Origin of the sequence: Ruminiclostridium sufflavum DSM 19573, assembly GCF_003208175.1 — a bacterium.
In the GTDB taxonomy this organism is placed as follows: domain Bacteria; phylum Bacillota; class Clostridia; order Acetivibrionales; family DSM-1351; genus Ruminiclostridium; species Ruminiclostridium sufflavum.
Genome location: NZ_QKMR01000009.1, coordinates 102,440 through 160,110, shown reverse-complemented (window position 1 = coordinate 160,110; position 57,671 = coordinate 102,440). Strand labels below are relative to the sequence as shown.

Sequence of the window (57,671 nt, the reverse complement as noted above, 5' to 3'; positions counted from 1 at the left end):
AGTAAAATTAATTTTTCTTATCCTATTACGGAGATAGTATCGAAAAAAAATGTAGGACGTTCAGCTTCAAGAAACCTCGGTGCCAAAAAGGCCAAGGGAGAAATAATAATATTTATTGATGATGACAGGGTTCCCTGCAGGAATTTTGTAAAAATGCATATTGAGGGGCACAAGGAACCCTGCATACTGCTGGGAAACAGAAAAGATATTCATATGATGGAATACAAGCTTGAGAAAATGATGCTTTCACAGGAGGAGCTTTACAGCTTTCTGGATGACATGGAATCAAATGCAACCATTGCATTTGATTCTCATGATAAGCTGCTGAGAAAATTACTTTTTTTCCGGTATAATCCTATTATTTGGATTGTTTTTTATACCGGAAATGTATCGCTGGAGCGTGAAAGCCTTCTTAAAGCCGGACTTTTTGATGAAAACTTCAAAGGATGGGGCTATGAGGATTTAGAACTGGGCTACCGCCTATATAAGCAAAAAATTAAGTTTGTAAAAAGCCATGCCGCGGTAAGCTATCATCTCACCCATGAAATATCTGTTTCAAATATGCTGGAGGAAGCATTAAAGAATCTCAAATATTTTTCGAAAAAGGTTAAAGGCGATATATTAGCTAAACTGGTAATATTTCTTTTGGCAGTTCCATTATATTTAAGAATTTTTCAGAGGTATTTTATACGTACATCGTTTTTAAAAGGAAAGCCTGAAAGCAAAGACACACATTGAAATCCTTAGCCTGAGGAGTTAATGATGAACACTAAAGCTTCAAAAGTATATATGCTCTTTAGGGAAAAAATCTTAGAAAATACTAAATTAAAGCATATCATAAGCAACTCTGATTACAGAGATTTTTTAACCAGTATTAATAGGGTCTTTTTCTTTAAGGTTATTGTTTATTTGATTACGACCATTATAATAGTACTGACTGCAAGAACCCTCACTCCGTCACAATTCGGGCGTACAGGAGTAATCAGCAATATTGCGTATTTACTATTTGTTCCCATGATTTTAGCGGTTCACAGTGCAATGTACAAGTTTCTGCCCGAAAGTGATGCTAAGGACAGGAAGGAACTAATGAGTATAGCTGCTTTAGGCAGCCTTATATCTATTCCTGTATTTTCAATATCATTGCTTTTTATAAATAAACTGATTTTAAAGCAATTCAATATTCCTTTTAATGAATGGCAATTGGCTATCCTGCTTACAATTTTTTTAAGCCTGAGTACAATCAGTGAGTCCTATCTGAGAGGGCATAGAAAGTTCAACTCAATATGCCTTTTTAAGCTTTTTTCGGCTGTTATTAATCTTGTGCTTATAATAATTTGCTTTTTTGTACTTAATATAAAAAGTTTTGAAATCTACGTCTACAGCTTGATAATTTCTCACTTGGTTTTTACAGCCCTTGCCCTGACAAGAGCAAAAATTTTCAAGATATGTAAAATAAGCCTGTCAGGCATTAAAAAGGTTTATATTTATAGCTTTAGCAATATATTGAGTATGTTTCTTGGCGGAGTTACCTTTTCAAGTGATTTATTTTTTGTAAATTATTTTTGCAGCTCTTCAACTGTGGGAGTTTACAATGCATATCAGGGCTTCGTCAAAAATATTTTTTCAGTTTTATTTTATGAAGTATTTCTGGTTGTTTTTTTGCCATTTTTAGCAAAGGCAAATCACAGAGGACTTGTAAAAAGTATCAGGAGATATATTCCGGTTATTATAGCTGCAGTCATGATTGGCTCAGGGCTTTTAACAATAATTTTTATTTTACTGTTCGGGCAGGATTATAAGTTAAACCTTATTTACATAGTCCTTTCCTCGTTAGGCATTGCCTTATATACCATATATCAGATTTATGTATATGTTTATAATATTGAAGGAAGTAAAAGGGCAATGCTTACAGGCCTTTCCACATTAGCAATACTTCCGTTTGCTCTCGGGCTGCAATATTACCTTGTCCGGTTTTATGATATGAAGGGAGCTCTTATAAGTGTGGTATTAACAAACCTTTTATTGATACTGTCCTTAAAAATTGCAAATAGAGGCAGGTAGCTAAACCTTATTTTAAATTTGAAAATGTCGGTAATATATATGCACAAAAAAATACAATTCCAAAAATCAGTTTCGTGAACTAAAGCTGTAAGCCTTTATATTCAACACTTTGCTGATAATAAGAATTGTATTTTTTCATATCATTTTATATTTTTATTCACCGAAATATCTCTTCAAAAGGCCTCTGAAGCCTGCGCCGTGTCTGGCTTCGTCCTTACACATCTCATGAACTGTGTCATGGATCGCATCGTAGTTGAGCTGTTTTGCTCTTGTAGCAAGATCCTTCTTGCCCTGACAGGCACCATGCTCTGCTTCCGCTCTCAACTGAAGATTCTTCTTTGTATCTGGATAAACAACCTCTCCCAGCAGCTCGGCAAACTTTGCAGCATGCTCGGCTTCTTCCCATGCAGCAAGCTTATAGAAAGCTCCTATTTCGGGATAGCCTTCACGTTCAGCCTGTCTTGCCATAGCAAGATACATTCCAACCTCTGTGCATTCTCCCATGAAATTTGCTTTCAAGCCTTCCAATACTTCAGCATCAACACCCTGAGCAACACCTATTCTATGTTCATCTGCAAAAGCAGCTGAAGTTTCCTTCTGTTCAACAAATTTCTCCTTTGGAGCCTTGCATTGAGGGCAATTGTCCGGAGCAGTATCTCCTGAATGTACATAGCCACAAACTGAACAAACAAATTTTTTCATTATCAAATCCTCCTGTAATATATAATAATTTATATTGGTTAGTGTTCTCAACCGCTTATTATTTGGCTTTGCGGCGATGATTATATATATACCCCGGGGAATTATTTTAAAACACATATTTTAAATCCAGACCAAACGGCCCGGAAGTAAAATCAGACTGAAAAGAAAGCTGTTTTTAACGTTAGCAGCCTTTAGCCCGGAACCCAAGCTAACAGATGAATAACCTTCGTTCTCCATCTGTTAATTATTTACCTTTCAGAAAAAAAACACCGTCAGCAAATGAATGGCAAGTCCTGCAAGACCGCCTATTACAGTACCGTTAATCCTTATATACTGCAAATCGGCTCCGACCTGAACCTCAATTTTTTCAACCATGCTATTTGTTTCCCAGCCTTCCATCGTGTCGTATATGAGCTCTCCCACCTTATTTCCGTATTGGGAAACAACACCTTCAATTACATCTGTTACGGCAATATCAATACTCCCTTGAAGAGTATTATTATCATTAATTTCTGCTACAAGCCTGTCTAAAATTGAGCTTAGCCTTTCAGTCAGCCTGCCTTCATCCGACATAACGGAGCTTTTCAAATCAATCACCGCATTAACCAGCCTATCCTGAAGCTCACAGTATAACTCTGAGTTTAAAAGCTGGCTTTTCAGAAGCTCACCCTTTTCGATAAGCTCCTGCGAATTCTGCATATCGTCAAGAAGCTTCGGAAGAGCCGATAGCAGCAGCTTATTGACCTCAACCTCCTCATTTGTGTCAAGCTCATCGGCCTGTGTATATAAAAATTCCAAAATCTTTCTGTAAATAATATCACCTATAAAAGGCATCGTTAAGGTTTTGTTTATTCCCCCTAAAACAAGCATTGTCTTATCCTTATTTTCTCCGATAAAATTATATGTAGAATTCAGCAGCCCTTTAACAATAGGCTTATGGTACCCCGCCTCCAACGCCGGCTTCAAAACCTCCGCCAGCACAGGATATAATTTCAGCTTTTCAATTTTTAAACTAAGCTGACGCTTTATATATTCCTCAAGCTTATTGTCATCGGCAACAGAATCAATAATAGCCGGAAGCCTGCTTGAAACAGCCTTTGCAATTGCAGCCTTGTTTTGCCGGATATAACCGGATATTCTTTCGGAGATATTTATCTTGTCCAGCTTGGCTTTGATAATCTCAGGCGTAAAGAAATTCGATACCACAAAATTTGATAATGCTTTTGCTATCCTCTGCTTATTATTCTGAATAATTGCAGTATGCGGAATTATCCTAAGCCCCAAGGGATGCCTGAATAGTGCTACTACTGCAAACCAGTCCGCAAGAGCTCCTACCATGGAGGCTTCGGCAAAGGCTGCCACAGATGAAAAAAACAAGCCTCTGTCCTCGTATCTTCTGAATATTATAAAAACAACCGCCATTAAAATAAGCAGCGAGGTTGCAATAATTCTCATACTCCTCAGTTTTTTTCTGAGCTTTTCTTCTTCACTTTTATAGCTATTATCCATGTCCATATTTGTCACTGCTCCATAATCATATACAAGCCTTTTCAGCCTGCAAAGCCCTTTATTTCATATTTCTTTGTGTCTTGCGTGCTTTTTAAACCTACCCCTGCCAATTCTGCCTTCTTCTATTCCGCCGGTTCAGCCAATTCTTCCGGCTCTTCTTCCTCTCCAAGCCTGTCCAGCTCAACAAGCTCATCAAGTTCTTTCTCATCTTGACAGCTGATTCTCCTTGAGCTTTCAGCTGCTTCAATTGAAGCTTCACCCATTGACAGGCTTATTTCCTCAAGGACTTCATCCTTTCCGGTTCTCTTTTCTGATGAAAAGGGTATGATTTTTGTGGCTTTATCCAGTTGAAGCACTTTTCTGATATCATTAAGCCTGACATTTATTTGTGATCTTGATATTTTATCAGCCTTTGTCGCAACAATTAAGGACTTCATTCCAAACCCCTTAATCCACTGATGCATAATTATATCATCCTTGCTGGGAGAATGTCTGATATCCACCAGCATTACCACCAATTTCAGGTGATTCTGCTTTCTTGAATACAGATATGTTTCTATAATATTTTCCCATGAAGCCTTCATTTCCTTTGAAACATTTGCAAATCCATATCCCGGCAGATCTACCAGATAGAAATTATTATTAACAATAAAGAAATTGATTTGTCTGGTCTTGCCGGGAGTCTGACCCACCCTTGCGAGATTTTTCCTATTCAGCAGGGTATTTATGATAGAGGATTTACCCACGTTTGACCTGCCTACAAAAGCCACCTCCGGAAATCCTGTCACAGGATACTGGTTTGGCTTTACAGCTGTAATTTCATGTTCTGCATTTTTTATTATCATATCGTTGTTCCTTTCATTTTTTCAAATTGCTGTTATATATGCTGCTGCCCCGATTTTCCAAGCAAAATTTTTTAAACAAAGCATTTGTAAACAAAGCATTTGTATAGTTATAATACTATAATTATATAAATTTTTCCAATAAAATTATTACAATGGTCAGAAGCCATCTATATTTGTACCGTTTATCTTCCTTATATTTATGTTTAATGCATCCAGCAGCCCAGTTATTTTCTTATATTCCATCGGCCTTTTTATTTTTAAAGTAGTTGTCTTTATCAGCTCCTCATAGCTGATAACAAAGTATCTTATTATTTTATACTGGGGCAATTCCTGATTGATATTTTTAATTTCCTTCTGCAAAATATCTGCCAGTACAGAATCCTCCGGCTCAGTACCATACTTTTCCTTTAGTTTATTTTTATCAAGCACAAGCTTTGCACAGACCTGAATATCTCCGTCCGGTGCTGTATTCCCCCAAACAAAGGCTTCCTTTACTTCATCAATATTATTCAGCAGTATTTCATACTCTTCCGGGAACGCCTTTTTGCCGTTATTGAGAACAATCATTGACTTAGCTCTTCCTGTTATGGTTATAAAGCCTTCATCATCTATAATGCCCAAATCCCCGGTATGAAACCAGCCATAGCTGTCTATTGCTTCTTTTGTAGCAGGCTCATCCTCATAATATCCCATCATGACATGGGGGCCCTTTGTAATAATCTCACCCATGCCGTTTTCATCCGGACTGTCTATAGCTACTTCTATACCCTTCATAGGTTGCCCGATAGTACCTGCTTTATTATAAAAATCATTATTTAATGCAACCACAGGTGAAGTCTCTGTGAGGCCATAGCCCTGTATAACATTCAGTCCCAGCATGTCAAACCCGTAAATTATCTCCTTGCCGATGGGAGCAGCACCCGAAACAGCAAGTCTCAGGTCAGGCCCTATCTGTGCCAGAATCTTCTTAAAGAATTTTTTTCTCAAATCTATTCCAATTGACCGCAAGGCACTTGAAAGCTTAGCTGCAGCCAGAACCTGCCTTTCCTTTCCTGACTTTCTTATACCTTCCTGTACCTTTTTATAGACTGCCTCCAAAATTGCCGGCACCACAACAAGTACGGTAACCCTGAACTCCTTTAAATTTTTTGCTATATGCTTTATCCCTTCACTGTATGCAATACACACTCCGTTATTAAGCATAAAAACCATTCCCGCCGAAAGCTCAAAGGTATGATGCAGCGGCAGAACAGACAAATGCACATCCGTTGGATAAACCCTGATAACTGATGTAATAGCGCTGACATTAGAGCATATATTTCTCTGGTTCAGCTTAACTCCTTTTGACATGCTTGTGGTGCCCGAAGTAAAAAGCAGTACAGACAGCTCCTCCTGATTGATTTCAGCATCGGTAAAGCTCTTATCTCCTGAAGCCAGCAGCTTTTTACCCTTCTCCATCAGCTCTTTAATGCTGATAAAATTTTCAGGAGGGTTTCCTTCAAGCCTGTCCATAGAAATAAACTGTGCAATACCTGTATTCCTGCCTGAAAGCTCAAGCATCTCCTTATTAAAGTGATTGCTGTAGAAAACAGCATCAACCTTTCCTCTTCTTATGAGATTTTCAATCTCAAGCTGAGGAAGATGCTTGTCCAATGGAACCGCAATTCCTGTTCCATTTACTATGGAAAAAAAGCTCAAGGCCCATTCATACCTGTTTTCACCTATAATTGCAATTCTTTTGTTTTTCAAGCCCAAGCTGTGCAGTGCTGTACCAAGTGCATCAATTTCTTTACCAAATTCAATATAAGTTTTCTCTGCAACAGCATTATCTCTTTTAAATCTGAATGCAGGCTTACTTTGGAACTTCGCAATGCTATTCCGAATCAATTCCTTAAAGTTTTCAACCTGCATACATTCGTAATAGCCTAAACCGGTTACCGTTTTTCTGCCATTTTTAACGGATAATGCGACTCCTTTTTTCTTCATGAATGTAATCTCCTAAATATTTCGAATCCGGCTAATAATTATAAGAGCATTAATATATAATATTCTATAACCAGTTGTTCAGCAGCGGCAGCACATTTAATTATTACCTGGTAATAATTATTATAATATTATATTTGTATAATATCAATATTAAGAACCAAATTGCAGCATAATTTGACAGATATATAAATATCACCGCTAAGGCCTCAACCGCAATTGACTTCAGTCGCTTCAATAATAAAAACCACACTGAGCAGACTCCTGCCCAATATGGCTTTTATACTTATGTCCTTTAGACTTGTTTAACGTCAGTAAACATGCATAATCCAGTCCTTATGGAACATTATCAGGATGTCTTCTGTTCAAACCAGCCCTGAGGGTGCTTGCATACCGGACAGATTCCGGGTGCATCCGTACCCTGATGTATGTGACCGCAGTTTGTACATAACCACTGCACAGGCTGTTTCTTCTGGTACAGGGTTTGCTGCTCCAAATCAGTCTTGAGCTGGTTAAACTTTTGTTCATGCTCTTTTTCTATATTTGCTATCATCCTGAAGGCTGTCTCTATTGCCGGAAAGTTTTCCTGCTTTGCAACATCCGCAAAAGCAGGATATATAACTGAATGTTCCTCTTTCTCCCCCTCAGCCGATGCTTTTAAATTTGACAGTGTATCACCCAGTTCAAATGGATATCCTGCATTTACATTTACATTGCTTGTTCCGCTGCCCATTCCGTCTGTTAAAAAATCATAAAATACCTTTGCATGAGCAAGCTCATTGCCTGCAATCAGCAAAAACTGCTGCTCAAGAGCTCTATGTCCCTCGTGCTTTGCATATTCCGCAAAAAATAAATACCTGTTTCTTGCCTGTGACTCACCTGCAAACGCTCTTGCAAGGTTCTCAGAAGTCTTTGTTCCCGCTAGCTTTCCCATGAATATCCTCCCTACACAATTTTTATTGGCAAAATATCAAAATATTCCGACTGGAATATTTTGTCCATAAGAAAGCTATTTATTCCATTTTTATTGAACTTTATCAGTGTAGGCGTTAATTTTTACCATACTTGTTACTTTTAAGCTTCATAAAGCCTGATCTATTTATCAAAACCCTTAATAAAGGCTCTTGTTTTCTCATTTGACGGATTATTAAAAACCTCCTCCGGAGTCCCCTCTTCCACTATAACCCCATTATCCATAAAAATGACTCTGTCGGCTACTTCCCTTGCAAAGCCCATTTCATGAGTTACCACCACCATAGTCATGTTCTCCTGTGCAAGCTTTCTTATAACCCTTAAAACCTCCATTGTCAGCTGGGGATCCAGGGCAGAGGTAGGCTCGTCAAAGAACAGGACATCCGGATTCAGTGCAAGAGCCCTTGCTATTGCAACCCTTTGACACTGTCCGCCTGAAAGGTTGCAGGGATATGCATCTGCCTTGTCCTCAAGTCCCATCTTAACCAAAAGCTCCCGGGCAATTTTTCTGGCTTCATCCTTGCTTATTCCTGCCACATTTACAGGCGCATCTGTTATATTTTGCATGACACTGAAATGCGGAAACAAATTAAAGCTTTGAAAAACCAGTCCAAGCTTCAAACGAATTTTTCTTAAATTTTTTTTATCTGCATAAACTGCTTTTCCAGAATCATTAGTAGAAACCATAACTTCATTTTCTACCGTTATCCTGCCCCTATCAATCTTTTCCAGCAGATTTATGCATCTCAGAAGTGTGCTTTTCCCCGAGCCTGACGGTCCGATTATGGCAACCACCTCTCCTTTGTTTACTTGAAAGGATATTCCTTTTAATATGGCATTACCATCAAAGCTCTTATATATATCTGATGCTTCTATCATTTTATACTCCCCCCACTATTTGTAATAATCCAGCTTTTTCTCCGCGAACCTGAAAAATCTTTCTATGACCAGATTCATCACATAATAGAAAGCACCTGCAACAAATAAAGGCCTTACAGATAATATTCTGCTGGATTCCGTCTGGGCTGCCTTAAACATTTCGGCAACACCTATTGCCGTTACCAAAGCGGTATCCTTTACCAAGGTTATCACCTCATTGCTTATTGCTGGCAGTATTCTCTTTACAACCTGCGGAAGCACTATTCTGAAAAACACCTGCATCCTTGTGAACCCCAGAACTTCTCCGGCCTCATATTGTCCTTTGGGTATAGAGTCTATTCCGCCCCTGTATATCTCTGCAAAGTACGCGGCATAATTAAGCGCCAGAGCGACCACCGCTGCGGTAAACCTGTCAATGGTCCTTTCAAAAATATAATAAGGTCCAAAGTATACCACAACCAATTGCAGCATCAACGGCGTGCCTCTCATAACAGAAATATATATGCCGGTAATACCGCTGATTAAAATATTTTTTGACCTTCTGCCGAAAGCAACAATAAGCCCTAAAGGCAGCGCGAAAAGCAAAGTCAGCACAAATAGCTCTATTGATACCAGCATCCCGTTACACAAAAGCGAAATCAGCTTCACAATAAATCCCCTCTCTATTTAAAAAGCTCGGTTTAAAAGGCTGCTGCATAATATTATCACCGCCGTATTCCTGAATTTCTGTTCTGAAACACGAGGTGCAGTGCTATTGTACAACAGCCTTTCAATATAAATTTACAATTTTAACTATTTGCCGATAATTGAAATATCCTTGCCAAACCATTTAGTGGATATTTCAGTGATTTTCCCATCCTTAGCCATTTCCTTCAAGGTGTCATTAATCCTCGTCATAAGCTGTACATCACTTTTTCTGAAGCCTATTCCATACTCTTCCGCTGCAAGGCCTTCATCCAGTACCCTGTATTTTTCGCCCTTCATCTGTATAAAATACCTTGCCACTATTTCATCCATAAGTACAGCATCTACATTTCCTGTCTGCAAATCCATCATACACAAGGTATTGTCCTTTAGCTCAATAACCTCTTTCAGTGAAGCCTTGAAATCTGTCTTGCCCTCCAAGGCAACCTTTGCACTGGAGCCTGACTGCAGCGCCACTGTTTTCCCTGCCAAGTCTTCCTTCTTGCTATAGCTGGAATCTGCCATTACAACAAGCACCTGCTGGTTATTCATATACGGATCTGAAAATAATACCGCTTTTTTTAATTCATCGGTAATAGTCATACCATTCCAGATACAATCAATATTGCCTGTATTAAGCTCCTGATCCTTCGTATCCCAGTTAATAGGCTGAAGCTTCAGCTTAATTCCCAAACGTGATGCAACTTCCTTTGCAAGGTCAATGTCGTATCCGACAATTTCATTATTGTCATCCCTGTAGCCCATAGGAGGGAAGCTGTCATCCAAGCCAAGAACAAGCTCGCCCTTTTCCTTTATCTTATCCCATGACTGATCCGCGGCAGCCGTACCGGACGAACCTGAATCACCTGTGTTTGCCCCTCCGTTATCTGTGCCTCCGCAGCCTGCAAATAAAAATGCCGCTGTTATTGCCACAGCCAATACCTTAACCAGTAATCTTTTTTTCATAATCCCCGCCCCTTTAAAAATAAATATTCTTGTCAGATTCTGTCTACATTTAAAAAACGTTATCGATTTTCTGTCTATATGTATTTTACTTCATAACTTTATTAAAGTAAATTGTTGATTTGCTAAAACAATAATTATATTTAATTAAATTGGCTGAATACCGGGCTTGATATGTATATCCAATTTTTTACTTCCTCAGTTATTTCATTTCAATTTAGCATTTGAAGGATATATTGAGTTTTTCCAGCATAGATTTTATAGTGTCTCTGTTTATTTTTATACAAATTGTGAGAGGTGACAGCTTTGATAAAAACCATAATTATTAATAAGCAGCTATCCAAAATATTAATTTCTTTTTTGCTCATATTATCCCTGCTTGCGGCTTCGACCTTAACTCTTTACCATTACCAGCATCCACAAGCTATCAAGGTATCAACCGATCCGAAAACAGACAAAAAATATATAAAATGGGTTGAATTTAACGCCTCCTACCCGGCAATGGAAAAAGCTCTCAGCTTGGATGTCAAATCTCACACCAAGCCTGTACAGCTTCACTGGGTTGAACTTTTATCCTATCTCGCCGCAAAATACGGCGGAAATTTCAAAAAATACAAATCAAAGGATATGGACGCCTTGGCTGAAAAGCTGAATAACGGAGAAACCATGGAACAGCTGACAGCGCAAATGAAGTATTACAATTACTACTACGAAGCCTACGATGCCATTCTTGGAAATTTTGTGGGCGAGTATGATATACAGACAAAGGACCCTGATAACGAAAACGGCAAGCAATGGGAAAAGAAATACGGCCTGAAAGTTTTCTCTCCCATTGCAAAAGGATACAGCTTCACCCATTATGATGACTTCGGCACAGGACGCACATTCGGGTACGCACGAAAACATCTCGGCAATGACCTAATGGGTTCAATCGGAACGCCTATAATTGCAGTGGAATCCGGAATCATCGAAGTTATGGGGTGGAATATGTACGGCGGCTGGAGAATAGGTATAAGGAGCTTTGATCAGAAAAGGTACTATTATTATGCACATTTAAGAAAAGACAGACCCTTCCATACAGATTTATATGAGGGCAGAATTGTCAAGGCAGGAGATGTAATAGGCTACCTTGGCATGACAGGATACAGCACCCGGGAAAATGTAAATAATATAAAAACTCCTCATCTGCATTTTGGTATGCAGATTATCTTTGACGAATCCCAGAAGGAAGGTGTAAACGAGCTTTGGATTGATGTCTACAGCATCGTAAATCTATTGCAGAAAAGCCGTTCTTCCGTCGTGAAGGATGAAGAAACCAGAGATTACTACAGGGCTTATGATATTATTGAACCAAACAGCGGCTATGATTTTTAGCACTATAAATTTTTGTGACTATATAATTTTTCTGTGAGGTGTCTCCGATGTTTATTATACTGAACAATAAAGCAAAAAGGTATATTGGGGTAGTCATGGCTACAGTGCTGATTTTCTGCTTCTCATTTCTAGTATTATTCTCTGTGTCAAAGTCGGTTTTTAATGATACGCAGACCGGAATACTGTCCGAAGACAAGGTATTAGTCCCCATTGTCATGTATCACAGTATTCTGAAAAAATCCGCCGAAATGGGCAAATACGTTATAACTCCCAGAGAATTTGAAAATGACTTAATCTATCTGAAAAATCATAATTATAAGACAATTAATATGACAGACCTGATAAATTATGTTTACCATAACAGTGAAATACCTCCTAAACCGGTGATAATAACCTTCGATGACGGAAATCTGAACAATTATATCTACGGTAAGCCTCTTCTGGAAAAATATGAAATGAAAGCGGTGATATCCGTTGTAGGCAAGTACAGCGAACAATTTTCAGATACTCTGGCATCAAATATTCCACCCACAAACAATCCCAATTATGCATATGCATCATGGGAGCAGATTAAAGAAATGAGCAGCTCCGGCTATTTTGAAATACAAAATCATACCTATAATCTCCACTCAACAGGAAAAAGGCTGGGAATCAAACGCAAAAAGGGCGAAAACACAGAAGCTTACAAAGACATGCTGAAAGCTGATATAATAAAGCTGCAGGACAAATTGACCGAGGTGACAGGAATAAGGCCGAATACCTTTACATATCCCTTTGGCTATATCAGCAAGGAATCCAAGGAGGTTCTGAAAAGCTTGGATTTCAAAGCAACACTTTCATGTGCGGAAGGCGTAAATATAATAAATAAGGACAAGGAGGATACCCTCTTCGGTCTTAAACGCAACAACCGCCCTCATGGAATTTCCTCGGAAAACTTCTTTGAAAAAATATGCCCTTAGCTGTCACTTTTCTGATTAAAGGTGTATAATAATTGGGTCTACAACAATTATTATACCGGGAGATGAAATTAGTGAGCATATTTGAAGCATTGATGCTTTTGAGCTTTGGCGCAGCCTGGCCCATTCAGCTGTATAAATCATACACTTCCAGAAAAACAGCCGGCAAAAGTATAGCCTTTTCTTATGTGGTTCTATTTGGTTACATATCAGGTATTACGCACAAGCTGCTATACAGCAGGGACATTGTTTTAGGATTATATTTCCTGAACCTTGTCATGGTTCTTTGTGATATGCTTTTATACTACAGGAACAAGCGTATTGAAGCAAGAGAAGCTAATCTTTAAAATAATTTTATATTGCGGAGATACACGCTTTTTTACAGCTGCATATTGACCGGCAGAATATCTTTCGGGTATTTGCCGTTAGAAGCTTGAACCGTGATTAACTCCGCCTTACCGTCTCAGAGTAAAACCTTGAGGCGGTTTTTTTCTGATTTCCGTTAACCAAATCCGCTTAAAATCTATATACTGTATTAAGGAATAAGCGGGAGGTGTATGTCTTTGAAAGATTCTGCCATATCATACATAGTCGAAATACAAAATTTAGGTATGAATTATCAATCACCCAATGGTGAAATTCCCGCTATAGACAATATTACACTGAATATTTCAAAAGGTGAGTTTATTTGCATTGTAGGCCCAAGCGGATGCGGCAAATCAACTCTGCTATCCATAATTGCAGGACTTCTGAAGCCGTCACGAGGCAGTATCCGGATAAACGGAAGCTGTGTCTCTGACACAAGCGCGGAAGTAGGCTATATGCTGCAAAAGGATTACCTTTTTGAATGGAGAACTATTCTTCAAAATGTCATGCTTGGCTTGGAAATCAAAAAGGGTATTTCTAAAAAAAGCAGGGAATACGTGCATAACTTGCTGGACACTTACGGATTAATTGAATTTAAAGATAAATACCCTTCCCAGCTATCGGGGGGAATGCGCCAGCGCGCCGCACTTATACGTACTCTTGCCTTAAATCCCCAGATACTTCTTCTGGATGAAGCCTTTTCCGCCTTGGATTATCAGACAAGGCTCGCAGTAACTGACGACATATACTCAATAATTAAAAAAGAAAACAAAACAGCAATTATGGTTACTCATGATATTGCAGAAAGCATAAGCATGGCAGACAGGGTAGTTGTTTTGACAAACAGGCCGACCACCGTTAAAAGCATTTATGACATATTACTGACCTGCGATGTCAGAACACCCTTCACCAGCCGGGAAGCTCCTGAATTCAGGCACTTTTTCAATACTATCTGGAAGGAGCTTGATGTACATGTCTAAATCAAAAGAATTAAATATTTCAAGTGAAAGACTTGAATATCTGAATTCCATGAGAATCCGAAGGATATCAACCACCGTGACTCAAATTTTCATTCTTCTTGTATTCTTTATACTTTGGGAATTTCTGGCCAGATTTGGATTCATAGATCCTTTTATAACCAGCCAGCCTACAAGAATAGTAAAAACAATCATCAACCTGTATAATGAAGGACAGCTGTTCCATCATATTGCCGTAACCTGTCTGGAAACCTTTACGGGCTTTTTGTCAGGAACAATACTCGGGACAGTAATAGCTGTAATCCTATGGTGGTCAGAATTTCTGTCTGAGGTTTCAGAGCCGTATTTAGTTGTGCTGAACAGTCTGCCAAAAATCGCATTAGGTCCAATCTTTATTGTTTGGTTCGGTGCGGGAACAACCTCTATAATTGTAATTGCACTGGCAGTCTCGCTTATAGTAACAATTCTCGAGGTATTAAACGGCTTTTCGTCAACCGACGAGGAGCAGATCAAGCTGCTTAAAACCTTTGGCGCCAATAGGCTGCAAACCTTCACAAAGGTTGTTTTTCCTTCAAATCTGCCGGTTATAATAAACTCATTAAAAATAAATGTAGGCCTGTCGTGGGTAGGTGTTATCGTGGGAGAATTTCTTGTTTCCAAAGCCGGTCTCGGCTATCTGATTGTTTACGGCGGTCAGGTTTTCAGGCTTGATTTGGTAATGGCAAGTGTGGTTATTCTGTGTATAGCAGCAGGATTAATGTATAAGGCAGTTGTAATTCTCCAAAAGCTGTTGGTCAAGAATCATACAAAAATATAGGTCTGCTTCAAGGCTGTACTAAAATAAAAAAATATCATGAGGAGGAGTTGTTGTGAAAAAAATATGCCTTGTTCTGGCACTGCTGTTTTGCATGAGCTTCATGCTTGGTGCATGCGGTACAGATGATAAAATGATAAAGGTGAGACTAAGCGAAGTAACTCATTCCGTTTTTTATGCACCTCAGTATATTGCAATAAACAAAGGCTTTTTCGAGGCTGCCGGACTGGATGTTGAGCTTCAGAACGGTCAGGGGGCCGACAAGGTTATGACTGCTGTATTGTCGGGCCAATGTGACATTGGCTTTGCAGGCCCCGAAGCAAGTATATATGTTTACAATGAAGGCAAGGAGGACTATTCAATTGTTTTTGCGCAGTTAACAAAAAGAGACGGTTCCTTTCTCGTAGGCAGAGCTCCTGATACCGGCTTTAAATGGAACAGCCTGAAAAATAAAAACATTATTGGAGGCAGAATAGGCGGAGTTCCTGAGATGACACTTGAATATGTATTGGATAAAAACGGCTTGACTCCCGGAAAGGATGTCTATATTGACACAGGAATACAATTTGCTCTGATGGCAGGTGCTTTTACCGGAGGAAAAGGCGATTATGTAACACTTTTTGAGCCAACCGCTTCAATGCTCGAAGCAGAAGGCAAGGGTTATATATTGGCATCCGTAGGTCAGGAAAGCGGTGAAATTCCCTACACTGCATATTTCGCAAAAAAAAGCTACATAGAAAACAATCCCCTGATTATTCAGAAGTTTACCGATGCCATATACAAAGGACAGATGTGGGTTAACACACATACTCCGGAAGAGCTTGCAGAGGCTTTGAAATCCTCCTTCCCCGACACCGATCAGGCATTGCTTGAAACCGTTGCAAAAAGGTACAAGGATATTGATGCATGGTGCAAAGACCCCATAATGAAAGAAACCTCCTTCGAATTGCTGCAGACAGTAATGGAGAAAGCAGGTCAGCTGAAGAAAAAGGCACCTTATGAGAAAATCGTTGATAACAGCTATGGGGTAAACTCCATGAAATAATTTACGGGTATATGGAAAGCCTGCAAAACCTGTTTAAAGGCCGGTCTTATACTGAGCCGGCCAGTCCTTCATTCATACTCCCCGTTCTGTATCCCTTGAGGTCCAAGGTTGTATACATAAAACCGATATTTTTAAATTCCTTATAAATTTTTTCCCGAACTTCACTATCCAGCATTTTCCCAAACTGTTCCTGACCGATTTCAATTCTTGCAACATCCTTATGGAATCTCACTCTCACCTGTGAGAACCCCAGATCAAGCAAAAGCTGCTCCGCCCTGTCAATCATCCTGAGTCTCTCCCTTGTTATTTTTTCCCCGTAAGGAAATCTTGACGACAAGCACGCAAACGCTTGCTTATTCCATGTTTTTAGCCCCATTCCCCTTGATAATATCCTTATCTCCGCCTTTGTCAGCATGGCATCTCTCAGCGGACTCAATACTCCATGCTCGCTGACTGCCTGCAAGCCCGGTCTGAAATCACCCAAGTCATCATAATTTGAGCCTTCGAGAATATACCTTGCTCCCTCTTCCCTTGCAACTGCCTCAATTTTATTAAAAAGCTCATTTTTGCACAGATAGCATCTGTTGACAGGATTATCAGAAAAACCGTCAACCTCCAGTTCTTCCGAAACAATGACTCTTTGTCTGATTGAGCGGCACTTTGCAAAGTCAATTGCTTCATTAAGCTCTCTTTCGGGGTAAGTAGAGGAATGTGCCGTCACAGCCACAACCTCCCTGCCAAGCACATCCGCCGCTACCTTCAAAAGAAAGGTTGAGTCAACTCCTCCCGAAAAAGCCACAGCTACACTCTGTAATTCCTTTATATTATTTTTTAAATTATCCAGCTTTTCGTAAATATCCATGTACATTCTCCTGTTTTTAAAGTTTACAGAGCTACCCGCATAAAAGCCCTGTCTAATGCCGGCTATTTAAAGTTGAGCATTCCCCTTTTCCCTTTCCGGTTTCTGAACTCAACAAACCTTGATTTACTTTCAAATCCCATATAAACATTTATCATTTTCAAATGTCCGAAGGTTTTGCCCGGCTCAACGCCATATGAGTGCCCCGGATATACAATAATGTCATCGCTTAGAATATATTTTAATTTCTGAATGCTTTCATACATCTGCTCCGCAGCCGAATCCTTGTTCCAGCAATAGCCGCATCCCTCGGAAAACAAGGTGTCACCGGTAAACACACAGTTTTTAAGAAGATAGCACATACCTCCCTCCGAATGCCCTTTAGTAAGTATGCACTTAACCTTAGTCCTGTTGATAAAAATATCCTCCAAGTCCTCTAAGCCTTGCAAATTACGGCATCTGAAACCATAGCAGTCAATTTCCTCCTGAGACATATAGACCTCTGTATTAAATCGGGCTGTTAATGGATTTACCAGATTAGTATGATCCGAATGGGAATGAGTAAGCAATATAGCTGTAAGCTTTGCATTTTCCTTCTCCAGCCTGCTGATAATTTTATCAATTTCCCATGAAGGATCCACAACCAATGCATTTTTACTTTCCTTATCCACAACTATATAGCTGTAATTTATCATATTTAAAAATTTCGTTTTTATTTTAAATGCGTCATAGCTTAACTCCATAGCAACCTCCATGCAAAAGCTCTGTATGTATTATATTTGATTGTACCATATAATTTTCAATAATTGATAAATTTAATTTTATTAAAATTTACAGTTCCATGTAACAGTAAGACCGTACATTTCTACAATCTTCGATAATTGTCCGACATTATATTTACAATTTCACCATTATTCGCTATAATATTAATATAGTTAGTTATTATTGGCTAAATAAACAATGTAATCGTCCGATAGTCCCATTTATATGGTTTCTTTTTTAAATGGAAAAATTGAATAAATAACAAGAACTTAACATTATATGACTTCTTATTTAAAACTACTTTGCTAGTATACATATAAGCCTATTTTTAAGGGAAAAGACAGTAAGCCTCAAAGAAACAAAATACGGCTTCTCCACTTATGCTTTACCAAATTTTTTGTGCCTGAGCCATGCACGGGAGGTTAATATGAGAAACAACTTAAATTATTCATTACCGGAACTTGATATTTTTGATATATTTGAAGACATCGATGACCTATTTGATGATATTGATGATATAGACGATTTTGATGATACCGGTAATTATGAAGAGTAATTTTATAATCCTTATAATTTCATAAAAAAAGCTGTAGACCTTAGCTTTGAAGCCTATAGCTTTAAACCAGCTGTAATTCGGTTTTTAATTCCCTGTTATAGCGAGGATAATCTTGTCTGTATACCAATTAAGCAGCTGCAGGCTTATTTATAAGACAAAGTAAATTTCTATAGTTAATAGCTTTTTCTATAATTTCTTTCTGTCAATGCCAAGCTGCTGTATAAGGTTTGCCGCCAAACCCGTCCAGCCTGTCTGATGGCTTGCTCCCAGACCTGCTCCGTTATCTCCGTGAAAATATTCAAAAAAGAGAATCAAGTTCTCCCAGCCGCTTCTTTCAAAAAGCTCCTGCATTCCGTATACAGGTCTTCTTCCCTCCTGATTCTTTTTAAAGACAGATATTAATCTTTCGGCTATATCATCCGCAATTTCATAAAGATTAAGAGAAATACCTTCTCCATTTTCAGAGTCCCTAATTTCAATACTGCCTCCGAGATAGTCGCCGTACTTTCGTAAGGCCTCAATCAGCATATAATTTATGGGAAACCATATAGGCCCTCTCCAGTTTGAATTGCCTCCCATAATTTTTTCTCTGTTTGATTCAGCCGGCTCATAAAAAATATTCTTACCATACCAATTAAAATTACAGTCCTTCGACAAGGAACGTATCCCAAAATCACTGAGAAACTTATTTTTGTCCAAAAGCTTTTTAAGAATTTTTGAAAGCTTCTCTTTATCCACAACAGCCATATAGCATTCAAAAGCAGTAATACCGTTTCTGTCTTCCCTGCTGATTCCGTTTATATTGATATTTTCGTTTTTATCTATCAAATCAGGCCTTTTCCTTTTATACCAGTTCAAGGTGTCCTCAATACTCATAAAAGAGCCGGCATACCTTTGCTTACTGTCCAGCCTCTGCCGTATACGCTCAATGGCAAATAAAGGAACCAGTCCGACAGCCGAGCATATTCCCAAGGAACCGAATTCATTCGCATAGTCGCAGAAAAATTCCTCCTTTTCATTCCAGAAGCCATGCTCCCCTATTTTGTTCATGGCATCACATATATAAATAAAATGCTGCAGATACTTTCTCTGAATGTCATGCTTTCCAAGCTCTCCGGCAATATTTATCATATCCAGGCAAAATCTGGCCATCCACGAGGTCCCGTCAGCCTCCACTATATCCCTGCCCTTTGGGTCCTTGCTCACAATCCTGATATTATCAAGTCCGAGAAAGCCTCCCCCGAACACATTATCATTGCCCTTGGAGGAATCAACATTATTTATCCACCATGTAAAATTCATATTCAGCTTATCCAATATTCTTTCGAGAAAATCCCTGTCTTCAGTTCCGTATATTAATCTTTCCTGCTGGTATACATTCCATGCGGCCCATGCATGGACAGGCGGGTTAACATTGCAGAAGTCCCATTCATAAGCCGGTATCTGCCCGTTAGGATGCATAAACCATTCCATGCAAAGCAGCAGCAGCTGATGCTTTGCAAATTCCGGGTCAATAATGCCAAGAGTTACTGTATGAAAAGCCATATCCCATGCGGCAAACCATGGGTATTCCCATTTATCCGGCATTGACAGGATATCATTTGAATACATATGCTTCCACTTCAGCATTTTTTCATCCTTCATATGCCTGTCAGAAGGCCGAGGCTGCATTTCATCTCCTTCCAGCCATTGCTCCACAATCAGATTATACAGCTGCTTGTTCCATAGCATTCCGGCAAAAGCCTGTCTTTGAATATTGTATAAATCCTGTTCCTCCGCACTTCCGTTTCTGTCATACGGGCTGATGGCATCGTAGAATTCATCAGCTTCATATTTCCGCCTTGTAAATGCAGAATCAAAGCCTTCAAAAGGTAAATCCGTCTCAACATCCGACAGCCTCAAAACAACTGTACCGCTCTGACCGGGATTAAGCGCCAGCCTGTAATGAACAGAGGCCTTTGTTCCTTTTTCCCTTGGATTAATAAATTGCCAAAGCTCCTCCTCACTTAAATGTTCTCTGTATTTACCTATTATATAATTGTTGATGCCATTTTTGAAATACTGCCTTCCGGCATTTGAGCTTTTAAAAGCAGCTTCATAATCAGTATTGTTTTCGGTAAACAATATATTTTCATAAGCGTCCTGACAGTATAGCCTCATTATGGAAGCATCTGCGGGAAGCTGCTTCCGCCTTTGAATAATTTCAACAGCATTTTTTATACCCTGTGCTTTAGTCATGGTTTTTTCGTATAAATCCTTATTGAATGACCATGTATTACGGAAGAGCACTGTCGGAAGAAGGTGAAGAGTTTTTCTCTCATTTCCGCAGTTCTTGACAGTAAGCTTAATCAATATATCCTCAGTATCGTTTTTGGCGTACTCAGCCGTAACATCAAAATACCTGTTACCGTCAAAGGCTCCGGTATGACTTAACTCGAACTCATAGGGCACCTTGCTGTTCCTGTTATTATATATTTCATCATAATTGTAGTAATAGGGATACTTATATATATATTTCATATAAGAATGCATGGGAGTGTTGTCTGCATAAAAATAATATTCCTTGACATCCTCGCCATGAATGCCTTCTCTGTTGGTAAGACCATAGAGACGTTCTTTTATACACGGGTCTGCCTCATTCCATAGGGACAGTGAAAAGCATATGAACTGATGGTCATCGGAAAGCCCTGCAATTCCATCCTCTCCCCATCTGTATGCACGGTTTAAGGCTTGCTCCCTTGAAAAGGAGGCATTATTTCCGTCCTCTCCCCAGGAGTTATCCACGCAATCATAGCTTTCCCTTACTGTTCCCCATTGGCGTTCACTGAGGTAGCATCCCCATTTCCTCCAGTTCTTGCCTTGGGGATTATCTATGTTTTTCAGGTAAGCATTATATTGGCTAATCCTGATGTGCTCCTTTGAATTTAAGATTTTATCCCTTCTTGAAGAATAAAAGACTTCGCTGCTCGTCTTATTCATAAGTGTCTCCCTTGAATTTATTTATTCAGCCTTTTAATATATTCCAAATATTATTCTATCTGCTATATAATTTATTTCAAGGTGACAGATTAAATTCCCATAAAATTCAAAATTTAAAATTATGAGCTTACTTCTTCCATTTTGCCAAGGCATCCGCAAGAGCCGAATTGATAGGTTCATCTGTCTCCTGATGCCTCATAAATTGAGCTACCTCCCTTTTGTCGACCTGCTCACCCTTGCGCTGTTTAAAGGCATCCAGCTTTTCCCTGTAGCCGCAGGAACAATAGAAGGACTTTTTATCACCCTCCCCTTTTATTTCCATCTTTTTATGGCACTCAGGACATCTGGCATTGGACACGATGGTGACAGTTTTCCTGTAGCCGCATTCTCTGTCGGGGCAGACGAGCATTTTACCTTTTTTTCCGTTAACATCAAGCATGTACTTTCCACACTCCGGGCATTTCTCTCTGGTTACATTATCATGCTTGAATTGCCCTGAGTCTGCAATAACCGCTCCTACCAGCTTGGTCGCATATTTCTTCATGTCTCCTACAAAGATATTCGGGTTAACTGTTCCTTTGCTTATCATGGCAAGCTGCTGCTCCCATTTTGCCGTAAGCTCAGGCGACTTCAAATCCTTCGGAACAAGGCCGATAAGCTGTATTCCCTTTGAAGTTGGATAGATTTCCTTGCCCCTTCTCTCAATATAAAAGGTATTAAACAGCTTTTCGATAATATCCGCCCTAGTTGCAGGAGTTCCCAGTCCGCTTGTACTCTCAAGCGTTTCCTTCAGAGCCTTGTTGTCAACAAACCTGCCCGGGTGCTCCATGGCTGATAAAAGTGTGGCTTCCGTATATCTTGCAGGCGGCTTGGTTTTCCCGTTAATTGCTTTCGGAGAATTAATCTTTGCCTTATGGCCCTTTTGTATATCAGGCAGTGACTGTTCATCCTCTTCTTCGTCATTATCCTCTTCCAGCTTGCCAAAGCCCTCATAAACCGTTTTCCAGCCCCATGACTTAACAATCCTTCCTCTGGCATGGAAGCTTTCTCCGTTTACATTCAGCCTTACGGTCGTCTGCTCATATTCAAAAGGCGCACTTAGAACCGCTATAAATCTTTTGACAATTAAATCGTATATATTCCTCTCTTCCGAGCTTAAGGCGGATAGGTTTACATACTGCTCGGTAGGAATAATAGCGTGGTGATCCGTTACCTTGCTGTTGTCTGCAAATCTGCCTGTAACATTTATCCTGCTTCTTAAAACACCCTGCACCGCTTTTGCATAAGGCCCCACCGCTATGCTTTTAAGTCTTTCTGTCAGTGTCGGAACAATGTCTGTAGTAATATACCGGGAGTCTGTTCTTGGATATGTTACCAGCTTATGTGCTTCATACAGCTTCTGCATAATATTCAGAGTTTGCTTTGCCGAATACGCATATCTGCGGTTTGCATCCCTTTGAAGCTCGGTAAGGTCATATGCCAGCGGAGGCAGCTCCTTTTTCATTTCCTTTTTAACCTCCACAACTTCTCCAAGCTGTCCGGTTATCCTCTGAACTATGCCGTCAGCCTGCTCCTTATTGAAGGTCCTTGTCTGGCTGCTTACCCTGTCCTGCCAATGAACTGTGAAACCGTTAAACTGTGCCTGTATGCTCCAGAAATCCTTGGGAACAAATTTTCTTATTTCCTCCTCCCTGTCCACAATCATTGCCAGAGTGGGAGTCTGAACCCTGCCTGCCGACAGCTGTGCATTGTGCTTGCAGGTAAGGGCTCTTGTTACATTCAGGCCTACCAGCCAGTCAGCCTCGGACCTGCTCTGTGCAGAATAAAACAGGTTATCATATTCCCTGCCCGGCTTCAGATGTGCAAAGCCTTCCTTAATAGCCTTGTCTGTCTGGGATGAAATCCAAAGACGTTTGATGGGCTTTTTGAAGCCCGCCTTCATGATAATCCATCTTGCAACCAGCTCTCCCTCACGTCCGGCATCTGTAGCTATCACAAGCTCATCCACATCAGCCCTGTTCATAAGAGCCTTTACCGCACCGAATTGCTTAGAGGTCTGCTTTATGACCACAAGCTCCATCTTATTTGGCAGCATGGGCAGGTCTTCCAGATTCCATGACTTATACTTATTGCCGTAAGCCTCGGGATCAGCAAGCGTTACCAAATGCCCCAAGGCCCACGTTACAATATATTTCGAACCCATTATACAGCCGTTTGCATTCTGACTGCAGTTAAGCACCTTTGCCAGATCTCTGGCCACAGACGGCTTTTCAGCTAAAACCAATATTTTTCCCATTAATCCTAAATCTCCTTTTGGCATTGCCCTTCTATCGTTGTATTTCTTTACAATTATCTCACATAATCATATTTGAATAAAGCCAATTATTAACAGCCGGGTGAGAGCAAGCCTATAAGCGGGCTAATTCAACTCCTCCTCCAATTGATTATATATTTCAAGTAAAAGGTTATACTCTGTATTTTTCAGGTTTTTTACCATACCGATTATATCCTTTATGATATTTTTATGTTTTAAAGAATCACTTCTGCCGTCAACGGCTTTATATGAATATTCCAGTCCTTTCATTCTTATACCGTTAGCCAGATTTACAACCTCAGTGTACTTCTCCTTCAGCAAAACAGCCTTTTCCGAAAGCAGGTTTCTGGATATCACATAGTCAAGCCGGTCATATATACCCTTTTTATGCTCGGCTAACATGTGAAAAGCTCTGTAGTCTGCTGTAATATTACCTTGCAGCATGTTTTCCAAATTGCTTATCAAAACATTATACACCATGATACCAAAGCTTACCTGCTTTTCAGGATATTCGAAGGAGTATAATCTGGCCCTGTCCCCCGTTGAGAATATATAGCTTTTTAATTCTTTCAGAAACTTTTCATTGCTGAACGGATACTCTCCTTCAAAGCCCTTTGGTTTAAACAGCTGAATTGCGGAGGATTCACACCAGGGGCCGGTTTTTTTATAATGAATTTTACCATTCTCATAAGCATCTGAAAACTCTGTATAATCGAATATCATTTTTGTAAAAAGCATATCCCTGTCAAAGCTTATTGCCTTAAGCTGTTCTTCTTCATTGTCATACCCGTAAATCAAGGATGAATGTACGAAATGATTTTGCCGGTATGCCCATTTATCAGACAGATAGTATTCATCAACATTGATTACAAGATAATGCCCTCTGTTAAGCTTTTTTATTATAAAATCAATTATATTTTCCGTATCCTCAAGTAAGTGATACCCCAAGCAAACCATATCCAATATTTCGCTGCTGCAATCACGCGGCTCCAGATAATTCAGCTCCATATACCCATTATCATCTGTAAACGAAAAAATCTGAATGAAATTGCCGTAATACCAGGGCAGATATTTATTGTAGGCAAGAACAATACAAAGGGGCAGGCTTCTGTGAAGATATGTCGTAATATCCATCTGCATCACGACCTTCAGCTCCATTTTCAGGGAACATTCTTCAGTTTCCTTGCTCACCACAGCCATATCTGATTTTTTAGCGCCTATATGCCCCAAGTATTCCATGTGAATGTCTTTTTGCCAGCTTTTGTCCGGCACCTGCCCGTGATGCTCTTTTTTTTCTTCTGCACACGGCAAAGCTTCGTCAGCCTCCCCCAAATATCCCGGTAAGCAATATTCCTTTCCTGCCAAATCAAGCTCCAATTGCCTGTATATTTTCAACAATATATCATACTCAGTACTTTTAAGCCTTTTAATTGACTGTATAATATTTTCTATCAGGCTTGCCTGCTCTACAGATAAGCCATTAATATCAATATTCTTGTTTTCCATTTCCAAGCATTTAATTCTTATATTATTAGACAAATCAACAACGCTTGTATATTCCTTGTGCATTGGAATAATTTCTCCCGTAAGCCTGTTTCTTGAAATCAAATATTCAATCCTGTCATATATGCCCTTCTTATGCTCCCACAGCATATGCATTGCCCTATAGTCTATGGTAGCCTTACCCATAAACAGGTTTTCAAGATTCCTGACAGCCTCATCATACACCTGCATTCCAAACACAGTATGATTTTCAGGATACATAAATGAATAAAGCCTTCTTTTATCACCTACTCCAAAAATGTAATCCTTCAGCTCCTTAAGAACTCTGTAATTACTATATGGATACTCTTCTTCAAATCCATTAGGTCTGATTAGCTGTATAGCGGTCAATTCACACCATGGCGCAGTCTCCTTGTAATACGTCTTGCCGTTTTGATAGGCCTCTCTAAATTCACTGTAATTGAATATCAATTCTGTAAAAAGCATATTTCTATCAAATCCAATGGCACGCAGCTGCTCCCTTTCATTGTCATAACCATAAATGAGAGACGGATGAATAAAGTGTTTTTTCTTATAGGCCCATTTATCGGGAAGATAGTATTCATCCACAAACATCATAAGACAATATCCCAGACTAATCTTTTCAATAATGAAGTCAATAATTTTTTCTTTACCGTTAAGCAAATGAAAAGCTATGTTAACCAAATGCAGTATTTCATTATAGCAGCTGCATGGTTCCATATAGTCAACGAACAGCTTTCCTTCCCTGTCAATAAATGAAAAAATCTGAATAAAGCTGCTGTAATACCATGGCAAATACTTATCATGAGGCAATATAGCACAAAGCGGCAGGCTCCTGTGAAGATATGCCGTAATATCCTTCTGTATTGCAACCTTTAATTCCATTGATTTCGGCCACTCAACTGCTTTGCTTAAAACAAGGCTTTCCTTCACGTCATAATAGTTTTGTTCTCCTTGTTCAACAGCCTCTGTTTGTGCCGAGGTATAAGCACCTTTTCTGTATTCTTCAATATACCCTGCTATTTCTCTTACCGTAGGATTGCTGTACATTCTGCCTGCAGGCAGCTCCGCATTGAACTCTTTGTTAACTGAGGATACAACCTGTATAGCCTTTATGGAATCTCCTCCCAGATCAAAGAAATAATCATTTACTCCAATTCTGTCTATACCCAGAATACTCTGCCATATACCTGCCAGCCTTTCCTCGGTAAGGTTACCCGGTGCCTCATATTCACCGCTTGCCACAATGCTTCTGTCAGGCTCAGGTAAAGCATTTCTGTCTACTTTACCGTTAGCTGTCACAGGAATACTGTCCAGCATGACAAAAAATGAAGGCACCATATAATCAGGAAGCTCTTTTCCCAAATAGCTTTTAAGCTCATTTGCAGAAATGCTGCCCTCAGATACAATATAGGCAATAAGGCTCTTTAAACCGTTATTCTCCTGCCTTACAGCTACAACTGCCTCCCTAACCGACTCATGCCTGAGAAGGCAGCTTTCTATTTCCCCAAGCTCAACCCTGTAGCCCCTTATCTTTATCTGATGATCCTTTCTTCCCAAAAATTCTATAGTACCGTCTGAAAGACGCCTTGCTAGATCTCCTGTTTTATACATCCTTTGATAAAGCTCTGAGCCTTGACCTGCACCTGCTTGAGCATCAAAAGACTGTCCGGTGCCGTCGTCCGGCTTTATTCCTGCTTCAGGAAAGCAGCCTGACAGGTAAAACGGATTTATAACAAATTTTTCTTCTGTAAGCTCAGGTCTGTTTAAATAGCCTCTTGCAAGACCGTCTCCCGAAATGCACAGCTCACCTGTAACTCCAACAGGCACCGGGTTATTGTCCCTATCCAGAATATAAATTTCAGTATTGGCAAGGGGCTTTCCTATCGGAACATTTTTACCCTCCGGCTCATGAGCTTTATACCTGTAGAAGGTTGCACAGACAGTGTCCTCAGTCGGGCCGTAGCCATTTATAATACTCATTTCCGGATTAAGCTTTAGAAACTCCTCCAATACATAGTCTTTTATTCCTTCTACACCCACAAGCATTTTATCAAGTTTTATCCTGTCCCTGCTTTTCATAAGCTGCTGCGAAACCTCCCACAGTATGGTGGGCGGAATATAAGCAAAGGTTATACCCTTTTCAGCGATTGTATCGCACAGGCTTCCTATGTCTGAAATCATCCTCTCCCCGAAAAATACCAATGATGCTCCGAAGGCAAGCGGAAGAAACATTTCGCATACGCTTACGTCAAAGGAAATACTGGTAAGGCTGAAGGCCTTATCCTTTTCACCTATGCTCCTGTCAAAGGTATTATTTATGCAGAACAGAAAATTCATGAGAGAGTGGTGCTCCACTACCACTCCCTTTGGTTTCCCGGTAGATCCCGAGGTGTAAATAACATATGCCGCATCAGAGGCTTCAACGCTTGCCTCCTGCTCAATGTATTCACCCGTGTAAAGCTCCTCTTCCTGCAAATTAATTATTTCTGCTCCCGTTTGAAGCTTTTCCAGCCTTTCGCAATAGTCTGACAGCGTTAAGACAATTTTTACCCCGCTGTCGGCAATCATATAGCTTATTCTGCCGTCAGGATTTACAGGGTCTATAGGAAGATAAGCCGCTCCTGCTTTCAGAACTGCCAGTATACCAATCATCAGCTCAGAGGACCTGTGCGCATTTATTGCAACAACAGAACCTCTCCCTGCTCCTTTTTCCCTGAGTATTGCGGCAAGACAGCCGGATTTTCTGCTCAGTCCGGCATAGGTTATTTTCCGGCCGCCCGTTTCCACTGCAATGTTGTCCGGGTATTTACGTGCATTTTCTTCGAATAAGCTGTGGACAGCCTTGTCCCGCGGGTATTCCGACCGGGTATTATTAAAGCCGTAAACAGCCGCCTGATACTCGTCTGCCGATAACATTCTTATATTCTTTATTTTAATTTCAGGGTTTTTCGTTACCTCATCAAAAATATTAATAAAGTGCTTGACAAGCCTCTCAATGGTTTCCCTCCCGAACAGACTTGTGCAGTATTCCATATCAAATTTAAGCTTTCTGCCTGACTGGCTGTCTCCGTTGTCCTGCAAAAAAATATTGAGATTTAAATCAAATTTGGAAATGCTGTTTTCGAATTCTATTTGTCCGAATTTCAGGCCGCCGGACTCAAGCTCCGGTTTTTCGGTATTCTGAAGTGTCAGCATAGTATCAAAAAGAGGAGTTCTGCTCATATCCCTCTTTAAGTTAATCCTGTTTATAATGTCCTCAAAGGGATAATCACTGTTTGCAAATGCCTCAAGTACAATCTGCTTTACCTCATGCAGATACTGTATGAAGGGTTTGTCCGAGCAGGGACAGCTCCTTATTACCACCGTATTTACAAACATGCCTATAACATTCTGCAGCTCCTCTGCTTTTCTGTCGGTAACCGGAGAAGCCACAATGATATCCTCCTGTCCCGTATATTTTGACAGAAGTATCTTATAAACACTCATAAGAACCATATACAAGGTCGTTCCCGTTTTTTCCGAAAGCCTCAATATTCTTTCAGTCAGCTCGCAGTCAGCCTCAAATATTACCCTGTCTCCTTCAAAGCTCTGTATGGAGGGTCTTTGAAAATCAATGGGCAATTCAAGCACAGGCTTCTCGCCTTCAAATTTCCCGAGCCAGTATTCCTCCTGCCTTTTCATTTTCTCAGATTTTAACTGTTCATTCTGCCATACGGCATAGTCGGCATATTGAATCTCAGGCTTCTTAAGCTCTTCACCCAGATACGCCTTAACCAGCTCCCTGTCAAATATGACAGAGGACATTCCATCTGTGATAATATGGTGCATATCAATAAACAGGACATGCTTGCTGTCGCTTATTTTTATGACTTTTGCCCTGAAAAGAGGTGCCTTCTCCATGTCAAAGGGTTCAACAAAGGACTTTATAAGTGCAGGCAGCTTTTCCGGAGCACTGCATTCTATTTCGTCAAGCTCAAGCTCCACCTCTTTATGTACCTTCATAACAGGCACATTTTCATTGATATGGAAGGACATCCTGAATGCATCATGATTTTTTACAATCTCTTTTACCGCATTTTTAAGTCTGCCGACATCCAGACAGCCTTCAATTGAAATAGCCACCGGCATGTTATAGCTTACCCCTATTCCATCAAACCGGTTTATTATGTACATTCTTTTTTGTGCCGATGACAAAGGGTAGTATTCTCTGTCACCTGCCGGCATAATATTCCGCACATCAGCCTTTTTAACTGCATCCATGTCCTCCAGATACGATGAAAGCAGCGAAAGACTGCTGTACTCCATGATATCACCCGCATCGATTTTTACGCCTGTTTGCTTTTTATATTCATTTGCAATTTGAATTGCAATTATTGAATCTCCGCCTAATTCGTAGAAATCGTCATTTATATTTATTTCATCATACCCCAGAGCGGTACACCATAGCTTGCCCAGCATACGCTCAGCATCCGTATATGCTCCGTCTTCACGTCCTCTTAGCCTGTATTCGACTGCTTTCTCACTCTTTACCGCTTGAATTGTTTTATCTCTAGCAATGCTGATTTCTTCAGGTATGTTAAGCCAGCATCTCTTCCTCTCAAAAGGATATTCGGGAAGTCTTACTCTTCTGTAAGCATTATTTTTATATATTGTGCCAAAATCAATATTCTGACCCTCCGCATACCTTATGCATAAATCAAGCAAAGCCTCCCTGCCTGAACAGGCTTTATTGTAATTCAAGGCTTCCCCTGCCGCAGCTGCTTCGGCAAATGCCGGTTCTTCCTGTTTTCTGACCTGCATATCCTCTGAAAAGAATATCCCCTTGTCCGGATATGACCTTATTCCCTCTAGCCTCAGCTGCTTTAAAGCTGCCGACAATTCATTCACAGCTTCAAACACTATTCCTATTCTTATGCCGTAATGCCATCTTCCGGTGTTTGCACTAAAGCATAAATCACTTGCCTTAACCTTAGTACCCTCATCAATCAGCTCATTATACTTAATAACTAACTGTTTCAAGGAATTTTCGGTTTTTGCCGATAAAGCCAGCAGGTTAGCTTTCATTTCTTCCGTTTCTTCGGGAAAAATCTGCTTAGGAGCTTCCTCAAGAATGACATGACAGTTTGTCCCGCTTAATCCGAAGGCACTGACACCGCACCTTCTTGGAAAGTCACTGTTCCAATCGGACAAAAAAGAATTAACATAAACGGGAGAAGCCCCAAAGCTTATCTTCTTGTTAGGCCTGTTAAAATGCAGACTTGCCGGTAATTTTTTGTTCCTTAGACATAATACGGCTTTAATAAATCCAATGATGCCCGACGCACAATCCAAATGCCCGATATTTGTTTTAACAGACCCAATGGCACAAAATTGCTTCTTGTCCGTAAATTTTTTATAGGCCCTCGTAATACCTTCTATTTCAATAGGATCACCCAGCTGAGTGCCTGTGCCGTGTGCTTCTATATAAGATATTGTTTCACAAGAAACCCCGGCATCCTGAAGTGCGGAAATAATAACATCCCTCTGTGCTTCTGCATTCGGTGCCGTTATACCTATGGAGTTGCCGTCCTGATTTGCGGCTGTTCCCTTTATGACGGCATAAATATTATCTCCGTCCCTGAGTGCCCTGCTGAGAGGCTTTAAAAGTACTGCTGCAACGCCTTCGCCCATACCTGTTCCATCAGAACTCTCATCAAAGGTTCTTGCTCTTCCGTCGGAGGATTCTATCCCCAATCTCTTGCTGCTCTTAACAGGAAGTATATTTATTTTTACGCTTCCGGCTATGGCAGCCTCACACTCCATATTTCTTAAGGCCTTACACGCAAGGTGGATTGCAACAAGTGATGAGGAGCATGCAGTATCAACACAAAGGGAGGGTCCTTTCAAGTCAAGCAGATAAGATATTCTGGCAGGTATCACCGAGGAAAGATTTCCGGGAAGCGCGTCTATCAGCAATTCAGGATCAACCCTCTCAATAAGCCTCTTATAATCAAACAGAGCATCGGCACTGTAACCGAAATATATTCCGGTATTACTGCCTCTGAGCCTGTCATTGCCATAGCCTGCATCTTCAACAGCCTGCCATACGGTCTCAAGGAATATTTTCTGGTCGGGGCTCATAAGGCTTGCCTCTTTAGGAGATATTTTGAAAAAACCGCAGTCAAATTTATCTATCTCTTTAAAATATGAGCCATTATTGTATCCCCGGCCTTGCTGCTTTATTCCCACCAATTGTGCGAATATATCGGCATCCTTCCGTCTTGAGCCGGGGAAATCAGTAATACAGTCTTTCCCCTTTACAAGGTTGTCCCAAAAGGCATCAATGTTCTCGGCCATCGGAACCTTCCCCGCTATTCCAATAACAGCAATATCCCTTGTGGTTTCTTCTGTTATCCCGTATTCACCTTCATTGTCGTTCTCAGCCGACTGTTCAAATATTAATGAGCTTAAATCCATGTAACTTCCTCCTGCTTCTGCCGTAATTTTTCTAACAGTATCGCCTATACAGCCTCAGACCGGCTCAAGGCCTGAGCTCCGTCTTTTTGAAAGATATCGGATTTTAAAAAATCTTTATAAATTTTATTTCCTGCTGCCGTTATACCAAATACCAGCAGAACTATTCCGGATACGGCTGTAATATAATACCACTCGAATTTATCCATCAAAAACCCGTACAGCCACATACCGGGCGGTGCCGTTATATACAGGGCCGACATAAACATACCGTAAATTCTGGCTCTCATTTCTCCGGGCACCTGCAGCTGAAAAAAAGTAATCATAGGAATATTCTGAATTGCATTAGCAGCTCCGAATACCAGCAGGATAATCCCAAAAACCACAGTGACAATCCATTTTGAACCGTTCCCGAAAACAGAGGCCTCCGGGAATATACATGCAGCCAGCAGAACAGCCTGAATAGAAAACAGTATAAAAAATCTTTTTAGAAATACGCTTGTATCTTTAAATGCCGAGACAACCATCGCGCCGATAATGGTTCCTATAGCGCAGGAAGCCTGAATAAATGAAAGCTGTATGCCCGAAACCTTTAATATGTTATAATTGATAAACGGCAGAATCATCTGAAGAAAGGGCAGCAGTACAAAATCCGCAGCAGCGGCAAATATTAAAAAGAAGGCTATTGTACGGTTTTCGAACAGGTATTTGTATGTCATTACTATATCGCTCATATAGCTTCTTTTTTCAACGGTCTTTTCCTTTTCCGCATTAAAGAATTTTATAAATATCTCTGAGATACCTGCGCAAGTAAACAGTATTCCGTTTATAATCATTATGCTGCTTATACCTATAGCTTTATATAAAACAGCTCCCAGAACAGGCCCCGCTATATCAATGACAGCTCCGACAGATTGCAGGGCAGAATTAAGCTTAGGTACTGTCTCTCTCTCAACAATGCTTGGTATGGATGCATTACAGGCTAAAGCAAATACTGACTGTATCGTACCCAGCATTAAAACATATGCGGCGAAAAGCATTATATTATTGGGATGCAGCCTGAAAGCCGCAAAAAAAGCAAATATTGACAAACCGCTTATGATATCGGTAAAAACCATGATCTTTTTCTTGTTATGCCTGTCTACAAAAGCCCCGGCAATTAAATTGACCACTATTCTTGGGATTACGGTCAATCCCACGATAAAAGAAAAAGTTGCCGCACTGCCCGTACTGTCCAAGACATACAGGCTCATTGCAAAACTAAATATACTTGACCCAAGGGAGGAAACCAGCCTCCCCCATGCCAGCAAAATAAAATTCAATTTTAAAGCTTTATTTTTCTCCACTTTTCCTCCCGAGGCACTTATATAACCTTCTCATCCTTATTTTTATATTTATACTTTTTAAGCCAGTTTACCTTTTCTGCATTATAGCCGCATTTATAAACCTGATGTAGTTCTCACCCAGCTCTTTTACTTTTGAAGCTTTCAATACTGAGCCGTTAAAATCAAAATGCGTTACAGGATTTCCGTTAATTGTGCCGAAATCTATTATTAAATCAAATATATTCTTATAGCTTCCGGAATTTAAATTATTATATATGTTGACAAGTATCAATATTTCATTCTTCTCCCTGTCAATATTTATTCCGGCTGCATCTATTATTTTAACCGCATCCGAGCGCATACTGTCTCTGGCTCTTTTCGCAAGCTCACACAGCTGGTTTGCCCCTGAGGTATCAATTCTTACCGGGTACACTTCATCCCCGTGTCCGATATTAATATTAATAACAGACTGCTTTGTAATCTGATGAAGAAGATGTGCCAGCAGTGCTGTTAGGATATGCCCGGGCTCAAAGCCCTCACATCCGTCCAGCCCCTTTATCCTTTCATACATGTCTTTTCGGAATTGATAGCCGAAGGATGAACCTGCCGCTTCAGCCAAAGCATCGGTTTTGAAGTAATCCTCAGGTAAAATGGTTTTCACCGGGGCAGCTTTTTCTTCCGGATTCTCAACACTGTCAATGAACCTTGCAAGCCTTGATATACAAGTATTTGTAAATAAATCGGTTATTTTAACGCTATCCTTGTACTTTTCCTCCAATTTCGAGTGCATTCTTACCAAAAGTAATGAATTACCTCCTAAATCAAAGAAATTATCATTAACACCAACCGTATTAATATTAAGTATTTCCTTCCACAGAGCTTCCAGCTTCTTTTCCGTCTCAGTCTGCGCAGCCTTGTACTCCGTACCCGTATTAATCTTTAAGCCTTCCGGCTTTGGCAAAGCCTTTCTGTCAGCCTTGCCATTGGAAGAGAGAGGTATTTTATCAAGCCTGATAAAATAAGAAGGAAGCATGTATTCTGTCAGATTTTCGGCCAGAAAGGCTCTCAGCCCATTTACTGCCAGCTCCTCCTCTGCTGTGTAATATGCGCAGAGGCACTTGCTTCCGTCCGCACAATCAACGGCTGCCACTGCCGCATCCTTTATCCCTTCATGCTTAAGGAGCTCTGCTTCTATTTCCCCCAGCTCGATTCTGTTTCCTCTTATTTTCACCTGGAAATCAATCCTTCCAAGATAATGTATATTTCCGTCTGGCATCCATCTTGCCAAATCGCCGGATTTGTACATCAGCCTGTAGCCTGTATCCGAATAGAATGGATTCTTTACAAATTTTTCAGCAGTAAGCTCCTCCCTGTTAAGATATCCTCTTGCCAGTCCATCACCTGCTATACAAAGCTCTCCCGGCACTCCCACAGGGCAGAGCCGTTTATTTTTATCCACAATATAAAGATTTATATTGTCTATTGGCTTTCCGATGGGAATTGCTTCATATTCCTTATCAATCGAGCAATCAAAATAAGATACGTCTATAGCCGCTTCTGTCGGCCCGTACAGGTTATGCAGCCTTGTTCCGTTTTCCCTTAAAAAAATCCTGTTAAATTTTTCAACCTGCTGTGCTGTCAGGGCTTCTCCGCTGGCAAATACCTGTTTCAGGCTTTTAAGCCTTTTAATAGCTGTTCCTCCGTCTGCATATTCCAGAAACATGTTCAGCATCGAAGGAACAAAATGCATTGTTGTAATCTTGTTCTCCTCAATTGCTCTTACTATTGCTTCCGGATCCTTTTCTCCGCCCGGCTCCAAAAAGTGAACAGCCGCTCCGTTAAGCGCCCACCAGAATTGCTCCCATACTGATACATCAAAGGTATAGGGAGTCTTTTGCAAAATTACATCCCCTTCATGGACAGGATACATTTTCTGCATCCAGTTAAGCCTGTTTATAAGTGAATAATGCTCTATTACAACGCCCTTCGGTTTTCCCGTCGAACCGGAGGTATATATTATGTAAGCAGGATTTCCTGCATTATTGACAGCCTCAAGCTCCTTGAGTCTGTCATCGTTATCACTGCCGGAGTATGCTGCGGCAGAATTTAAATTAACTAGCCTGTCCTCTGATATAATCTTTTGTTCTTTTATTTTGTCCAAAAACCTTTCCTGAGTAATCAACAGTACCGACCCGCTGTCCTCAAGCATAAACCTTATCCTGTCTGCCGGATAATCAGGGCTTATTGGCAAATAAGCCGCCCCCGCTTTCAGCACAGCCATTAATGCCACGCTCATTTCCAGGGAACGCTCTATCATAACAGCTGCGACCTTTTCCGCACCTGCTCCCCTTTTTCTGAGTGTCAGAGCCAGCATATCCGACCTTTCATCAAGCTCACGATAGGTAAGGCATAAGCCACCGAAGGTCACTGCTTTTTTATCCGGTGTTTTTGCCGCCTGCTGTCTGAACAGACTGTTAATTGTTTCTTTTTTCGGATATTCCGCCTTCGTGTCATTAAATACCTTTAATATCTGATTTTTTTCTTCCTCGGATATCATATTTATTTCTCCGATACATTTTTCACTGTCGGAATACATAGCCTCAAGGATATTTATATAATGCCCCGCCAGCCGGATTATGGTTTCCTCCTTAAACAGCGAGGTGCTGTATTCGAGGTTAAGCCTTATAGTATTGCCCGATTCAATTGCCTCAACCGTAAGGTCAAACTTTGAAACCTTGTTTTCAATATTGCAGGCACTAAACTTGAGCCCTTCTATATCCATGTCGGGAATCCCAATATTTTGCAGGACAAACATGGTGTCAAAAAGCGGATTTCTGCTTAAGTCTTTATTTAATTTTAATTTATTGACCAGCTCTTCAAAAGGATACTGCTGGTTTTCAAAAGCCTCAATTGATCTTTCCTTGACCTCTCCCAGGAAATCTCTGATGCGCTTTCCTGCCTCAGGCTTGTTTCTTATGGCAACGGTGTTCACAAACATTCCGATTATATTTTCCAAGTCCGCATGCTGTCTTCCCGCAACAGGGCAGCCGACAATAATATCCTCCTGTCCCGTATATCCGGCAAGCAAAATATTATAGGCTGCCAGCATAATCATATACAAGGTTATTCCTGTGCTTTTTTCCAGCTTCCGGACTTTTGAAGCAGTATCCTTTGGAATTTCCATGGATATTTTTCTTCCGCTGAACCTTTGTATTGCAGGCCTTATATAGTCTGCGGGCATATTAAGAACAGGTATATCCCCCTTGAAGGTATTCAGCCAATATTCCTCCTGCTTATAAAGCCCGCCCTTTTCAAAGAGGCTCTCCTGCCATTCACTGTAATCCTTATAGGTTATTTTAAGCTCTTCCGGTTTTTTACCCGTGTACAAAGCGGCAAAATCCCTGACAAGAATTACAGAGGAAAATCCATCGGACACAATGTGGTGCATATCATACATTAATATGTGCTTATCCCTTGATATTCTGACCAGCCTCGCTCTGATAAGCGGAGCCCTGCTCAAATCAAAGGGCTTTACAAATTCCCTCAGCAATTCCGGCATCTCGGCTTGTCCTGCCTCAAGCAAATCAATATCAAATTCAATATTATCATGAACAGCCTGCACAGGCTGACCGTCAATCATATGAAAGGAGGTCCTGAGTGTTTCATGCCTGTTTATAAGTTCTCCAAAGGAGGCCCTGAACCTGTCAGGCTGGAATTCGCCCTCAAGCATTAGTGCACCGGGCAAATTATATGCGGTGCCTCCGTCCTCAATTTTACTAAGCAGATATATTCTTTTTTGTGACGAGGACAGCTTGTAGTAGTCCCTTTTGGATACCGCTTTAATTTGTTGGAATTCCTTATGCCCTTTTCTTCCAATATTCTCAGCAATGCTTCTGATAGTTGCCAGACTGAAAATATCCCTGAGCTTTACGGTAACTCCAAATTCCTTATATATCCTTGACACCATTTCGGTTGCTTTTAAGGAATGTCCTCCCAGATCAAAGAAATTATCGTCAATACCTGCCTTTTCGATATTGAGTATTTCCCTCCATATTGCGGCAAGCCTTATTTCAGCATCTGTTTCCGGCGCACAGTATTCCGTGCCGGTATTTATTGTCCCCTCAGGCTTTGGCAAAGCTTTTCTGTCAGCCTTGCCGTTTGCTGAAAGAGGTATTTTATCAAGCCTGACAAAATATGAAGGAATCATGTATTCTGCCAGATTCCCGGCTAAATATGACCTCAGCCTTTTCACAGGCAGTTCCTTGTCTGATACATAATACGCACAAAGGTATTTGCTGCCGTCCGCATTATCGTTTGCCGCCACTACCGCAGCTTTTATACTCTTATGCTTGAGAAGCTCCGCTTCTATTTCCCCCGGCTCTATTCTGTTTCCTCTGATTTTCACCTGAAAATCCAACCTTCCCAGATACTGAATATTACCGTCAGCCCTCCATTTTGCGGCATCACCTGATCTATACATCCGCTGATAGCCTGTCTCGGCACAAAATGGGCTTTGAACAAATTTTTCCGCTTCAAGCCCGGCTCTGTTAAGATAGCCCCTTGCCAGACCGTCCCCGGCTATGCACAGCTCCCCAGGAACTCCGGCGGGACAAAGCCTGTTGCTTTCGTCCAATATATATAGATTGATATTATCTATCGGCTTTCCAATCGGAATTTCCTCATACTTCCTTTCAGACGAGCAGTCAAAATAGGAAACGTCTATCGCTGCTTCTGTCGGCCCGTACAGATTGTGAAGCCTTGTTCCGTTCTTCCTTAGCAAAAGCCTGTTGAACCTGTTTACCTGCCGGGCAGACAAGGCTTCACCGCTGGCAAAAACCTGCCTCAGGCTTTTGAGGCTTTCCGTATTCCCTTTTCCTTCTGCATATTCCAGAAATATATTCAGCATCGAGGGTACAAAGTGCAATACTGTTATTTTGTTTTCTTCTATCGCCCTCACTATTGCTTCCGGATCCTTTTCCTCTCCCGGCTCCAGAAAATGCACCGCTGCTCCGTTAAGAGCCCACCAGAACTGCTCCCATACAGAAACATCAAATGTATACGGTGTTTTTTGAAGAATTACATCACCTTTTCCTACAGGATACCTTTTCTGCATCCAGTTAAGCCTGTTCACAAGGGAATAATGCTCTATAACAACACCCTTCGGTATCCCGGTGGAGCCGGAGGTATATATTACATATGCGGGATTGCGGGAATTATTGACCTCCTCTAAAGCAAGCCTGAAATCGCAGGCTCCCGTTTCATTATTACCGCTGTCAAGCAGACCTGCCGCGTTGAGATTGACGATTTTATCCTCAGAAATGATATCCTGTCCTGCTATTTTATTCAGGAATCTGTCCTGAGTAATCAGAAGCACTGCCTCGCTGTCCTCAAGCATAAACCTTATTCTGTCTGACGGATAATCAGGACTTATCGGCAAATAAGCGGCTCCCGATTTCAAAACTGCCATCAGCGCAGTACTCATCTCTAAAGAGCGCTCAATCATCACACCAATTATTTTTTCGGCACAGGCACCTCTTTTTCTAAGGGCAGCCGCCAGAATATCAGAGCTTTCGTCCAGCTCACTATAGGACAAGCTGCCGCTCCCATAGGAAACCGCCGCAGCCTCCGGTGTCTTAGCCGCTTGCTGTCTGAAAAGAGAATTTATTGTTTTGTCCTTAGGGTACTCCGCTCTTGTATCATTAAACACCCTGAGTATCTGATGCTTCTCCTCCTGCGTAACCATATCAATTTCTTTTAAGGATATACCGGGATTTGCTATTACGGTATTGAGTATATTTGTAAAATGCTTTGACATTCTGTTTACGGTATCGTTTTTAAACAAATTGGTGTTATACTCAATAAAGCAGTCAAAGCCTCCCTCCCCGGTATTATAAATATCAAGCTTTAAATCCAGCTTTGAAGTGCTGGTTTTTAATTCATGCCTGTGGATTTTCAAGCCATTCAATTGAAGCCTCAGCACATCCTCAAACTGATTATGGTAAATAAGCATTGTGTCAAAGAAAGGGTTCCTGGATTTTTCCGTTCCCGCACCGAACCTTTCAACCATAAGGTTATATGGATAATCCTGATTCTCATAAGCTGTAAAAATTGTTCCGGTATTCTTCACCGCAAAGTCAACAAAGCTTATTTCGGGTGATACCAGAAGCTTTACAGGCAGGAAATTATTAAACATTCCCACCATGCTTTCAATATCCGGGTGATTTCTTCCGGACACCAGCGACCCTATCATAATTTCCCTCTGAGCAGTATATTTATTGAGCATTACCGCATAAACGGACATCAGCAGAGAATTCAGCGTAATGCTTTCCTGTGAGGCAATACGCTTTAAAGCAGATACTGCTCTTCTATCTACCGTAAATCTGAGGCTGTCTCCGTCAAAGGTTCTTGTATCAGCTCTTGTATAGTCGTATGGCATATTTAAGAGCGGAAGCTCCCCTCCGAGTACATTTTCCCAATATTTCTCCTGCTTCCTTGCCTTTTCGGATAAAAGGAATTTTTTCTGCCACTCGGCAAAATCTTTATAGTGAAGCTGTACAGGCTCCAAGACTTCTCCGTTATAAAGGCTGCCAAAGTCCTGTAAAACAGTCATAACAGATATGCCGTCAGATATTATATGATGCATGTCTATCATAAGCAGGTATTTAACGGGAGTAAAACGGACAAGCTGTACACGCATCATAGGAGGAATACCAAGGTCAAAGGGCCGTACGAAATCCCTTATTATAGCATCAGTGTCATCCTCTGCACCCTCAAGCATTATTACCTTCAGGTCCGGCTTCTCACTTATTTTCTGAACGGGTATACCGTCAACGGTTTCAAAGCAGGTTCTGAGTGCCTCATGTCTTTGCACCGTTTCAAGAAAGCACTTAACGGCACGGTCTGTGTCAAGCTCTCCCTCAGCTGAAAGTATTACAGGCATATTGTAGCTTATACCGATGCCTTCAAACTGCTCCTGTACAAAAAGTCCCTTCTGAGCAGCAGTCAGCGGATACCAGTCTTTTATCCCTGCCTTCGCTAAAGCATAAAATTTCTTTTCCTCTGCATTGTCTATAATGTCCGCTAAATTTCTTATAGTCTGGGCTTTAAAAAACACCTTTAACGGGACATCCCTATTAAATTCCTTATAAATTCTTGATATTATAACAGCAGCTTTTAAGGATTGTCCGCCTATATCGGAAAATCTTGAATCTATTCCGGTATTCCCCGTTCCCAATACTTCTGTCCAGATTGCCTGAAGCCTCTCCTGCGTATTATTCTCAGGCGGTATATATTCTGCGCTGCTTGCCGCGGCCTTTTCTATTCCGGGAAGCTTCCTCCTGTCAACCTTGCCGTTTGCATTAACGGGAAGGCTGTCCATAAGTATAAAGTAATCGGGAACCATGAAATCAGGAAGCTTTTCGGATAATTGTTCCTTTATGCCGTCACAGGAAAATTCACCTTCAAATACAATATATGCGCAAAGGCTCCTTGAGCCCGTTTCATTTTCCGTAATTGCCGCAAATACCTTCTTTACACCCTCAATATCCGAAATTGTGCGTTCAATCTCGCTGAGCTCTATTCTGAAGCCTCTCAGCTTCACCTGACTATCTATTCTGTCCAGAAACTCTATATTGCCGTCAGGCAGCCATTTTACCAGATCACCCGTTCTGTACATTCGGTTGTCCTCACACAAGGCTTGCTCTTCCGAACACTGACAGAAAGGATTGGAAACAAACTTTTCAGCGGTAAGCCCGGGTCTGTTAAGATATCCCTTTGCCAGTCCGTCTCCAGAAATGCACAATTCTCCCGGAACTCCGACCGGCTGAAGCCTGTTGTATTTATCAACAACAAACAGCCTTGTATTAGTTACAGGCCTTCCGACAGGCACAGAAACAGCCCTGTCATCAATCCTGTCTATATTGTAGCAGGTTGCAAATACCGTACTTTCCGTCGGGCCGTAAACATGCATAAGCTTTCCCGGGCCTAAAGCCCCTAAAGCCTTTTGGACATGACGAACGGAAACCCTCTCCCCTCCGAAGAGAATTTTTTTAACACCTTGCAGGCTATCAGGCTTGGTGTCGACCAAGGTGTTAAAAAGTGCCGTCGTAATAAAAAACATTGTTACCTTATTATTTTCTATCAGGTCTGCTAGCCCATTCATATCAAGCAGCGTGTCCTTATCAACCAGAACAAGCCTCGCTCCGTTCAAAAGTGCGCCGAAAATATCAAAGGTTGACCCGTCAAAGGCATAGTTTGACAGCTGAAGCAAGGTATCCCCGTTCGTGATATCTATATAATTTGTATTTTTAACAACTCTGGAAATATTATAATGAGTTGTAATATTCCCTTTGGGCTTTCCGGAGGAGCCTGAAGTGTACATAATATAAGCGGGGCTGTCAGAAGCTGCCTTCCAGTCAGTATTTTCGCCGTTCTCCTCTTCCGACTGTTCAAGGAGCTCTTCAAGTACATAGACCTCTGTTTTTGTGCCCTCAGCCGATTCCCCAAGCTCTCTGTGTACAATCAGCATATCTGCGCCGGAATCCTCCATCATTCCCAACACTCTGTCCTTAGGATTTGCGGTGTCAACAGGCAAATAGCAGCTGCCTGTCTTTAGTACTGCAAGTATGGTGACAATCATGTCTATTGACCTGTTAACCAGCAGTGCCGCTATACAGTTTGCCTTAAGCCCTTTTTTTCTCAAAGTGCGGGCAAGCTTGTTGGCTCTTACGTTTAATTCATCATATGTGATACTTTCACTTCCGAATACCAAGGCAGTTCGTCCGGCATTTTCACACACCTGCCTCTCAAATAGCTCTGACAGTGTTTTATCTTTTGGAAAGCAGGTTTTTGACTGATTGAAAGCATATAATAATTGGTTTTGCTCCTCGGATGAAATAAGCCTTATTTCTGACAGCCTTATATCAGGGTTTTCTGTTATTTCTGATATTATATTTATGAAATGGGACGCCATTCTTTCTATGGTTTTTTTATTGAACAGGGAAGTTTTATATTCCATTTCGAACTCCAAGCCCCCGTTCTTTTCTTCGGCCAGCAATGTCAGATCAAATTTGGATATGCCCGTTTCATATTCATGACGTGTAAAGCCGAGCCCCTCAATACTTATTTCTCCAAGCTCCATATTCTGCAGCGAGAACATAGTGTCAAACAAGGGATTTCTTGAGGAATCGGCTGTAATATCAAGCTCCTCAAGCAAATTGTCATATTGGTAGCTTTGATTCGCAAAAGCATCGAGAGAATTTTTCCTGACACCCTCAAGAAATTCTGTAAAGGTCAGTTCGCCATCCGGATGATTTCTCATTGCCAGACTGTTTACAAACATACCTGCCGTATTTGCCAGCTCGGCACGAGGCCTTCCAAGTACGGGAGAACCCACAATAATATCCTGCTGGCCGGAATACCGGGACAGTAATATATTATATGCTGCCAGGAGAACCATGTAGCTTGTGGCATTGTATTTTTCCGACAGCTTGTTTATTTTGCTGTTCATTCCGGCTGAAAGGGCAAACCTTATTCTTTCCCCTTTATACCACGGCTGCTTGGGCCGTGCATAATCAGTCGGCAAATTCAGTACAGGTATTTCATCCGAAAATCTGTTTATCCAGTATTTCCTTTGATCGAGGACATACGCACTCGTTAGGTAGTCCTTCTCCCATACTGCATAATCCTTATAATTTATATTTTCCCGGGGAGGTTTATTCCCCGCATACAGCTCAGAAAATTCTTTGATTATTATCCCCATGGTTGTGCCGTCAGAGATAATATGATGCATGTCAAACATCAGCAAGTGCCTGTCCCTGCTGAAGCTTACCAGCTCCACCCTCATTAAGGGGGCCTCGTTCAGATTGAAAGGTCTTATAAACTCTTCGGCAATTTTATCTATATTTTTGCTTTTATCTGTTTTGCAAGGCACTTCAAATTTTATATTTTCCTCAACCTTTTGGACAGGCTTGCCTTCCTCAATAAAAAACGACGTTCTCAATATTTCGTGCCTGTCAGCAATACCTCTGAATGCAGCTTCAACCCGGGCAACATCCAGCTGCCCGTCAATTATCATAAAGTAAGGCATATTGTAATTTGTTCCTGCCTCCTCCGTCTGGCTCAGAAGATACATTCTCTTCTGAGCTGATGAAAGCGGATAGAACTCTCTTTTGCCGGCAGGCTTAATACTGCTGTATTCCCTTTTTTCGCAAACAGAAATAAGAGCAGCCAGTTCTCTGATGGTACACGCCTCAAAAAAATCTGCCATGGCAATTTCCGAATTGAACTCTTCATAAACTCTATTCAGTAATAAGGCACCCTTCAGGGAATTTCCCCCAAGCTCAAAGAAATTCTCATTTACACCTGCTGCTTTTAAATCAAGCAATTCTGTCCATATCTCAGCTAATCTATTTTCAATTTCATTTACCGGCTTTTCCGGTATTTTCTGGCTATCGTACTGAAAAATATATTCTTCAAGCTCATTGACAGTCTTGGAAAATTCTCCGTCCATATAGCTTTCCCTAAGCTTAAATCTTTGAATTTTACCGCTTGTGGTTTTTGGAATTTTCTTGACAGGGATAACACATATTTCGTCAAGTCCAAGCTGCTTATTAAGTACAGCCTTTATTTTCATTGCTTCTGCCGCAAATTCCCTGACATTCTTTTTAAATATGATAAATATGCATACCTGCTCTTTATTCCGGGCACCGTCGTATACCCCGCATGCAGCTGCCGTTCCAAGCTCAATGCCCTCCAGGCTATAGATTATTCTTTCTATGTCATGTGCATAAAAATTCTGACCGTTTATAAATATTATATCCTTGGCTCTGCCGGCTATAACCAGCCGTCCGTTTTTAACAAAGCCAAGATCTCCTGTATTGAGCCAGCCATCATTGTTTATTAGTTCGCCTGTAGCAATTTCATTGTTGTAATAGCCTTTGGTAACATTTTTTCCCTTTATCAGAACGTAGCCTAAACAGCCCTCCTCCAAAATCTCATAATTGCTGTTAAATACAGCAACAGAGCAATCTCTTACAGGGTATCCCAAATCTACGAAGGAAATACTGTCCTCACTTTGGCTGTATTCAATATATTCACCTATATTTAATGATTTTCTGTTTATCCTGTGAGTGATTATGGGCTCGTTAACCGGCGGGAAAGCAACTCCGAGACTTGCCTCGGCAAGACCGTATACACAAAACATGGTATTATTCCTCAAGCCGTATATACTCATTTTATCTGAAAATTCTTTACAAAGGTGTGCATCAATCGGCTCCGCTCCGTTAAAAATAAGCTTTACACATGATAAATCCCATTTTCTCTGTTCTTTACCTTTTATGTGATCCAGCAGATACTTATAGCCGAAATTCGGGGACGACAGAACGGATGCACCGTATTCCGCCACCTTATCCATCCACAGGGAGGGCCTTCTTATAAAAAGTGCCGCAGGCATGATATACTGATCCATGCAGCCGTAAACCGGCGAAAGATGAAAGCCTATCAAGCCCATGTCATGTGTAAGAGGCATCCAGCTGAAGGTTGAGTCCTCCTCTGTGCATTTTGTACCCTCAACAATGGCCCTGATGTTTGTAAGCAGATTTTCATGTGATAGTAGGACACCCTTAGGAATGCCTGTGGAGCCTGAAGAAAATTGCAGAAAGGCAGTGCTTTCAAGCCCTGCGGCATATATTTCACCTGACTCCTCTCCAAGTACCTGTTCATCCAGCAGGACAACCCTATTATCCGGCTTTTCAAGCTCTCTTGAATACTCGTCCGAGTCCTGCATATGAGCCTTAAATCTTTTATAGGCATCAGAGGTTGATACCATATAAGGTGATAATAGCGACTGCCAAACCCTGATTACCTTCAAGCGGTGTTCGTCATTGCCGCCCTGAGTCAATGGAACGGGAATAATGCCCCCGAGAATACAGGCCCAGAATATACAAATAAAGCTCTCATTATCCTCCAGCTGGATTATCAGCTCATCTCCGGCTTTCAAGCCGTTATTCTGGAGTAAAAACAAATAATTGTGTGCTTTATTGTATAAACTTCTGTATGATAGATAGCTTTTATCCTCTTCTCCGTTTATAAAAGTTATTCCTTTTTCTGTAAGTGATGCTCTTTTAAGAATATCTGCAAGACTTTTCATATATCCCTCCGACAAAACAGCTATTAAGCACTTATTAAAGTCAATTACTATCGGCTAAATAAACGGTATATCGTCGCGAAGGCTTGAACCGTAACTGACTTTAGCCAATTACTAAAGAACCGATTCCAGCGGCCGATAGTTTGGGTTTTTAAGGCTCTTCTGAATCACTTGATTTTATTAAAAAAGTCTTCGTATATTTGAAATTATTGACTGATGCTTGTTTCAGAAGTATATACAGACTCTCTGTGCTTATTTTTCCATAAATAATAGCAGCCTCCGATTATCATAGCAATACTGAAAACAAATACCGGAATCATATAAATATCTCCAATATCACTGATAACCTTCTCTATGCCCATTCTTCTTGACACCAGAACTCCCAAGGTCTCAACAATATCAATAACGACAACTGCAGCCAGGGAGTTTGTCTGAAGATATACAAAGGTATACAATAATGCCGCTGCAAAGCAGAATGTCATTAAAGGTATATCCACGAATATTACGCCATACAGAGCCGCCGATATCAACACCGCAGGTATCAAGGGCAAGGCTTCTCTAAGCTCATTAAATATTAATCCTCTGAACAGGAATTCCTCAAGAAGAGGGCCGATAATTACTGCGCATAATATTCCAATCAGCACCGAGCTCTTTTCATAGTTAAAGGAAAGCAGTGCATCAAATTGGGGAAATGCTTTGTCAATAAAAGAAATGTTTATTATTGATGTGTTAAATATCAAGCCTCCCAAGCCAATAAAAATCACTGTCAGTGTATCCCTAAGACTGATTTTGTTAAATCTGCAGTACTCGAGAATGCTTTTCTTTTTGATTGGCTTGGTTATTATTATATAAATCAGGAGAGATATCGCATAGGTAGCTATCAACGGCAAATGAGGATTATTATCCACTGCTCCCTTGAAGGCTGCAATATCCCGCAGGGGAGATCTGTAAAAGGTAAACTCCATGCTTTTCATTACAACAAGATGTATCAGTATATATAGAATAACTAAACCAAATGACTTAAAACACTTCATATTTGACCCCCACACCTAGTTTTATACAAAAAGTAAAGCTTCCGTCCGTCTATTCAGCCAAGGATTCGGAATCCTTCCGAACATCTGAAATTTGTTTTTTACCGTACATTAAAAATAATGCTGTCCCAATAACAGCAGCACTCAGAATAAGTCCCGGTATTCTAAGCCCTTCAAAGAAATCTCCCGAAAAATTCCTCATGAAATAAATGCATATATTGTTTGTAGCCTGTGCTATGTATGGAGCCCAAATTGTTTCAGCCTTGTAATATACCAGAATAACTACTACATTTCCCAATATTCCGAATATTGTAAGCGGAGGGTTAAAATTGAAGAATAACGCTCCATATATTACTGCATCGAGGATAATCGCCAGAAATAACGGCATCGCTTTTGACAGCTCATTAAATATGAGTCCTCTGAAAAGTACCTCCTTAAAGAAGGTGCCTATTATAACAAAGCCTGCAAATACCAATAAATTACTGTCATATATGTATTCAATCAATTCGTCAAACTTTGATATTTGCTGAATCTGCGGCAATCCCAAAAAATTAATGAGAAACATTCCCATTCCAATACCTGTCATAACACTTAAAGCAGCATTGCGCACATTAATGCATTTTACCTGCGCTACCTCCAAAATACTCTGTTTTTTTACCAGATAGACCAAGACCGCAAAAATGGGAATTGCACATATATCATTCAAAACAACAAGCCCAAGTTGATTTTCGCCGACCCATCCTCCTATTGCAGAATTGTTTTTTAATATGTTGTACCATAAATAAACTGCCGTTTTGAAAATTGCAAAGTAAGCTGCTATATAAAGCATATTCAGACCCAACATCTTACAAACTCTTTTCATAGAGCCTCCGCACAAATTTTATTTTTAACATATGGTACATAATTTTACCATACAGTATAAACAAGTTAATTATACATACTGTATCTATAATTGTCAATCTATGTAATAAGATTTCTGATAATTTCTTATATATATTCAATATTTTTCCATATAATTAAATAGAGAAACCGCTTCTAATTCAGTATATATACTACTTTAAAAGATATTTAACCGGCAGGATATCAAAATGCTATTTTTTTCATATACTGGGATATTTAATCGAATTTTGTTGCTGCTTATGTGACCGGACCGGAAAGACTATTTACATTGTCCGAAGGCTTTCAGCCGTAATTGACTTACACCTCTTATGAAATTGAAAAGTTGATTTATCAAATATTAAAATCTCTTTTTGTATTGTTCTGTTTCTCTTAAGGGGTCCAATTCCTTATCCCCCTTCATGTATCTCTCAAGCTCCTCACTCAGATCAACAGCCTTGCTTAAATCCTGAACAGCCTGTTCAAATTCCTCCAGATGAACTAAGAAGCAGGCCCTGTTATAGTATAAAAAGGAAGCCTCCGGGCAATTCTTAATGCCCATGGTTATTATATCAACAGCCTTATCGTAATCCTTTTCTTCCTGATATATAATTGATAAATTTAAATATGCAAACGAGTATTTGCAGTACTGGGTAATAGATTTCTCATAATATTCTATTGCTTTATTTGAATATCCAAGCTTGTTCATAATAACTCCGGCATTGAATAACGCCCTGTAATTACAGGGTTCAAGCCCAAGACCTCTTCTGATTGAAGTCAATGCCTTATCATATCTTCCTAACTCCTCATATACGGCGGCAAGATTATTATATGCCCAGAAATGATTTGGCTCTATTTGAACCGCACTTTCGTAATATTCGGCAGCCTCCTCCTTTTTCCCGCTTTCATCCAATACATTTGCCAGAAAAAAATATGCTTCCGCATATTCAGGATCTATTTCAATAGCTCTTTTGTATAAAAAGATTGCTTTATCATAATTTTTTATATCATCATAAACAACTGCCATGCCATAATATGCTCTTGCCTCTAACGGGTTTATTTCTATGGCCTTTTTATAGATAAGTACTGCTTCATCTTTTCTGCCTAAAACATCAAGATTTATGGCTATGTCAAGTAAAATTCCTATAAAATCTATATTTAAGCCCTTTTTTAAATATATGCTTAAGGCTTTATTATAAATTTTTATTGAGAGCTTAGGAATAATATCTACAAGTGTTCCGGCAATTGAATATAAAAAGTTAAAATATTTTAAATATGAAATGGTCATTATTTTCTGCATATAGATTAATCCAGCTTCTCCAGTATGATTTTGTATTCCCTGACTATTACCTTGCTGCTGTTTTTAATTGTCCAAGTCTCACTATCAGTTTTTTCAAGCATTGCTATTCCCCTTAAAAAAATAATATCCTTTTATTATCCGCACCTCATAATACTTAATATAAGCAGCCTTATACCGACTTTCTCACTATGCCGTTCAATTTACTTCAAGCTATCCGTTGTAGTTCATCAATTCCTCCAACGCATCAATAAGCTGTTTTTTTGCCCACTTATCACTGTTCTCCCAGGGATATTGCCTGTACGAGCATTCTATAACCATAATAAGGAACAAATATATACTATACATTATTGCCCGGACTTTCTCATCCTCTTCCAGATATGTCCTGCCAAAAAAGCTGTTCATAAAGGCAGTATCATGCAGAAGGAAGCCGCATACCGGCTCCATCAGAATATCCCCGTATATAGCCCGCTCAAAATCAAGAATTCCCGTTATTTCAGGATTTTGCTGATTTACAAAAATATTTCCCTTCCACAAATCCTTATGCACCAATGAGGCTTCCTTTACCATATCCAAAGCATCACTGTGCTTTTCAATCAAACGGTAAATGGAATTATATTCATACGGCAGCTTCACCCTTATGTCTTTTGCATCATCCAGCAATTCCTTTATCATGAATAAAAAGGTTTCGCTCCATTTGCTGAATTGCTTATCCTTTTTTGATATATCACCGAAAAAATCAGATTTAATGCCGGTAATTTGTCGGACATATTTCCCGAGCTCGGAAGATATGAAGTTTCTTTGCTTCTCATTCAGCTCATCATAAATATTGTCCAAGGGAGTGCCTTGTATGTATTCCATAAAGAAATACTCATTTTCTATGATATCTCTGTCATGGTCATAGTATAAGACCTTGGCAATTGGTACATTTACCCGTGTACTTAATTTTCTCAGCACCTCTATTTCATTTTCCATAATATCCTTCTCATACCGCATAACCTTCACATGTCTTGAAGGTGACACTTTAAGCACAATTTTCTGGTCGCCCTGTATAGTCAGACAATACGCCGTATTAAAAAAGCCCTCTTTTATTTCTTTAATTTTATTTATTATTATATCTTCTCCGAAAGCTTTTTTGACTATATCAACTATTTTTTCACTTGGAATAATTGTTTTTGTTATACTGCTCATGCATATGCTCCTAATCAAGAAAGATAATTTATGTACAAGTATTCTACCGCCGCATTACCGACTAAAAATATTTAAACTGCTTGCGGAGAGCTTTAAGCTCCTTCCGGCACAAAAGCCGAATAACGTTATTTATTTTACCATTTGCGAAAATACAATTCAATCTGCTAAATTATTTATTTTTATCATACAAAATATTATAAGATTTTCAAACATAAATTTCTATAAAAATTATAAACAATATAGCTTTATATCATAAAGTGTCATATTCAGTACATAATAATAGACCCATAGAGGGCACAAACTTCTACCATCGTGAGTCTAATTAAGTTGAAAAAGCTAAAAGCAAATTTCAAAATATATAATGAAAACCTTACCATCCTTATATTTATTGCTATTGTACAATAAATACATATATGTGTCAAATGCAAAAACAGACTAATCCATTATCTCACTGCTTTCAAAAATTCCCCTGCTCAAGTAAGCCAGCAAAATACTGAATACTAAATTTGTCGAAATAACAGATACAAATATCGCCGGTAAATCCGGCATTTCATTTGAGACCACCGTAATAATTACTAACACTATAACAGCAGGAATACATGCTGCCATTGCAAAAAGCATTCTCATAAACGTAACTGCCATAACATTCGTACCGGAGCCAATTAATCTGTAGGTCAGAATTTCTGCAAATATAAACAGAACAACAAAGCTGGCAAATACAAATATATAGCTTAGCAGATTCACAGGATTCACCTTATATATCAACCCGGCTAAAGCAATTGATATTCCGCCGCTTAACAAGGTTTTCACCATCCCCGGCAAAACAGACATTATCAGCTTACTGAAGGAACTTGCAGGAATCAAAAACACGTATGGTTTCTTAAAATCCCTGTGCCATGAATCATTAAGGGACATAGTCAGTGAACTGAAGCCAACCATTACCAATACAAAATTGAACTCAAGACTGAACATCAGCCCAAATGCCACATAAATCAAGCCCATGAATACTTCCCTGTACCTTGTTCCAAAACCGACTTTGTTGCTTTCAAGCTGCTGCCTTGAGTAAATGGCCCCTGCACCGCTATTGAATTTGACGGCTGAGGCCTTGTCCTTCAGTTTTGCAATTGATCGGGCATCCACATTGCCGTTGGTCCTTTTATCATCTAACAGCTTCTGTAAGCTTATAGAGTCCTCTAAGGTTTTCTCGTAAAAATCAGTATTTATATTGTACAGTGCCAGACACAGAAAAACAATCACGGCAGACAGAAGTACAGCAGCAGGAATAAAGCCGTATATTATATTTCCTGCAATTAAAGAGCTTATCGCCCATTTTGTCCAGCCAAACAAAGGAACCAAATTATATAAATAATGGGTAAAATATTTTTGAGCGGTAATTTTTAAATCGAAACCCGTATTGAACAGTACAATAACAAACACAATCGCCATAGCTCCGATTATCGCTAAAAATACTTTCCTGACTTTCTTTTTCAAGCCCGGCTTTTCTATATCAAGAATATATATATAGTAATAAGATAAGTAAATACACGCAAATAAAAGGCTGTTTATAAGCAGAACGACTAAAAATTTGGGCGCTGTGAGTGCAGAGCCTATTATATACGGAAAATAAAAGCAAATCATCAGTCCTGTTAAAACAGAAGCTGGTGCCGTCGATATCAATAAATACGCCAGTACGGTTCTTCTCTCAAAGGGTCCCGTAAAAAGAAAATTTGCATCCGCCATTGTTAAAATGCCGCTGTCCCTCGAAAGAAAAGAGTTATATAAAATAACCCCTATCAGCAGTACTATGCCTGCAATCAAGGTTTCTGCAAATTTAACATCCGCGCCGCTTCTTTTTGCGGTAAAAGCAAAGACAATAGAGGAGCCTATACTCAGCACCGCTATTAACGTTATTATAATTGAAACCGGACTTGAAAAAGAGCGTTTAAGCTTGTTAATATATGTTCTTCTAAGTAAATACATAATTGCCTGCATTATTCTTCAGCCCCCTCGGTCAGTTCAAAGAACATCGTTTTCAAATCCCGTCCCTCAAGCCGGGCTTTTGTGACTTCACTGGTAATCCTGCCCTTATTCAGGATGTATGCTCTATCCCATACCTCATTTATAGTGTCAATAATATGTGTGCTTACCAGTACGCTTCTCCCGTCCCTTTTCAGCTCTTCAAAAATTTTAAGCACCTCATTAATAGCCTTCGGATCAAGTCCGACCAAAGGCTCGTCAAACAGTACCGCTTTCGGTTCGGTCAATAAAGCCAAGGAAATACTCAGCTTCTGTGTCATTCCCTTTGACAGCTCACGCACATATTTGTCCTTTTTATCATATATTTCAAGCCTCTCAAAAATAGCCTTGATTTTTTCTTTCCAATCCTCGTCCAGCTTATATGCCTTTGCAATAAACTCGGCATGCTCCCACGGAGTCAAAAGCTCATACAGGGCAGGTGTCTCCGGTATATAGCCGAATATTTTCTTGGCATCAACTGTTTTGTTCGGATACTCCCATATGGTTATTTCACCTTCAAATTTGAGCAGCCCCGCTATACTTTTTATAGTTGTTGATTTTCCGGCACCGTTAGGCCCCAGAAGTATAGTGATTTCACCCGGCTTCGCAGCCAGTGAAATATTATCCACTGCCTTGAACTTTTTATATTCCTTCGTCAGATTTTTTACTGATATCATTTTTGTTCCTCCGCATTACTTTAATCTGTTGTATCTTTATTTTAAATTGAAGTTTATTATTTGTACAGTATTAATAGTCAATTACTATCGGCTTCGCCTAAAAAGAAGGTATATCGTCGCGAAGGCTTGAGCCGCAATAGACTTTTCGGGAAATATCAGAACAACTGTATTTGATTAATTGTTTAAAATACGATAAATATCCGCATCTGCACAGCCGGCCTTACGCATAGGCTCTACAATGTCATTAATAAAATCCGGGACATAGGTTTTCAATGCCTTAAACTCTCCTGACATTCTGTATTCTCCAAGGGCAGCAGGCAAAAACATTGTTTCTCCCGCCTTGAACACAGCTGCCATAGCCCCCGCTTCAATATTACCCCGACCTTCTATACAAATATACACAAAAAACTTGCTGCCGTCACACCTTTCAGAAAAGCTGCCATTAACCTCATATCGCTCACAGGCAAAAAATTTGTTAGCCAAAAATATAGTTTTATTACAGCTCTCGTTTACCTTTATTTCCATACCCTCACACTTTATATTTTTAGTGCCTGCTTCAAACTTTATTACCTCAAGTGCCTTTTCCAATTGCAGCGGGCGGCTGACACCCTTTTTATCAACCCTGTTATAATCAAAAACCCTGTACGTGGTGTCCGAGCATTGCTGTATTTCGGCAATAACAATTCCCGCACCTATTGCATGGACCAATCCGGCAGGAATATTAATTACGTCTCCCGGCTTAACCTCTATATCTTGAAGGCAATCTTCAATGCGGTTCTCCCTGATAGCTCTGTCAAACTCTTCTCTTGTCACTCCCGGCTTGAGTCCTGCTACCAGCTTGGCTTCCGGCCTTACGTCCATAATATACCACATTTCATTTTTTCCTAAGCCGCCCTCATATACTGCCGCGTAATTGTCTTCACAATGGACCTGAACCGAAAGCTTGTCATTTGCATCTATGAGCTTTATCAGCAAAGGTATCTCCGAACAATCCACAGGAAAGCTTCTGCCCAGAACGTTTATTGAATCTGTCTTTATGATATCGGGAAGTGTCTTGCCTGCATGCTCTCCGTTTGCTATAACACTGATGCCGTTTTTATGGCAGGAGAGCTCCCAGCTTTCTGCCACAGTACCATCCGGAAGCTCTCTGTCCAGTTTTTCAAAATAGCGTCCTCCCCAGATATAATCTTTGTATACCGGTTTTAATTTGATTGGATAATACATGTCATACTCCCATACGGCAAAAGCCCGTCATATTGCTCATTTGACTATTGCCAACAGAACATCATTCCCTAGTATTATTATATTCAAATTTATACCTAAATTCAACGCATGTAACTTGTACTATTTTTCAAGCCGCCAATATAAAAATCTGCATTTAAGCACTAAAACCCGGATATTTTGCCATCTGAACCCGCTTAAAGCTGTACACATATTTAATTTTCGGTGTCAGCTGCTTCATAATAATATCAATTACCGCTTCTGCTGCTTTTGAATAACGCGCCCAGCTTGAGCCTGTCACCGTAATGTAAAACAGCAAAGGAATAAAGCTTTATTGACAACATACCTGTAAAAACAATTGTAATTGCAAGTATCCCCAAGGATGCCGCTATCTCCCACGCCGGAACTGCCGTCGATATTAACCGTGACGGAACCGAAAAGGGAGAGGTAAAGGGTATAAGCGATGCGGCCCTTGCCGCCGTACTGTCAGGTACCGCAAAGGTGCCGTATGCAAAGTAAAAGGATATTATTGAAACAAACGACATAGGCATCATGGCAGAGCTGACATCCTCCGCCTTGCTCACAGTTGCTCCCACCACCGCAAACAGCAGGGCATAGAGGCTATAACCAAGTATGAAATATATCAATATCATTGCTAAAGCAAACGGTGTAAATGCCGACAAGTCAAGCGACATTCCTCCCAAAGTAAAATCAGCAGGAAAAGCAAGCATATAGGTGACTATCCCCACAAGCATGACCAGAAGAAGCTGAACCAGCTCCAAGGCACCCATTCCTGCGGTTTTGCCAAGTATTATTCTGGAAGGCTTAACCGAGGTTACAAGAAGCTCCATTACTCTGGAGGTTTTTTCCGATGCCACTGACATCGCGACACCATATCCGCAAAAGTAAACCGCAAAGAATAAAAGCATGACTATGAAAATACTTGCAAAATATCCTCCCCACTTATTTTTTCCCAATTCATTGACATTGACCTGCAAATCTCCCATTACCTTTGATATTGTAGCTTGAGGCACATCGGACTGCTTCAAAAGCTCAGCTGAATATACCTGTTTAAAGACCTTGGCAATTTCGCTCTGACCGGGACCGTCATCATACTGCTTGGTATAATACTCAAATTCCGGGATATCCTTTTCCAGCTTTGCAACTATCAGAAAGCTTTTGCCGTTTTCTTTAATATCAGCCTTCAGGCTTTCAATTTTATCCTTTGCTTCAAGCTTTATCTGATAGCCCGGAAACTGCTTCTGAATATCCTGCAAGCCCTTCTCAAAATATCCGCTGTTGTCTACCAAATACACAATCCTCTTTTCGCCGGTATCTGCGGGGCCGTTATCATTGCCTGCCTGCGACTGAACCTTTGTAACGATGGCGGGCACAAGCATTACACCTGTTATGAGTACTAAAATAGCTATCGTTGATATTATAAAGGTTTTTTTCTTTAAATTTTCCTTGAACGTATATTTAAATACCTCTAAAAATTCTCTCATTTACCCTCACCTGCCTTCTCAATAAATATCTCATGCAACGACGGCTCACGGATTTCAAACTTATCCAGCAGTAATCTTTTACCGAGTATCTTTTCAAGCAGCCTATAAGCCTGTTCCTCATTTTTAATTTTAAACTCATAGCCCGCCGCATTTTTGCTGAAGCTTGTAATACCTTCCTGTTCTGCCAGTTCAGTAATATTCCCTTCACAATTCACCACAAGATTGTTTCTTCCGTAGCTGTGCTTAATAGCCTTAAGGCTGCCGCTGAGAACTGTATTCCCATTCTTTATTATCAATATATCCCTGCAGAATTCTTCAACCGTAGACATCTGATGACTTGACATGATTATATACTTTTGCTTTTCAATCAGCTCATATATAACTCCCTTGAAAAGCTCTGTGTTAACAGGATCCAGTCCGCTGAAAGGCTCATCCATAAATATAAGCTCAGGATCATGGATAATTGATGCTATAAATTGAATCTTTTGCTGATTGCCCTTTGAAAGCTTTTCAGCGGTCATGTTTGTATACTGCTCCGCTTCAAGTCTTTTCAGCCAATAAGCTATGTCTTTTTTTGCCTTCTCATGGCTTATCCCTCTCAGTCTTGCAAAATACATCAGCTGCTCCATTACCCTTACCTTGGGGTAAAGCCCTCTTTCCTCGGGAAGATATCCAAAGTTTGTAACCTGCTCCGCCGTAGGAACATCGTGCCATTTTATATAGCCGTTGTCTTTTTTAACAATATTCAGAATCATTCTGATTGTTGTGGTTTTTCCTGCTCCGTTTGTTCCCAGCAGCCCAAAAACTCCCGGTTCCTTCATCCGAAAGCTTATATTATTAACGACAAGCTTTTCACCAAAGGCTTTTGATACATTTTCAACTATTAAACCCACTGTGTGTTCACCTCTCTGCTTTTTGTATTTAACCTTTTACTGCTTCATCCTTAATTCAGCACTTCTTTTTGAATTTGCTTATCTGCATCACCAGATTGGTAATTGCAAAGGTGAAAAAAGCAAGGACAATGACACCAAAAATACACGTTTCTGCTATTGCAGCATCACTTGGAAATTTCACCGCATTCCGCACTAAGTTTCCGATACAGATAAATTCTACAGCAAGACCTGCCAATATTAAAATTAACAATCTCATATTTCTGGCTATCAGAGCTTCAAAATCAGTGTATAAATCAGGCCTGTCCTCCTCATATTCCTTTCTGAGCATATACCAGCCCATTCCCATCTGATAAAGCCTCCAGCCGTCATCATTTATTATTGCCATGTATTCGGGTGTCAGCTTTCTCTGATAGTCAACACAGTATCTTGCCCTGACGGGTTTGCATTTCTCGAAGCCAAAGACAACTCCCTTGCATCTTGTTTCAGCCAGTCTCAAACCACCGGCTTCCATTTTTTCAAGCCAGTTTTCTATTTCTTCGAAATTCCATGTCCACCACCATTTAAATACTCTAATCATTACTCATCCCTCCAAAATACTATGACCGTTATTATAAAGCTCATCTATTCTCTTCATCTCCTGCTCAAGAAGCCAGGCTCCCTCTCCTGTGAGCTTGTACAGCTTCCTTCTGTCCTCCTCACCTGCCGTTACAATCAAAGCATCCTTTTCAAACTTCGTTAGCGTTCCGTATATTGTTCCTGCCCCAAGGGTAATTCTGTTATGTGTTATTTCCTTAACATACAGAATTATTCCATACCCATGTCTGGGCTCCTTCTTCAATGAAAGCAAAATATAAAAAGCAGATTCGCTCATTGGCAAATATGATCTTTTAAGCTCTTCCTTCATGCTAACCTCCACACCTCATTTCCGGCACAAGAAATAGTGTAGCTGCCGCAGCTCACTCATCTTTATTCTGCTGCCTCCAATTTATTTTATAAGCACTATATCGCAATCAGATATATCACTCTTAGATATACTATATCACACTACGATATACCGCTTCAAGATATATTTTGTATTTTCACACCAATTTAATCCCTATTCTCACAGGTGTCCAAGCCGGTTCTTTTCCCTGCCTTCCTGCGGACAGCCAGCAAATATATAACAAAGGCCGCAAATAACAAGACCGCCGCACACCCAATATATACCTTGACAGCAAAGCTGTTTGGCTTTGCAAGAATTGCAGATGTTTTTTTATTGTCATCAACAATCTTCCTGTCATGAGTCTTATTATAATATTCAGGAATTCCGGGCGTACCATCAACCTTATAAAAGGATTTCAGATATTGTGCCAAAGACAGCCATTCTTTAACCTCATTGCCGTACCCGTCCGCAATATTATGTATTATCTGGCCTTCAAAATCGGTAATCGGAGTACCCTCCTTTGTTTTAGGCACTATTGAAAGCAGTCCGAAGGATTTTTCCGCGACAACCGAAAGCATCTGTGCATTATACAATCCAGTTACCACCCTGTATAGCTTGGAATTCTCTGCTTTTTCCAAGGCACCGTCAGGTCCTTGCAGGTACATCCCGGTTACTCTGTTTAGTATCAGCCTGTTTGGATTAAAAGTAAAGCTAAGTCCAGACATATATAATTGAGCACTGCTCATAATTGTTGATATTGATGCGTCAACCTCGCATAAATCCCGCAGCTCCCTTCCTGTAAGGTACAGCGATATAAGCGGGTACCCCGGCGCTCCGTCCGCGCCTATTCCCAATGAACTGGCAGCAAATGCATCCGCTACCGTTATGTCACCCTTTACAAATGAGCCTCGCATTACACCTGCCGTCACAATAGCAACAGTTACAGGCTCGTAATTATCTCCCTCGGCTTGCCTGACCGAATGAATGTACCC

Annotated in this window: 35 protein-coding genes and 1 pseudogene (2 of these 36 running past the window's edge); 9 read left to right on the top strand and 27 right to left on the bottom strand. The window is 40.3% G+C overall.

Features of this window, described 5'->3' with window-relative positions; genetic code table 11:
- On the top strand, window positions 1-738 hold the 3' portion of the coding sequence (locus tag LY28_RS09295) for a glycosyltransferase (RefSeq protein WP_110461903.1). 153 nt of this gene lie to the left of the window's left edge; 738 of the gene's 891 nt are visible here — the last part of the coding sequence; the start codon falls outside the window, past its left edge; its stop codon occupies window positions 736-738.
- 21 nt (window positions 739-759) lie between these two features.
- Window positions 760-2,061 (top strand): lipopolysaccharide biosynthesis protein, encoded by a 1,302-nt coding sequence (locus tag LY28_RS09290; protein WP_110461902.1) that lies wholly within the window; start codon window positions 760-762, stop codon window positions 2,059-2,061.
- Window positions 2,062-2,214: 153 nt separating this feature from the next.
- Here LY28_RS09290 and LY28_RS09285 read toward each other — a convergent pair whose 3' ends face one another.
- From LY28_RS09285 to LY28_RS09250, 8 genes and pseudogenes are all read right to left on the bottom strand, one after another.
- A complete protein-coding gene (locus tag LY28_RS09285; RefSeq protein WP_110461901.1) occupies window positions 2,215-2,763 on the bottom strand; it encodes an NADH peroxidase in 549 nt (182 codons plus the stop codon).
- A gap of 255 nt (window positions 2,764-3,018) precedes the next feature.
- Complete coding sequence (locus tag LY28_RS09280; protein WP_242981200.1) at window positions 3,019-4,278, bottom strand: DUF445 domain-containing protein; 1,260 nt, start codon at window positions 4,276-4,278, stop codon at window positions 3,019-3,021.
- 269 nt (window positions 4,279-4,547) lie between these two features.
- A pseudogene (gene yihA, locus LY28_RS09275) lies at window positions 4,548-5,117 on the bottom strand (ribosome biogenesis GTP-binding protein YihA/YsxC); the annotation flags it as partial.
- Window positions 5,118-5,273: 156 nt separating this feature from the next.
- Window positions 5,274-7,103 carry an AMP-dependent synthetase/ligase gene (locus LY28_RS09270; RefSeq protein WP_110461899.1) on the bottom strand — a complete coding sequence of 610 codons (1,830 nt, stop codon included), beginning with the start codon at window positions 7,101-7,103 and terminating at the stop codon, window positions 5,274-5,276.
- Between the two features lie 346 nt (window positions 7,104-7,449).
- On the bottom strand, window positions 7,450-8,034 hold the full coding sequence (rbr, locus tag LY28_RS09265) for a rubrerythrin (RefSeq protein WP_110461898.1): 585 nt from the start codon (window positions 8,032-8,034) through the stop codon (window positions 7,450-7,452).
- 161 nt (window positions 8,035-8,195) lie between these two features.
- On the bottom strand, window positions 8,196-8,951 hold the full coding sequence (locus tag LY28_RS09260) for an amino acid ABC transporter ATP-binding protein (RefSeq protein WP_110461897.1): 756 nt from the start codon (window positions 8,949-8,951) through the stop codon (window positions 8,196-8,198).
- A gap of 15 nt (window positions 8,952-8,966) precedes the next feature.
- Complete coding sequence (locus tag LY28_RS09255) at window positions 8,967-9,599, bottom strand: amino acid ABC transporter permease (RefSeq protein ID WP_110461896.1); 633 nt, start codon at window positions 9,597-9,599, stop codon at window positions 8,967-8,969.
- A 144-nt stretch (window positions 9,600-9,743) separates the two neighbouring features.
- A complete protein-coding gene (locus LY28_RS09250; RefSeq protein ID WP_110461895.1) occupies window positions 9,744-10,601 on the bottom strand; it encodes an amino acid ABC transporter substrate-binding protein in 858 nt (285 codons plus the stop codon).
- Window positions 10,602-10,904: 303 nt separating this feature from the next.
- Between LY28_RS09250 and LY28_RS09245 the strand changes: the two genes are divergently transcribed.
- The 6 genes from LY28_RS09245 (at window position 10,905) to LY28_RS09220 (ending at window position 16,130) form a co-directional block, all read left to right on the top strand.
- Window positions 10,905-11,972 (top strand): M23 family metallopeptidase, encoded by a 1,068-nt coding sequence (locus tag LY28_RS09245; protein WP_242981199.1) that lies wholly within the window; start codon window positions 10,905-10,907, stop codon window positions 11,970-11,972.
- Window positions 11,973-12,019: 47 nt separating this feature from the next.
- The gene (locus LY28_RS09240; protein ID WP_110461894.1) at window positions 12,020-12,931 is read left to right on the top strand and encodes a polysaccharide deacetylase family protein; all 912 of its coding nucleotides are present in this window, start codon (window positions 12,020-12,022) and stop codon (window positions 12,929-12,931) included.
- Window positions 12,932-13,002: 71 nt separating this feature from the next.
- On the top strand, window positions 13,003-13,275 hold the full coding sequence (locus LY28_RS09235) for a hypothetical protein (RefSeq protein WP_110461893.1): 273 nt from the start codon (window positions 13,003-13,005) through the stop codon (window positions 13,273-13,275).
- A gap of 231 nt (window positions 13,276-13,506) precedes the next feature.
- Entirely contained in the window at window positions 13,507-14,274 is a 768-nt protein-coding gene (locus LY28_RS09230; RefSeq protein WP_110461924.1) for an ABC transporter ATP-binding protein, read from the top strand.
- Window positions 14,267-15,088, top strand: coding sequence for an ABC transporter permease (locus tag LY28_RS09225; RefSeq protein ID WP_110461892.1), 822 nt, complete (start codon window positions 14,267-14,269; stop codon window positions 15,086-15,088). The genes LY28_RS09230 and LY28_RS09225 overlap by 8 nt, the downstream gene beginning before the upstream one ends.
- 91 nt (window positions 15,089-15,179) lie before the next feature.
- Complete coding sequence (locus LY28_RS09220) at window positions 15,180-16,130, top strand: ABC transporter substrate-binding protein (protein ID WP_165835542.1); 951 nt, start codon at window positions 15,180-15,182, stop codon at window positions 16,128-16,130.
- A gap of 46 nt (window positions 16,131-16,176) precedes the next feature.
- Here the strand turns inward: LY28_RS09220 and larE are convergent, their stop codons facing one another.
- Together larE and LY28_RS09210 are read right to left on the bottom strand one after the other, a co-directional pair.
- Window positions 16,177-16,992: an ATP-dependent sacrificial sulfur transferase LarE gene (larE, locus tag LY28_RS09215; RefSeq protein ID WP_110461890.1), complete on the bottom strand. Its 816-nt coding sequence runs from the start codon at window positions 16,990-16,992 to the stop codon at window positions 16,177-16,179.
- Window positions 16,993-17,054: 62 nt separating this feature from the next.
- Window positions 17,055-17,732, bottom strand: a complete 678-nt coding sequence (locus tag LY28_RS09210; protein ID WP_110461889.1) for an MBL fold metallo-hydrolase — start codon at window positions 17,730-17,732, stop codon at window positions 17,055-17,057.
- 446 nt (window positions 17,733-18,178) lie between these two features.
- Between LY28_RS09210 and LY28_RS19685 the strand changes: the two genes are divergently transcribed.
- Window positions 18,179-18,307, top strand: coding sequence for a hypothetical protein (locus tag LY28_RS19685; RefSeq protein WP_278303196.1), 129 nt, complete (start codon window positions 18,179-18,181; stop codon window positions 18,305-18,307).
- Between the two features lie 186 nt (window positions 18,308-18,493).
- Here the strand turns inward: LY28_RS19685 and LY28_RS09205 are convergent, their stop codons facing one another.
- The 17 genes from LY28_RS09205 to LY28_RS09125 form a co-directional block, all read right to left on the bottom strand.
- Complete coding sequence (locus LY28_RS09205) at window positions 18,494-21,286, bottom strand: MGH1-like glycoside hydrolase domain-containing protein (protein WP_110461888.1); 2,793 nt, start codon at window positions 21,284-21,286, stop codon at window positions 18,494-18,496.
- 127 nt (window positions 21,287-21,413) lie between these two features.
- Window positions 21,414-23,582, bottom strand: a complete 2,169-nt coding sequence (locus LY28_RS09200) for a DNA topoisomerase III (protein ID WP_110461887.1) — start codon at window positions 23,580-23,582, stop codon at window positions 21,414-21,416.
- A gap of 123 nt (window positions 23,583-23,705) precedes the next feature.
- Entirely contained in the window at window positions 23,706-31,583 is a 7,878-nt protein-coding gene (locus LY28_RS09195) for a non-ribosomal peptide synthetase (protein WP_110461886.1), read from the bottom strand.
- 44 nt (window positions 31,584-31,627) lie between these two features.
- A complete protein-coding gene (locus tag LY28_RS09190) occupies window positions 31,628-32,926 on the bottom strand; it encodes an MFS transporter (protein WP_165835540.1) in 1,299 nt (432 codons plus the stop codon).
- Between the two features lie 67 nt (window positions 32,927-32,993).
- A complete protein-coding gene (locus LY28_RS09185) occupies window positions 32,994-45,053 on the bottom strand; it encodes a non-ribosomal peptide synthetase (RefSeq protein WP_110461884.1) in 12,060 nt (4,019 codons plus the stop codon).
- A gap of 203 nt (window positions 45,054-45,256) precedes the next feature.
- Window positions 45,257-46,084: a CPBP family intramembrane glutamic endopeptidase gene (locus LY28_RS09180; RefSeq protein WP_110461883.1), complete on the bottom strand. Its 828-nt coding sequence runs from the start codon at window positions 46,082-46,084 to the stop codon at window positions 45,257-45,259.
- Window positions 46,085-46,133: 49 nt separating this feature from the next.
- Window positions 46,134-46,943, bottom strand: a complete 810-nt coding sequence (locus LY28_RS09175; protein ID WP_110461882.1) for a CPBP family intramembrane glutamic endopeptidase — start codon at window positions 46,941-46,943, stop codon at window positions 46,134-46,136.
- 375 nt (window positions 46,944-47,318) lie between these two features.
- Window positions 47,319-48,257, bottom strand: coding sequence for a tetratricopeptide repeat protein (locus LY28_RS09170; RefSeq protein WP_242981198.1), 939 nt, complete (start codon window positions 48,255-48,257; stop codon window positions 47,319-47,321).
- A gap of 210 nt (window positions 48,258-48,467) precedes the next feature.
- Window positions 48,468-49,445, bottom strand: coding sequence for a phosphotransferase family protein (locus LY28_RS09165; protein WP_110461881.1), 978 nt, complete (start codon window positions 49,443-49,445; stop codon window positions 48,468-48,470).
- Window positions 49,446-49,880: 435 nt separating this feature from the next.
- A complete protein-coding gene (locus LY28_RS09160) occupies window positions 49,881-51,437 on the bottom strand; it encodes a putative ABC exporter domain-containing protein (RefSeq protein ID WP_110461880.1) in 1,557 nt (518 codons plus the stop codon).
- Window positions 51,437-52,138 (bottom strand): ABC transporter ATP-binding protein, encoded by a 702-nt coding sequence (locus LY28_RS09155; protein ID WP_110461879.1) that lies wholly within the window; start codon window positions 52,136-52,138, stop codon window positions 51,437-51,439. Before LY28_RS09155 ends, LY28_RS09160 begins: the two co-directional genes overlap by 1 nt.
- Before the next feature lie 174 nt (window positions 52,139-52,312).
- Complete coding sequence (locus tag LY28_RS09150; RefSeq protein WP_110461878.1) at window positions 52,313-53,362, bottom strand: type I phosphomannose isomerase catalytic subunit; 1,050 nt, start codon at window positions 53,360-53,362, stop codon at window positions 52,313-52,315.
- A 245-nt stretch (window positions 53,363-53,607) separates the two neighbouring features.
- Window positions 53,608-54,864 (bottom strand): ABC transporter permease, encoded by a 1,257-nt coding sequence (locus LY28_RS09145; protein ID WP_110461877.1) that lies wholly within the window; start codon window positions 54,862-54,864, stop codon window positions 53,608-53,610.
- Window positions 54,861-55,757 (bottom strand): ABC transporter ATP-binding protein, encoded by an 897-nt coding sequence (locus LY28_RS09140; protein WP_110461876.1) that lies wholly within the window; start codon window positions 55,755-55,757, stop codon window positions 54,861-54,863. The genes LY28_RS09145 and LY28_RS09140 overlap by 4 nt, the downstream gene beginning before the upstream one ends.
- A gap of 55 nt (window positions 55,758-55,812) precedes the next feature.
- The gene (locus LY28_RS09135; RefSeq protein WP_110461875.1) at window positions 55,813-56,334 is read right to left on the bottom strand and encodes a DUF2812 domain-containing protein; all 522 of its coding nucleotides are present in this window, start codon (window positions 56,332-56,334) and stop codon (window positions 55,813-55,815) included.
- Window positions 56,335-56,337: 3 nt separating this feature from the next.
- A complete protein-coding gene (locus LY28_RS09130) occupies window positions 56,338-56,661 on the bottom strand; it encodes a PadR family transcriptional regulator (protein ID WP_110461874.1) in 324 nt (107 codons plus the stop codon).
- A 185-nt stretch (window positions 56,662-56,846) separates the two neighbouring features.
- Window positions 56,847-57,671: the 3' end of a bifunctional metallophosphatase/5'-nucleotidase gene (locus LY28_RS09125; RefSeq protein ID WP_110461873.1), read on the bottom strand. Its footprint extends 1,140 nt past the window's final position; only the last 825 of its 1,965 coding nucleotides appear in the window; the start codon falls outside the window, past its right edge — the gene reads right to left on this strand; its stop codon occupies window positions 56,847-56,849.

Excerpts from the sequence above, each read along its gene's own strand:
- LY28_RS09165 (WP_110461881.1), bottom strand. The coding sequence starts at position 49,445 with ATGAGCAGTATAACAAAAACAATTATTCCAAGTGAAAAAATAGTTGAT.
- LY28_RS09220 (WP_165835542.1), top strand. The coding sequence starts at position 15,180 with ATGAGCTTCATGCTTGGTGCATGCGGTACAGATGATAAAATGATAAAG.
- LY28_RS09150 (WP_110461878.1), bottom strand. The coding sequence starts at position 53,362 with ATGTATTATCCAATCAAATTAAAACCGGTATACAAAGATTATATCTGG.
- LY28_RS09205 (WP_110461888.1), bottom strand. The coding sequence starts at position 21,286 with ATGAATAAGACGAGCAGCGAAGTCTTTTATTCTTCAAGAAGGGATAAA.
- LY28_RS09180 (WP_110461883.1), bottom strand. The coding sequence starts at position 46,084 with ATGAAGTGTTTTAAGTCATTTGGTTTAGTTATTCTATATATACTGATA.
- LY28_RS09130 (WP_110461874.1), bottom strand. The coding sequence starts at position 56,661 with ATGAAGGAAGAGCTTAAAAGATCATATTTGCCAATGAGCGAATCTGCT.
- LY28_RS09225 (WP_110461892.1), top strand. The coding sequence starts at position 14,267 with ATGTCTAAATCAAAAGAATTAAATATTTCAAGTGAAAGACTTGAATAT.
- LY28_RS09250 (WP_110461895.1), bottom strand. The coding sequence starts at position 10,601 with ATGAAAAAAAGATTACTGGTTAAGGTATTGGCTGTGGCAATAACAGCG.
- LY28_RS09175 (WP_110461882.1), bottom strand. The coding sequence starts at position 46,943 with ATGAAAAGAGTTTGTAAGATGTTGGGTCTGAATATGCTTTATATAGCA.
- LY28_RS09240 (WP_110461894.1), top strand. The coding sequence starts at position 12,020 with ATGTTTATTATACTGAACAATAAAGCAAAAAGGTATATTGGGGTAGTC.
- LY28_RS09210 (WP_110461889.1), bottom strand. The coding sequence starts at position 17,732 with ATGGAGTTAAGCTATGACGCATTTAAAATAAAAACGAAATTTTTAAAT.
- LY28_RS09145 (WP_110461877.1), bottom strand. The coding sequence starts at position 54,864 with ATGAGAGAATTTTTAGAGGTATTTAAATATACGTTCAAGGAAAATTTA.
- LY28_RS09135 (WP_110461875.1), bottom strand. The coding sequence starts at position 56,334 with ATGATTAGAGTATTTAAATGGTGGTGGACATGGAATTTCGAAGAAATA.
- rbr (WP_110461898.1), bottom strand. The coding sequence starts at position 8,034 with ATGGGAAAGCTAGCGGGAACAAAGACTTCTGAGAACCTTGCAAGAGCG.
- larE (WP_110461890.1), bottom strand. The coding sequence starts at position 16,992 with ATGGATATTTACGAAAAGCTGGATAATTTAAAAAATAATATAAAGGAA.
- LY28_RS09170 (WP_242981198.1), bottom strand. The coding sequence starts at position 48,257 with ATGCAGAAAATAATGACCATTTCATATTTAAAATATTTTAACTTTTTA.
- LY28_RS19685 (WP_278303196.1), top strand. The coding sequence starts at position 18,179 with ATGAGAAACAACTTAAATTATTCATTACCGGAACTTGATATTTTTGAT.
- LY28_RS09195 (WP_110461886.1), bottom strand. The coding sequence starts at position 31,583 with ATGGATTTAAGCTCATTAATATTTGAACAGTCGGCTGAGAACGACAAT.
- LY28_RS09290 (WP_110461902.1), top strand. The coding sequence starts at position 760 with ATGATGAACACTAAAGCTTCAAAAGTATATATGCTCTTTAGGGAAAAA.
- LY28_RS09270 (WP_110461899.1), bottom strand. The coding sequence starts at position 7,103 with ATGAAGAAAAAAGGAGTCGCATTATCCGTTAAAAATGGCAGAAAAACG.
- LY28_RS09185 (WP_110461884.1), bottom strand. The coding sequence starts at position 45,053 with ATGAAAAGTCTTGCAGATATTCTTAAAAGAGCATCACTTACAGAAAAA.
- LY28_RS09200 (WP_110461887.1), bottom strand. The coding sequence starts at position 23,582 with ATGGGAAAAATATTGGTTTTAGCTGAAAAGCCGTCTGTGGCCAGAGAT.
- LY28_RS09280 (WP_242981200.1), bottom strand. The coding sequence starts at position 4,278 with ATGGACATGGATAATAGCTATAAAAGTGAAGAAGAAAAGCTCAGAAAA.
- LY28_RS09285 (WP_110461901.1), bottom strand. The coding sequence starts at position 2,763 with ATGAAAAAATTTGTTTGTTCAGTTTGTGGCTATGTACATTCAGGAGAT.
- LY28_RS09155 (WP_110461879.1), bottom strand. The coding sequence starts at position 52,138 with ATGATATCAGTAAAAAATCTGACGAAGGAATATAAAAAGTTCAAGGCA.
- LY28_RS09260 (WP_110461897.1), bottom strand. The coding sequence starts at position 8,951 with ATGATAGAAGCATCAGATATATATAAGAGCTTTGATGGTAATGCCATA.
- LY28_RS09160 (WP_110461880.1), bottom strand. The coding sequence starts at position 51,437 with ATGCAGGCAATTATGTATTTACTTAGAAGAACATATATTAACAAGCTT.